This is a genomic window from Corynebacterium stercoris (genome assembly GCF_024160105.1).
GTDB classification, from domain to species: Bacteria; Actinomycetota; Actinomycetes; order Mycobacteriales; family Mycobacteriaceae; genus Corynebacterium; species Corynebacterium stercoris.
In genome coordinates this window covers 1-56,209 of sequence record NZ_JAMFTQ010000001.1, presented here as the reverse complement: position 1 = coordinate 56,209, position 56,209 = coordinate 1, and the positions used below count along the sequence as shown (strand labels likewise).

The following is a 56,209-nucleotide window of genomic DNA, read 5'->3' as shown; positions in this document are numbered from 1 at the left end:
GGCGAGCCGCCCGTCGGCGTGATGCTGACCATCATCGCTGTGATTGGCTGTGCCGCCACACTGCAACAGGCCAGAGGCTTGGAAGTGATGATGCAGCAGGCGGAGAAATTCCTGCGCGCCCACCCTGAGCGCATTACCATCCTCGCCCCGCTCACCACCTGGTTCCTCACCGTGCTCTGCGGCACCGGCCACGTTGTCTACACCATGTTCCCGATCATCGAGGACATTGCGCTGAAGAAGGGCATCCGCCCGGAGCGCCCCATGGCGGTGGCCTCCACCTCGGCACAGATGGGTATCACCGCATCTCCGGTGTCGGTGGCAACGGTGTCCCTGGCATCGATCCTGGCGGAGAACGCCGGCCTGATTGATCAGGCGTACTCGATCCCGCAGATCCTCATGGTGGCCATGCCGGCGTCGCTGTCCGGCGTGTTGCTCGCTGCGTTGTGGTCGCTGCGCCGCGGCAAGGACCTGGATAAGGATCCGGTGTTCCAGGAGCGCATGAAGGACCCGGAGTTCGCCAAGTCCATCAACGAATCCAGCCACTCGCTGTTGGACGTGAAGTTTGAGAAGTCCGCCGTGAACTCCGTCTGGATCTTCCTCGCCGCCATCGTGTTCGTGGTCGTTCTCGGCGCGTTCGACGGACTGCGCCCGGCATGGCCGAACGCCGACGGCGTGATGAAGCCGCTGTCCATGAACCTGGCCATCCAGATGGTCATGCTCTTTGCTGGCGCCATGATCCTGCTGTTCTGCAAGACGGACCACAAGAAGATCGCCTCCACGCCGGTGTTCAAGGCCGGCATGACGGCCGTGTTCTCCGTGTTCGGTGTGGCGTGGATGGCGGACACGTTCTTCTCCACCCACATCGACGCACTGGAGGAGCAGCTCGGCAGCGTTGTCCAGGCAGCCCCGTGGGCTTACGCCATCGTGCTGCTGGTTGTATCCAAGCTGGTGAACTCGCAGGCTGCCGCGCTGACGGCGATCGCCCCGATCGGCCTGGCGCTGGGCATCGACCCGAAGGTGATCATCGGTTTCTACGGCGCGTCCTACGGCTACTGGATCCTGCCGACCTACCCGTCGGACCTGGCCTGCATCGGCTTCGACCGCACGGGCACCACCCGCATCGGCAAATACGTGATCAACCACTCGTTCCTGATCCCGGGTGCGATCTCGGTGTTCACCTCGTGCGTGGTTGGTTCCCTGCTCGCGCAGGTGCTGCTCTAGTATCGCCCGAATGACATCAATCGCAGCCACCATCGCGAAAGAACTCAATGTCCGGGATCACCAAGTCCAGCAGGCGCTCACCCTGCTGGCGGAGGGCAACACCGTCCCGTTCATCGCCCGCTACCGCAAGGAAGCAACGGGCGGGTTGGATGACGCCCAGCTGCGTCACATCGAAGAGCGCAACACCTACCTCGTCGAGCTGGCGGAGCGCAAAGACGCGGTCATCGCCAGCATCGAGGAACAGGGCAAGCTCACCGACGAGCTGCGCCGTGAAATCCTCGCCGCCGACTCCAAGGCGCGCGTCGAGGACCTGTACCTGCCCTACAAGAAGCGCCGCAAAACGAAGGCTGACATCGCCCGCGAAGCCGGGCTCGAAGCGCTGGAGCGCCAACTCGTCGAAGACCCTGCCGTGGATCCGGAGGCGGCGGCGCAGGACTACCTCTCAGAAGGCTTCCCCGATGCGAAGGCCGCGCTGGAAGGTGCGCGGGCGATCCTGGTGGACCGCTTCGCCACCGACGCGGACCTCGTGGGCGAGGTGCGCGACCGCGTGTTCCGCGATGGCTCGCTGCGCGCCGGGGTTGTGGAGGGCAAGGAGGCGGAGGGCGCGAAGTACGCCGACTACTTCGAGTTCTCCGAGCCTTTCGCCTCACTCCCGAGCCACCGCATCCTGGCGCTGTTCCGCGGCGAGGCGGAGGGCGTGCTGACGCTTGATTTCGACCCCGGTGAGGACGCGATCTACGAGGGCATGATCGCCCGCGCCTTCGACCTGCCGGACAGCGAGTGGGTGCGCAAGGCCGTGCGCTGGGGCTGGCGCACCAAGCTGCAGGTCTCCGCGAACCTGGACATCCGCGTGCGGCTGCGCGAGAAGGCGGAGGAGGGCGCGCTCGAGGTCTTCACCACGAACCTCCGCGACGTGCTGCTGGCTGCCCCTGCCGGCCAGCGCGCGACGCTCGCGCTGGACCCCGGCTACCGCAACGGCGTGAAGTGCGCGGTGGTGGACGGCACCGGGAAGGTGCTGGCCACCACGATCGTGTACCCGCACCAGCCGCAGAACCGCTGGGACGCGGCGCGCGAGGAGCTCGCAAAGCTGAGCGCCGAACACGGCGTGGAGCTCATCGCCATCGGCAACGGCACCGCGTCGCGCGAATCCGAAAAGCTCGCGGGCGAGGTCGCGGACCTCATCGCCCAGGCGGGCGGTAAACGCCCCACGCCGGTGGTGGTGTCCGAATCCGGCGCGTCCGTCTACTCCGCCAGCGAGATCGCGGCCGAAGAGTTCCCCGACATGGACGTATCGCTGCGGTCCGCAGTGTCCATCGCGCGCCGCCTGCAAGACCCGCTCGCGGAGCTGGTGAAGGTGGACCCGAAAGCGATCGGCGTGGGTCAGTACCAGCACGACGTGAACCAGACCGCACTCGCCCGCGCGCTGGACGGGGTTGTGGAGGACGCGGTGAACTCCGTCGGTGTCGACGTGAACACCGCCTCGGCCCCGCTGCTGGAGCGCGTGGCTGGGCTCTCCGGCACGGTGGCGAAAAACATTGTTGCCTACCGCGACGAGCACGGATCCCTTACCACCCGCAAGGAACTCGGCAAGGTGCCGCGCCTCGGTCCGAAGGCGTTCGAGCAGGCCGCAGGCTTTCTGCGCATCCAGGGCGGGAAGAACCCGCTGGACGGTTCCGCGGTGCACCCGGAGGCCTACCCTGTGGTGGAGCGTGTGGCCGCCGCCACCGGGCTCACAACCGAGCAGCTCATCGGCAACACCGCGGTGCTGTCGAAGCTGCGCCCCGCAGATTTCGCCGACGAGCACTTCGGCGTGCCGACGGTCACGGACATCCTCGCCGAGTTGGACAAGCCGGGCCGCGACCCGCGCCCGGAGTTCAAGACAGCCACGTTCAAGGAGGGCGTTACGGAGGTTAAGGACCTGAAACCCGGCATGATCTTGGAGGGCACCGTCACCAACGTCGCCGCCTTCGGTGCCTTCGTGGACGTGGGCGTGCACCAGGACGGCCTCGTTCACGTCTCCGCGATGGCGAACCGCTTCGTCTCGGACCCGCACGAGGTGGTCCGCTCTGGCGAGGTAGTCAAAGTCAAGGTGATGGACGTGGACGTGGCGCGTAAGCGCATCGGACTCAGCCTGCGCCTCGACGACGAGCCTGGCGCGCCGCGCGGAGCCAAGCAACCGCAGCGCGGAGCCAAGCAACCGCAGCGCGGAGCCAAGCAGGGGCGTGGAAGGGGCGAGCGTCGTGAAGCGAAAGGCTCCATGGCGGACGCGCTGAAGCGTGCGGGATTTGGTAACTGACCGGCAGATATGTAATGTAGCTCGGGTTGTTGTACACGACATGAACCAGCCGAGCGCCCGAATGTGGGAAAAGCCGCTAGGGTCCTCTGTCCGTAAACGTAAAGGAATGCTGCTATGAGCAACGGCATCATCGACCTCGTCGACGCAGGTCAGCTGCGCGACGATATCCCGTCCTTCCGCCCGGGCGACACCCTCGACGTGCACGTCAAGGTTATCGAGGGCAACGTGACCCGTACCCAGGTCTTCACCGGCTTCGTTGTGCGCCGCCAGGGTGCCGGCATCCGCGAGACCTTCACCGTCCGCAAGATCTCCTTCGGCATCGGCGTTGAGCGTACCTTCCCGGTCCACTCCCCGAACATCGAGAAGATCGACGTTGTCCGCCGCGGTAAGGTCCGTCGCGCGAAGCTGTACTACATGCGCGACCTGCGCGGCAAGGCTGCCCGCATCAAGGAGCGCCGCTAGTCGCCAGCCCCGCACGAGGGGCTCTGCACTTTCCGACGTCCCGTTTCCCCACCTTGTTGGGGGGCGGGGCGTTGTTGCGTTGCGGGGTGTTAGAGTGTCTCGCGTGAATCAGGCGAATGACCCGGCGCGCACCCCGCAGGTGCAAGCGCAGGAGCCCAAGCAGGCCCCGTGGTACATCGAGATCCCGCTGGTGATCGTGCTGACGTTGGCGATCATGTTTGTGCTGCAGACGTTCATCGGCCGGCTGTACGTGATCCCCTCGGGCTCGATGGAGCCGACGCTGCACGGCGAGAGCGGCTCCGGCGACCGCATCCTGGTTGAGAAGGTGAGCTACTACTTCACCGACCCCGAGCCGGGTGATGTGGTGGTGTTCAAGGGCACCGATTCGTGGAACACCGGGTTCTACTCCAACCGGTCGGACAACACCTTCGTCCGCGGCATGCAAGAGGTCGGCTCCTGGGTGGGCCTTGTGCCGAAGGATGAGAACACGCTGGTGAAGCGCATCATCGCCGAGGGCGGCCAGACCGTGTCCTGCCAGGAGGGCGACCCGGCGGTGATGGTGGACGGCCAGCCGATCGACCAGTCCTACACGCTGTCCCCGCCGACGTACCCGATTGACGAGGTCACCGGGTCCGAGGCATGCGGCGGCCCCTACTTCGGCCCTGTGCTGGTGCCCGAGGGCAACTACTTCATGATGGGCGACAACCGCACGAACTCGGCCGATTCCCGCGCCCACATCGGCGACGAGTACCAGGGCACGATCCCGGAGGAGAATCTCCGCGGCAAGGTGCAGGCCATTGTCTTCCCGCTCGATCGCTTCGGCGGCGTCGCCGATCCGGACATCCAGCGCTAACAACGTGCGCGTTCGCCGCCTCAAGCAGCTGCGCACACTCGAGGTGGCGCTGGACAAGGCCGGCCTCGGACCGGTCGCCGGGGTGGACGAGGCGGGCCGCGGCGCCTGCTTCGGCCCGCTCACCGTGGCCGCGTGCGTATTGCCGCCGAAACCCGTGGCGGCGCTCGAGGGCCTGACCGATTCCAAGCAACTCACCGCCGCGAAGAGGGCAGTGCTTTACGACGCAATCGTTGCCGCCGCATCGTCCTACGCCATCATCCACATCCCCGCCGCGGAGATTGACCGGCGCGGTGTGCAGGCGGCGAACCTCGATGGGGCGCGCCGTGCCGTTGCCTGCCTCGACGTCGAGCCGGGCTACGTGCTCATGGATGCCTTCCGCGTGCCGGGCCTTAGCGTGCCGCAGCTGCCCGTGGTGGGCGGCGACTACACCGCGCGCTGCATCGCGGCCGCCAGCGTACTGGCGAAAGTGAGCCGCGATCGCCTCATCGACACCATGGCGCAGCAGTTTCCCGGGTACGGGTTGGAGGGCCACAAGGGCTACAGCACCAAGGCGCACATGGACGCGGTGCGCCGCCACGGGCCCACGCCGGAGCACCGTTATAGTTATGCAAACGTCCGGTTGGCCAACGATGTGTACAGAGGGGTTGTGCGTCCATGAGTGCAGAGGATCTGGACAACTACGAGGCGGAGGTTGAGCTCTCCCTGTACCGGGAATACCGCGACGTTGCCAGCCAGTTCTCCTACGTGGTGGAGACGGATCGCCGGTTCTACCTGGCGAACGCCGTCGAACTCATCCCGCACACCGAGGGCAAGGACGTGTATTACGAGGTCCGCATGTCCGACTGCTGGGTGTGGGACATGTACCGCGCAGTGCGCTTCGTGCGCTACGTCCGTGTGATCACGTACAAGGACGTGAACATCGAGGAGCTGGACAAACCCGACCTGGCATTCCCGGACCGCTAAAAAGTTTCGGTTACGAGGGAACCAAACGGCCCCAACGGAAGTCTAAGTATGCATAACCGCATTCCTAGACACCCTCGAAGGGGGACCAACCGTGACACACCATCCCTACGCAACCACCACCGCAACTGATACACATCCGCCCCGGGTCGAACCTTCTACGACTCGGGGCACGCTCGACATCCTGCCCGGCGATGCATTGAGTGAGATCGCGGACCAGTACGCCCTCGGACTTGCCGGCGAGCACATTGCCGTCGCGTGGTACCAAGACTTGGGCTACACCTGCGTGGACACCCGCGCCCGCTGCCGGGCAGGCGAGATCGACGCCGTGCTTCGCGATGCCGACGGCACCATTGTTTTCCTCGAGGTGAAAACCCGCCGCGGCCGCTCCTACGGCGGGGCGGAAGCCGTGGGGTCGAAGAAGCTGGCCACCATGCGCCGTTGCGCGGCCGAGTGGCTGTCCCGCTGGCCGGACACCGCCCACGTACCGGTCCGTTTCGATGTCGTGGAGGTTGTGCTCAAGGGCGCGAACTACACCGCGTCCCGTTTCATGGGGGTCGAAGATGGGGCTTGCTAGTTCACTCACGGCCACCGTGGAGGGCGTGGCCGCGCACATGGTCACCGTGGAAGCGAACGTCGGCCCCGGCCTGCCGGGCATGCAAATGGTCGGCCTCGGCGACGCGGCGGTGAAAGAATCGCGCGAGCGCATCCGCACCGCAGTCGCCAACTCGGGGCTGCCGTGGCCGCGCACGCGCATCATGGTCTCGCTTTCCCCGGCGCATCTGCCCAAGGCCGGCTCGCACTTTGACCTCCCCATTGCACTCACCGTCCTCGGCTGCCTCGACCCGGAGCTGGAACCGGTGCTGCGCCGCACGATGTTCATGGGCGAGCTGGCGCTCGACGGTTCGCTCCGCCGAGTCGAAGGCGTGCTGCCGATGCTGCTGAAAGCCGCCCGCGAGCGCGAGCGTGCCGACGGCACTATTGATACCGTCATCGTCCCGCGCGCCAACGCGCACGAAGCTGCGCTGCTCGACGACACCGACATCCTCGTCGCAGACTCCCTGCTCCAGGTGTGGCACTGGCTGCACGGTGGAGCGGCCTTGGAGCAGGCAGTGCGGGTGCCGGCCGCGGTCGACGCGCTGGTGGGCGGGCCCGACTTTCGCGATATTGCAGGCCAAGCGCTGGAGCGCCGGGCCATGGAAGTCGCGGCCGCCGGCGGACACCACGTCATGATGGTGGGCCCGCCCGGCTCGGGTAAATCGATGCTTGCCGAACGCCTGCCGTCGATCCTCCCGCCTCTGAGCGTGCAGGAGCAGATCGAAACGACGGCGCTGCACGCCGCGGCCGGCGTGTCGCGCGGCGGGGTGGTGCGGATGCGACCGTTTGTGGCCCCGCATCCGTCGGTAAGCAAGGTCGGCATGATCGGCGGCGGTTCCGGCATGCCGCTGCCTGGCGCGGTGAGCCAGGCGCACAACGGCGTACTGTTCCTCGACGAGGCGTCCGAGATCGCGTCCAGGGTACTCGACGAGCTGCGCCTGCCGCTGGAGCAGGGGCAGGTGACGCTCACCCGCGGAAAGCGGCAGGTGCGCTACCCGGCGCAGTTCCAGCTGGTGCTCGCGGCGAATCCGTGCAAGTGCGGCAAGGAGGGGACGCAGTGTTCGTGCAAGGCGCACGTGCGAGCGAACCACCTGTCTAATGTCTCCGGTCCGCTGCGGGACCGGCTCGACATCTTCATTCGGACGTCGACGCAGTCCGCAGTGGTGAGCGCGGTGGGTGCGGAATCTTCCGCGGTGATCGCCGAGCGCGTCGCGGAAGCTCGGGAGCGGGCGGCGGCACGGTGGAGTGCGGCTGGGCTCGGGCCGGTGACCAACTCGCGGGTGAATCCATCGGTGCTTCGACGTCAGTTTCCGCTGGGAGAGGATGTGACCGCCTTCCTCGAGGACAAGCTTGCGGATCGGATACTCACCCAGCGCGGCGTCGACAGAGTGCTCAAGCTGGCGTGGACGATCGCGGACTTGGAGGGCGCGTCCGCGTTGCACATCGGTCATGTCGGCGAAGCGTTTGACATGCGCGATGTGTCTCCCGCGGGGGTGGCGGCATGAGCGCGCTGGAATCCTGGGCGTATTTGAGCAGGGTCATTGAAGGGCCGTCGCCGCACCTGCAGGCGCTGCTTACCGCGGGGCGGGACGCCGACGAAATCGCGCGCGGCATCCGCACCCGCGCAAGCTGGCTGGGCGGACTTGCGGGCCAGACCGAGCGGCGGTGCTCCTCGGCGCGGCCGGAGGAGGACCTGGCGAAGGCGGCGGAGCTCGGCTACACCCTGCTCACACCCGAATCGCCGCAGTGGCCGCGGGACATCCTCACTACCGCGTTCATGCTGGGAGACGCAGCGGAGAAGGAGGGCGGCTGCCCGCCCCACGCGCTGTGGGTGGCCGGCGAGACGAACTTGCCGTCGCTTCTAGAGCAGTCGGTGGCGTTCGTCGGCACGCGGGCAGCTACGGCGTACGGCCATCTGGCGACCGCGAACCTGGTCAACGGACTCGCGGCGCACCGCTACACCATTGTGTCCGGAGGCGCGCTGGGCATCGACACGGTCGCGCACGACACCGCACTCGCGGCCAACGCCCCGACGGTGATGGTTACGGCTTGCGGCCCGGGCATCACGTACCCGTCGCCGAATGCGCGGCTCTACCAGGAGATCCCGGCCCGCGGCGGCGCGGTTGTCTCGGAGTATCCGCCGATGGTCACCCCTGATAGGCACCGGTTTTTGACTCGCAACCGGCTGATCGCGGCGCTCGCCCAAGGCACCGTTGTCGTCGAGGCCGGCTTCCGCTCCGGGGCGCTGAGCACCGCGCGCTGGACGACGGCCTTCAACAAGCCCACCTTGGCAGTGCCGGGCTCGATCCTGGAGCAGTCGAGTGTGGGCACCAACATGGCCATTTACGAGCACCGTGCGCAGATCGTGCTCAACGCGAACCAGATTCACGAGCTGTTGAGCCCGGTCGGCACCGTGGACGCGGAGGCAGCAATGGAGGCGCTGTTCCCGAAATCGCCCCTCCAGTCGCTCTCGCAGAAGGAACTGCGAGTTTACGATGCCTTACCGAGAGTCGGCGACGGCGCGGTTGACGCGGACACCGTCGCAAACACTGCGGGCATGCAGATCGGCCTCGCTGTGCATCTCCTGCTGGACCTGGAGAAACGCCAGTTGGTGGCGCGCGAAGGCAGGTTCTGGCGGCGCGTCGTGTTTGACGACGACGGGTCCGCAGTGTGGTGATGTTGTGACTGCAATAGACTCCTGATGCATGAGTGAATCGAGTTCGCAGGTGCAGGCGGCGGTCGCGGACTTCGCCGACCACGCCCGCCTCGTCCTCGGACGCTCGGAGCACACCGTGCGCGGCTACCAGTCAGACCTGGCGCAACTCGCCGGCACGGTGGAGCGCTTCGAGGATTTCACGCTCGACGCGTTGCGGCGCTGGCTCGCCGATGCGGTTCGCCAGGGCAAGGCCCGTTCCACGCTCGCGCGCCGCACTGCGGCGGTGCGGGCGTTCTCCACGTGGGCCTACAACCAGGGCTACCTCGACACCGATGTCGCGGCCCGCCTCGTGGCCCCCAAGATCACCCGCCCGCTGCCCACGGTGCTCAAGCCAGAGACGGCCACTGCCTTGGTGCAGGATCCAATGCGTGCCACAGATGCCGCGGGCGGCACGGGTGCGAGCGGCACCGGTGCTGACACGCCCGAGGCTTTGCGCGACACCGCGATGCTCGAGCTGCTCTACGCCACCGGCATGCGCGTCAGCGAGCTCACCGGGCTGAACGTCGTCGACATCGACCTCGAGCGCCGCATGGCGAAGGTGACGGGCAAGGGCAACAAGCAACGCGTCGTGCCTTTCGGTTCTGAGGCTGCGAACGCCGTCCGCACTTGGCTCAACCGGGGGCGATCAGACCTGGTGGCGGAGGCGGGGGAACAGGCGCTGTTCGTTGGCAGCCGGGGCAGGCGCATCGACCAACGCCAGGTGCGCCGCGTCGTGGAACGCGCCGCGGCAGACGTCGGCGCTGGCGGGGTAACCCCGCACTCGCTGCGCCACACCGCGGCGACGCACCTGCTGGAAGGGGGTGCGGATCTGCGCATGGTGCAGGAATTGCTGGGCCACTCCAGCTTGCAGACGACGCAGATCTACACCCACGTCTCCGCGCAGCGACTCAAAAAGGTTTACGACCAGGCCCATCCACGGGCTTGAGCCGGATGATCGGCGCATCCAGCAGCGTGAGCGGGTCGATGTAAGTGTCGGGGCCCGTCAGTACACCCCAGTGCAGCCCGTCGTGGGCGGCGCGTGCCGACGGTGCCACGCGGCTCAACGTGCCGATCTGCTGTCCCTCCGCGACGTGCTGGCCGACGGCGACATGCGGGTCAACCGGCTGGTAGGTACTCCGCAGGCCATCCGGGTGGACGATGGACACCACCGGCACGCCGACGACGACGCCCGCGAACGCGACCTCCCCGCCGGCAGCCGCGCGCACCGCCTGCCCGGGGCGCAGCGCCAAGTCCACGCCGCGGTGGCCGGGCAGCCAATTCTTCTCCGGGATCTCGGCGCGCCGGGTCACCTTGGTGGGGTGGGAAAGCCCGGTTGACGGGTCGACCCAGGCATCTGCGGTCACCGGGGCGGCGGCGACGGCGATTGCAACTAACGCGGCGGTTGCGAGGGCGGAAACGGGCCGGGAAATGAACGTCGGAAAGCGGAACATGCCCCGAATAAACCCGGCAACAGCGCGCGGTGTCGAGGGCGGCGCGCGCGAACCTGTGGATAACGGCGGGGCGGCGGCGAAGTTATCCACAATCGTGCAGATCAATTAGGTTTTCGCGCGGCCGCTGAGTAGTGTTGTTCGGGCAGTCTTTCAAGACTGACTTCGCGCGCCGAATGCGGCTGCACAAGCAACGGTCCCTCGCAAGGGGTGCTTGGGTGGCCCGGTGCCAGGGCGCGGGATAAAAACCCGCGCATGACCAGCAAGATCAGTAAAACCGAACGATTTATCTCCAAAGGAGAACTTCCCATGGCAGTTGTAACCATGCGTGAACTCCTCGACGCCGGTGTGCACTTCGGCCACCAGACGCGTCGTTGGAACCCGAAGGTGCGCCGCTTCATCTTCACCGACCGCAACGGTATCTACATCATCGACCTCCAGCAGACGCTGACCTACATCGATGAGGCGTACGAGTTCGTGAAGGAGACCGTCGCACACGGCGGCACCATCCTGTTCGTCGGCACCAAGAAGCAGGCACAGGAGCCGATTCAGGAAGAGGCTGAGCGCGTCGGCATGCCGTACGTGACCCACCGCTGGCTGGGCGGCATGCTCACCAACTTCCAGACCGTGTCCAAGCGAATTGCCCGCATGAAGGAACTGCAGGCAATGGACGCAGCCGAGGACGGCTACGCAGGCCGCGGCAAGAAGGAAGTCCTCATGCTCAACCGCGAGCGCATCAAGCTCGAGCGCGTGCTGGGCGGCATCTCCGACATGACCAAGGCGCCGTCCGCGCTGTGGATCGTGGACACCAACAAGGAGCACATCGCTGTCTCCGAGGCTGAGAAGCTGCGCATCCCGGTCGTTGCCGTGCTGGACACCAACTGCGACCCGGACGTTGTGGATTACCCGATCCCGGGCAACGACGACGCCATCCGCTCCGTGAAGCTGCTCACCAGCATCGTCGGCGAGGCTGTCATCGCAGGTAAGCAGCAGCGCGAGGAGCGCCAGCTGGTCGCTGCCCGCGAGGCCGCAGGCGACACCGAGGCACACCTCGCCGCAGACGCAGCTGCTGCCGCAGCCGCATCCTCCGAGGTTTCCGCTGCAGATGCGGGCGCGGCTGCTGCTGCCGCCGAGGCCGCGAAGCCGGCTGAGGTTGAGACCCCGGCCGCTGAGGCTCCGATTGTTGAGAACGAGGACGCTTCCCCGTCCCAGATCTCCGGCACTGAGTCCGCCACCCAGGCGTAACTCGCCACCGCTGCTGCGTAGCCGCTGAGCCGTCGAGCAAGCAGCACACTGCACCCCGCGGAGCCACGAACGTGGCACGCGGGGTTTTTTGTCTCGCCCGCTCGGCAGGGTCGGCGCTGCCGCGGCGGGGGACTTCCGCTAATCTTTCTTACGTTAAACACCTTTCCCCGATTTTGAGGAGGAACCGCCCCAATGGCGAACTACACCGCTGCAGACGTCAAGAAGCTCCGCGAGACCACTGGTTCCGGCATGCTCGACTGCAAGAAGGCACTCGAGGAGACCGGCGGCGACTTCGAGAAGGCTGTCGAGGTCCTGCGCATTAAGGGCGCAAAGGACGTGGGCAAGCGTGCAGAGCGCAACGCGCTTGAGGGCCTCGTTGCCGTTTCCGGCAACACCATCGTCGAGGTCAACTCCGAGACCGACTTCGTGGCGAAGAACCAGGAGTTCAAGGACCTCGCGGACGAGATCGCCAAGGCTGCTGCCGCTGTGAAGGCGAACACCCCGGAGGAGCTCGCGAACGCCGACGTCAACGGTGAGACCGCACACGACGTGCTCGAGCGCATGTCCGCCAAGATCGGCGAGAAGCTGGAGCTGCGCCGCGCCGCCACCATCGAGGGCGACAACGTCGAGGTGTACCTGCACCACAAGGCTGCAGACCTGCCGCCGGCCGTCGGCGTGCTGGTCGCGTACACCGGCGACAACGCTGAGGCTGCGCACCAGGTTGCTCTCCAGATCGCGGCTATGAAGGCTCGCTTCCTCAAGCAGGAGGACGTTCCGGCCGAGGTCATCGAGAAGGAGCGCGCGGTGCAGGAGGAGATCACCCGCAACGAGGGCAAGCCGGAGGCTGCCATCGCCAAGATCGTCGAGGGCCGCATGGGCGGCTTCTTCAAGGATGTTGTCCTGCTGGACCAGCCGTCCCTCGCTGACTCCAAGAAGTCCGTCAAGCAGTACGCCGACGAGAGCGGCATCGAGATCACCGACTTCGTCCGCTACGAGGTTGGCCAGGCCTAAGGCCTCGAGCGCTCGCGCTCGCTGATCGAAAGCACCTTGCCCGCGCGGGGCAGGGTGCTTTTTGTGCTTTCCGACGTTTCTTACCCCGCCGGACAAAGTGTTTAGAATGGTGCGGAGATTCGAAGTGAATACAGAAGCGAGCGAGGAAGTAGAAGGAGCGTTGCACGGTGACCGATCTCAGCCCCGAACGTAAGGGTTTCAAGCGCGTCATGCTGAAGTTGGGGGGTGAGATGTTCGGCGGCGGCAAGGTCGGCGTCGACCCCGATGTTGTGGAGAGCGTGGCAACCCAGATCGCCGAAGTCTCCAAGACCGGCACCGAAATTGCCGTGGTCATCGGCGGCGGCAACTTCTTCCGCGGCGCGGAACTCCAGCAGCGTGGCATGGACCGCGCCCGCTCCGACTACATGGGCATGCTGGGCACGGTGATGAACTGCCTCGCGCTGCAGGACTTCCTCGGCCAGAAGGGCGTGGACTGCCGCGTGCAAACCGCGATCCACATGGCTCAGGTCGCCGAGCCGTACCTGCCGCTGCGCGCCGAGCGCCACCTAGAAAAGGGCCGGGTTGTCATCTTCGGCGCCGGCATGGGCATGCCGTACTTCTCCACCGACACCACCGCTGCCCAACGTGCGCTGGAGATCGGCTGCGACGTGCTGCTCATGGCTAAGGCCGTGGACGGCGTGTACGACTCGGATCCGCGCACCAACCCGGACGCGAAGCTCTACAGAGAGATCACCCCGCGCGAGGCCATCGAGCAGGGCCTGAAGGTGGCCGATGCCACCGCGTTCTCGCTGTGCATGGACAACAATATGCCGATCCTCGTGTTCAACCTGCTCAAGGAGGGCAACATCGCCCGCGCCGTGGCTGGTGAGAAGGTGGGCACGCTCGTCGCCTAGCTGGCGTCGGCAAGCACCTGCTCCGCCTCGGCGGCGAGCCCGAGCAGCTCGGGCCCGCCGATGGTCAACGCTCCGAGGTGGATCGGCCCCAGCGCGATCGCCGGTGCCCCGGTCATGTTGAACACCGAGCACCAGGGCGACCACACCGTCTGCTGGTGGAAGCTCTCCTCGGGGGTGAGTGAGGGAAAGAAGCCCAGCGGCGGCGGATCGAATGCAAGGGTGGGGCAGAGCAGCACATCCACGCCCCAGCGTTTGGCGAGGATTGCCGGGAGCGCGCGGCGGTGCTCCAGCGCCGCTGCGAGGGTGGCATCCGGCACCTTGCGACCCTGCTCCTTGCACCACGCAATGTAGCCGTTATCCAGTGGATCCACGTCGGTGAACGCACGGGTGATCAGCGATGTGAAGTGCGCGAACGTCTCGTGCGACTCGGGGTAGGGCGCAAGTTCGACGACATCGTGCGAGCGCCCGAGTCCGTGAGCCAGCGCCTCAACTTGGGTGCCGCGGTCCGGAGACGCGTCCGAATCCACGAAGAGTCCCCGGGTGAGCACGCCGATGCGCAGCCTGCGCGGAGCAGGCGGCTCCCACCCGAGCACAGTGAGCTGGTCCGCGACGTTTCTGCTGAGAAAGCCGTGCGCCGTGATTGTGGGGCTGGCGGCCTTGAACCCGACCACGCCGCAGGCGGCCGCGGGCACGCGGATGGATCCGCCGGCATCGGTGCCGTGCGCTACCCGCGCAAGCCCCAAGCCCACCGCCACGCCTGCGCCGGAGGACGAGCCGCCGGGGGTGCATCCGGGGAAGGCGGGGGACTGAAGCACCGCCACGCCGGGGCGCTCCGCGTAGCAGGTGGCGCCGAGCTCGGAGGTGAGCGTCTTGCCGGGGATCGCTGCTCCAGCTTGGAGCAGCTCACGCACCACGGGGTCGTCGCGCTGGGCCGTCCGGGCGCGCGCCGGGTTGCCGTCGGTGGTGGGCATGCCCGCCACGTCCGTGGTGTCCTTGATGGGGATCGACCACCCAGCGAGCCTGCCTGGTGGGCGGCGTAGGGTACCGCGCTGGGTGCGCGGGGTATCCGCCAGGTAGCTGAACGCCGGGTGGAGCATGGGGGACATTCTATGGGCCTGGCCGGACCTGACGGTCACCGGCGGTGGGCGCTGGTAAATTGAGTGAAGACATTCTGCATGAGTAAAGGTAGGCAACCACACATGATTGATGACGTTTTGCTGGACGCCGAGGAGCGCATGACCGCTTCTGTCGACCACACCCGCGACGAGCTTGTCACCATCCGCACCGGCCGCGCGAACCCGGCGATGTTCAACGGTGTCATGGCGAACTTCTACGGCGCGCCGACGCCGATCAACCAGATGGCGACCATCTCCGTGCCGGAGCCGCGCATGCTGCTGATCAAGCCGTTCGACCAGTCCACGATGCGCGAGATCGAGGACGCGATCCGCAACTCCGATCTCGGCGTGAACCCGACCGATGACGGCCAGGTCATCCGCGTGACCATCCCGCAGCTGACGGAGGAGCGCCGCCGCGACCTGGTGAAGCAGGCGAAGCAGAAGGGCGAGGACGGCAAGATCGCTATCCGCAACGTGCGCCGCCAGGGCATGGAAGCGCTGAAGAAGATCCAGAAGGACGGCGACGCCGGCGAGGACGAGGTCCAGACCGCGGAGAAGTCTCTGGACAAGACCACCCAGGGCTACGTCGCACAGATCGATGAGCTGGTGCAGAAGAAGGAAGCCGAGTTGATGGAGGTCTAACCTCCGCTTCGTTTCACTTCGCACCGCAGCCCCGACAGAAAGCGCACACGTGACCGCACCCCGCCCCGAATCCGCGACCACCGAGCCCGCCGCAGAACGCGCGAACCCGAGCCGGTGGCCGTCGGGGCACATCAAGGCACCCAAGCCGAAAAATAAGGCGGGGCGCGATCTGCCGGCCGCGATCACCACGGGTGTGGTGCTCGGCGCGCTGGTCATCGGCGCGGTGTACATCGGCCCCACGGCTTGGTACCCGCTGGTCGCCGTCGCCGTCGCGCTGGCGATGTGGGAGGTGCTCACCCGCCTGCGGGAGGCCGGGTACCAGCAACCGCGCACGCTGCTGATCATTCTCGGCCAGATCATGCTGTGGGCGTCATCCATCTACGCCTCCGGCGGTTTGGTCGGCGCATATGCGCTGGCGGTGCTCTTCCTCATGTTTTGGCGCCTGTTCCACAACGGGCGCGGACAGAAGCCGGAGAATTACCTGCGCGATACCGCCGTCGGCATTTTCGTGCTGACTTGGATCCCGCTGTTCGGCTCGTTCGCTGCGATGATCTCGCTTATTGACGAAGGCGGCATCCCCGGCTCCCGCTTCATCCTCGCCTTCATGCTCTGCGTGGTGGCGAGCGACGTCGGCGGCTACGTCGCAGGCGTGATGTTCGGCTCCCACCCCATGGCGCCAGCTGTGAGCCCGAACAAGAGCTGGGAGGGTTTCGCCGGCTCGATCGTGTTCGGCGTGATCACCGGCATGCTGGTCGTGCACTACCTCATCCACGGTCCGTGGTGGATGGGCATCATCATGGGTGTCGCGCTGGTGGTGTGCGCCACAATGGGCGATCTGGTGGAGAGCCAATTCAAGCGCGAGCTGGGGATTAAGGACATGTCGAATCTGCTTCCGGGCCACGGCGGCCTCATGGACCGCCTCGACGGCATGCTCCCCGCGGCGGCCGCCACGTACGCACTTCTGAACGCCGCCGTGCTGATGAACCCGTTCTAGGAATTGGTCGCTCGCGCCCGCAACGTGCAACAATGGGCGCATTATGACTGAGACCGGCAACGTCCCCCAGATTCAGCTGCTCGCTCCAAAGCGCGGCATGTCGCCGAAGCACTTCGCGGACCTCACCAAAGAGGAGCGGATCGACGCGCTGAAGGAGCTCGGGCTGCCGAAGTTCCGCGCGGACCAGATCGCACGCCACTACTACGGCAAGTTCGAGGCGGATCCGCTGACTATGACGGACCTGCCCGAGCACCAGCGCCAGCTGGTGAAAGACGCACTCTTTCCCACGCTGCTGACCCCAGTGCGCACGGTGGAAACCGACGAGGGCGACACCACCAAGACGCTGTGGCGCCTGCACGACGGCATCCTGCTCGAGTCGGTGCTCATGCGCTATCCGGACCGCGCCACCCTCTGCATCTCGTCCCAGGCCGGCTGCGGCATGGCGTGCCCGTTCTGCGCCACCGGCCAGGGCGGTCTGGACCGCAACCTCTCCACTGCGGAGATCGTGGACCAGGTCCGCGAAGCCGCGGCGATGATGCAAGCAGAGGGATCGCGCCTGTCCAACATCGTGTTCATGGGCATGGGCGAGCCGCTGGCCAACTACAACCGCGTGGTTGCCGCTGTGCGCCAGATCACCCAGCCGGCGCCGGACGGTTTCGGCATCTCCCAGCGCAACGTCACCGTTTCCACCGTGGGTCTCGCGCCGCAGATCCGCAAGCTTGCCGACGAAGGCTTGTCCTGCACCCTCGCCGTCTCCCTGCACACACCGGACGACGAGTTGCGCGACGAGCTGGTGCCCATGAACAACCGCTTCGCCGTCGCCGACGTGTTGGATGCGGCCCGCTACTACGCGGACAAGTCTGGCCGCCGCGTCTCCATCGAGTACGCCTTGATCCGGGATATCAACGACCACGACTTCCGCGCGGACATGCTGGGGCAGAAGCTGCACAAGGCGCTCGGCCCCAAGGTGCACGTGAACCTCATCCCGCTGAACCCCACTCCGGGCTCCAAGTGGGATGCCTCGCCGAAGGCGCGCCAGGACGAGTTCGTGCGCCGCGTCATCGCCCAGGGTGTGACCTGCACGGTGCGCGATACGAAGGGCCAGGAGATCGCGGCCGCCTGCGGCCAGTTGGCTGCGGACGAGAAGGCCGGCTAAAAACAGCCGTCGAAAAGCAAAGGTCCGATCCCTCTTGGGACCGGACCTCATAAGCTTGGGTGGTTAGCGCACGTGCTTCTCGCGCGGAGCGACCTTGACCACCTCGACGCGCTCGGTGGTGTGAGCCGGTGCAGCAACAACCTCGCGCTGCGGGCGCAGGTGGGTGATGCGGGCCGGGTCGATGTTCAGAGCGCGCAGCTGGCGCTCATCCAGGTTCTCGTATGCACCGGAGAGCGTCTTCTGGTCGTACGCCCAGTCCGGCTCCTGGTGGTCGACCGGCTTGTTGTGGGCGGTGACGGTACGCACCTGGGACAGCTTCGGCTGCGTGGCGTGCAGGATCAGGCCGAGGGCAATGAGGACGGCGAGGGAGATCAGCCAGATCGTCTCGACGTGGCCCTGGTGGTTACCGAAGTTGAACGCGACCAGGAACAGAACGGAGATCCAGCCGGCGGCCTGGATGGTGCCGCGGGAGAACTCGCTCCAGCCGAAACGTGCCGAGGGAACGTCCGCCTCAGACACGCCGTTGTAGACCTGGGCTTCGTGCTTCTTCGCGTGGTGAGCCACAGCCATGCTCCTTTTCAAGGATGAACAGAGGTAAACGATTTGGAGGCCATTGTCTCACATCCCCGCCCCGAACAGCGACTGAATACCCCCAAACCACCGAAAGTTTTACCGCAACGCGGTGCGCCGCCGGGGGGCGCGCAGCCCGTGCCAGAATGGCGGGGTGACATCAATCCTCATTCTGGGTTCCACAGGCTCCATCGGCACGCAGGCGCTGGAGGTGATCCGCGACAACTGCGACGCGTTCACCGTCGCCGGCATCGCGGCGGCCGGCAGCGACCCGAAGGCGGTGGTGGCGCAGGCCCGCGAGTTCGGGCTCGCGCCCTCGCAGGTCGCGGTGCAGCGTGCCGACGCCGCCGAGGAGATCAGCGCGACGCTCGGAGGTGCGGTCGTTGCCGGCGAGGACGCGGCGCGCCAGCTCGTGGAGTCGCAGCGTGCCGACGTGGTGCTCAACGCACTCGTCGGCGCTGCGGGGTTGAGCTCGACGCTGGCGGCGCTTGACGCAGGCGCGGTGCTGGCGCTGGCGAACAAGGAATCCCTCGTGGCTGGCGGCCGCCTCGTCTTGGATCGAGCCGCCGAGGGACAGCTGGTGCCCGTTGATTCCGAGCACTCTGCGATGGCGCAGTGCCTGCGCGCGGGGCGTGCCGACGAAGTGGCCCGCTTCGTGCTCACCGCTTCCGGCGGGCCCTTCCGCGGGTGGGATCGCGAGCGCATGATGGCCGTGACGCCCGAGCAGGCAGTGACGCACCCGACCTGGTCCATGGGCACGATGAACACCATCAATTCCGCCACGATGGTGAATAAGGGCCTGGAACTCATCGAGGCCTCGCTGCTGTTCGGCATCGACCCGGACATTATCGATGTCACGGTGCACCCGCAGTCCGTGATTCACTCGATGGTCACCTTCGTGGATGGCGCGTCGATCGCGCAGGCGTCGCCGCCGTCGATGAAAATGCCGATTGCGCACGCGATGGCCTGGCCCGGCCGCGTCGCCGGGGCACAGCCCGCCCTCGACTTCACCGAAGCGTTCTCGTGGACTTTCGAACCGCTCGACACCGACGCGTTTCCAGCCGTCGAGCTCGCCCGCGCTTCCGCGAAGCGCGGCGACCCGTACCCGGCCATTTACAATGCCGCCAACGAGGTCGCTGTCGACGCTTTCTTCGCGGGACGCATCCGCTTCCCGGAAATCGTTGACGTGATCGCGGCGGTGCTCGGCGGAGCCGACGACTACGCGCACGTACCGGCGACCGTGGAGGACGTGCTGGCTGTCGACGCCCGGGCGCGGCGCGAGGCAGCGGGCGCAGTCGAGCGGATCGGCAGTTAACCCGTGGGTGCGCTCGGCATCATCCTGTTCGCCCTCGGCATCGCGGTGTCCATTGCGCTGCACGAGGCGGGCCACATGTTCACCGCCCGCGCCTTCAGCATGCGGGTGCGCCGCTTTTTCATCGGTTTCGGCCCCACGGTGTGGTCGACCACTCGGGGGCACACCGAGTACGGCATTGCAGCGCTGCCGTTCGGCGGGTTCTGCGACATCGCCGGCATGACGGCGCAGGACCCGGTGACTCCCGAAGAGGCGCCGCACGCGATGGTGAACAAGCCCGCGTGGCAGCGCGTCGCCGTCATGTCCGGCGGCATTGTGATGAACCTCCTCATCGGTGTCGTTCTGATCTACCTCGTGGCGGTGTTCTCCGGCATCCCGAACCCGGACGCGGACCGCACTCCGCGCGTGGGGGAGTTGAGCTGCACCTCCGACCAGATCGACGCGGAAACGCTCGCGCCATGCACCGGCGACGGGCCGGCAGCTGCAGCAGGCGTGCAGCCGGGCGACGCGGTCATGGCCGTCGACGGCCATGCGATTGACTCGTTCGTCGAGCTGCGCAACTATGTCCTCGCGCGGCCCGGCGAAGACATCGAGCTGGACATCGTGCGCGGCGACACCCCGATGACCGTCACAGTTCACCTCGACGACGTTGCACGCATCAACCCCCAAACCGGCGAAACTGTGCGAACCGGCGCGATCGGTGTCGCCAGCGCGCCGATCAAGGACGCGGTGAAGCAGTACGGGCCCGCGGAGGCGGTGCCGGCAACGCTGCAATTCTCCGGCGAGATGCTGTCCGCCACCGTGGACGGCCTCATCGCGTTCCCCGGCAAGATCCCGGGCGTGGTCGCTTCCATCTTCGGCGCGGAACGCGACGTGGAGGGCCCGGTCAGCGTCATCGGCGCATCCCGCGCCGGCGGCGAGCTGATCGAGCGCAGCCTCTGGCCGCTGTTCTGGATGATGCTGGCCAGCCTGAACTTCTTCCTAGCACTGTTCAACCTCGTGCCGCTCCCGCCTCTTGACGGCGGGCACATCGCCGTGATCCTCTACGAAAAGGTGCGCGACCTATTCCGCCGCGCTCGCGGCCTCGCGCCGGGCGGGCCAGTGAACTACCAGAAGCTCATGCCGCTGACGTACGCCATGGCGGCGGCACTGCTGCTCATCGGTGTTTTTGTCATGGTTGCGGACGTAATTAACCCAGTCAGGATGTTCAGCTAGCGGTGCTAAGGTAGACCACTATGAGTCTTCCCATCGGTCTTGGTATCCCCGAAGGTCCGCCGCCGGTGCTCGCGCCGCGCCGCAAAACCCGCCAACTGATGGTCGGAGGCGTGGGCGTGGGTTCGGATTACCCGATCACGGTGCAGTCCATGACCACCACCAAGACGCACGACATCAATGCGACGCTGCAGCAGATCGCGCAGCTCGCTACCGCAGGCTGCGACATTGTGCGCGTGGCGTGCCCGAAGACGGTGGACGCGGAGGCGCTCCCGGCGATCGCGGCCAAGTCCCCGATCCCGGTGATCGCGGACATCCATTTCCAGCCGAAGTACATCTTCGCCGCAATCGACGCTGGGTGTGCGGCCGTGCGCGTGAACCCGGGCAACATCAAGGAGTTCGACGGCCGCGTGAAGGAAGTCGCGAAGGCTGCAGGCGATGCGGGTATCCCGATCCGCATCGGCGTCAACGGCGGCTCCCTGGATAAGCGCCTGCTGGAGAAGTACGGCAAGGCCACGCCGGAGGCGCTGGTGGAGTCTGCGATCTACGAGGCCGGTCTGTTCGAGGAGTGCGGCTACGGCGACATCGCCATTTCCGTGAAGCACTCGGACCCGGTGCTGATGGTGGAGGCGTACCGCCAGCTCGCGGAGGTCACGGACTACCCGCTGCACCTCGGCGTGACCGAGGCTGGCCCGAAGTTCATGGGCACGATCAAGTCTTCCGTCGCCTTCGGCGCGCTGCTGGCGGAGGGCATCGGCGACACCATCCGCGTCTCCCTGTCGGCGGACCCGGTGGAGGAGATCAAGGTGGGCGATCAGATCCTCCAGTCCCTCAACCTGCGCCCCCGCAAGCTGGAGATCGTCTCCTGCCCGTCCTGCGGCCGCGCCCAGGTGGACGTGTACAAACTCGCCGAGGAAGTTACCGCGGGCCTCGACGGCATGGAGTTCCCGCTGCGCGTCGCCGTCATGGGCTGCGTGGTCAACGGCCCGGGCGAGGCACGCGATGCCGACCTCGGCGTGGCGTCCGGCAACGGCAAGGGCCAGATCTTCGTCAAGGGCGAGGTTGTGGAGACCGTGCCGGAGTCAAAGATCGTCGAAACGCTCATCGCTCACGCCCTGCGCATCGCGGAGGAGGAGGGCCTCGAGGAGGTCGCGGGCGCGAAGGCAGAGGTCAAGGTCACGCGCTAGACGTAGTAAGGCTTCAGAGTGGCAGCTTCGGGATGTTTCCCGGCGCTGTTACCGTTTGTCCATGCTGCTGCGCCGCCTCATTGCTCTGCTCACCAGCGTCGTGCTGGTTGCGGCCGGCCTCGGCGCATGCACGCCGCGCCCCAACGACGCGGAGCCGACCGCAGCGGCACTGCTCAAGGCCCTCGAAGAGCGCGACCTCGAGGCGCTGTCCTCGATTGTTGACACCCCTTCGGACGCCGAAAGCTCCCTCACCGCCTCCTGGGAGGGACTGCAGGCCGAGGCGCTCTCTGCCGAGCTAACGGGTGTGAGCCAGACGGACAACATCGCCACCGCCACCTACACCTTGTCCTGGCAGCTGCCGCGCGACCGGACGTTCACGTACGACGCCCACATGACGCTCACCCAGACCGCTGAGGAGTGGACGGTGCGCTGGCAGCCGGCCGTCATCCACCCGAAGCTCGGTGCGCACCAGCACCTGGAGCTCCGCGCGATTCCGGCGCGCCCTGCGAGTGTGGTCACCTCCGACGGCGTCGAGGTGCTCCGCCCCGGCGTGGCCTACCGCGTGCTGGTGGATACCGCCGGCATGCGCAACGCCCCCGACACCGCGCACCGCATCACCACGGCGCTCGATGCCGCACGCGAGCTCGACGGGGCAGTGCCGCGTGTCGACGCCGCGGATCTCACCGCCTCCCTGGAAGAGGCGCGCGGGACGTATTCGGTGGCGCTGGTACCGAGCGTCGTGAAGCCCAAGCTCGACGAAGTGCTCGACGGTACCCCGGGGGTGCGCCTGAACGAGGAAGCAGCGATGGTGAACGTGGATCCGGGGTTCGCGCCGGACATTATGGCGCGCATCGGGCAGCTCGTGGGGGACGACCTCGAGGGCGAGCCGGGGTGGAGCGTCAGCGTGGTCAACGAGAACGGCGCGGAGTACGAGCAGGTGGAGCGCGCTGACCCGGCACCGGCGCCGGCGGTTGAGGTGAGCCTGGATCATGCGGTCCAACTCGCCGCGGAGCAGGCGCTTGAGCCGGTGGCTGGACAGCAGGCGATGATTGTGGCGATCCGGCCGTCGACAGGAGGAGTGCTCGCTGTGGCGCAGACGCCGGCCGCGGACCGGGAGGGCAACCTTGCGACGACGGGCCAGTACCCGCCGGGCTCGACGTTCAAGATCATCACCTCCGCCGCGGGCTTGCAGCGCCAGGGTCTTTCCCCCGAGAGCGTCGTGCCGTGCCCCGGCACCATGAACCTCTACGGGCGTGTGGTGACGAACTACGCTGGTTTCGCCCTCGGCAGCGTGCCGCTGCGCACCGCCTTCGCGCGGTCCTGCAACACCACCTTCGCCGACATCTCGACAAAGCTGGCGCCAGGCGAGCTCAAGGCGGTCGGCGAGCAATTCGGCCTCGGCCTGGATTTCACCATCGCGGGCCTAGACACGTTCACCGGCTCCATCCCGGAGGGCGAGACCCCGCTGGAGCGCACCGAGGCCGGCTACGGCCAAGGATACGATCTGGTCAGCCCGTTCGGCATGGCGCTGGTGTCCGCGACCGCGGCGCACGGGTCGCTGCCCACGCCGCACCTGATCGCGGGGGAGGAGACGCAAGCCTCGGGTACGGCGCAGCCGATTGACCCGCACGTCATCGACCAGCTGCGGGACATGATGGCTTCGGTGACCGCGCCGGGCGGCACCGCGGCGGGCATGAGCGCCGGCGGCGACATCCGCGGCAAGACGGGCGAGGCCGAAATTTTCGGCGGGTCGCATTCCTGGTTCACCGGTTACCGCGTCGACGATGACATCGCGTTTGCCACGCTGGTGGTGCTCGGCGGCGGCTCGCAGGCCGCGGTGGCGCTCACCAACTCGATGCTGACCAACCTGGACCAGGCACGGGGGCAATAACGGCCGCCGCGGGTGGGACTACCATTGGCCCCATGAATCCACGCGGAAAGTTGACCCCAGGTAAGCCCACCCCGATCCGGAAGGTGCCCAAGAGCATCGAGCATCCGGAGTACGCCTGGAAGAGCTCTGTGCAGGAGAACGTCGGCGAGCCGGTCGTGCAGTCCGCGGAAACCATCGAGAAGATGCGCGAGGCCAGCAAGATCGCCGCGAACGCGCTCGCGCTTGCGGGTGCCGCCATCAAGCCGGGCGCGACGACTGACAGTGTCGACGCCATCGTGCACGAGTACCTCCTCGATCACGGCGCCTACCCCTCCACGCTGGGTTACCGGGGATACCCGAAGTCCAGCTGCATCTCACTCAACGAGATCGTCTGCCACGGCATTCCGGACACCACGGTCATCCAGGAGGGCGACATCGCCAACATCGATGTCACCGCGTACAAGAACGGCGTGCACGGCGACACGAACGCCACCTTCCTCGCCGGCGAGGTCGCCGAGGAGCACCGCCTGCTGGTGGAGCGCACCTACACCGCGATGATGCGCGGCATCAAGGCTGCGAAGCCGGGCCGCGAGATCAACGTCATCGGCCGCGTGATTGAGAGCTACGCCAAGCGCTTCGGCTACAACGTGGTCACCGACTTCACGGGCCACGGCGTGGGCACCACCTTCCACAACGGGCTGGTGGTGCTGCACTACGACTCGGACGCGTACCGCGATGTCCTCGAGCCGGGCATGACGCTCACCATCGAGCCGATGATCAACCTCGGCGCGCTGCCTTACGACGTCTGGGACGACGGCTGGACCGTCCAGAACTCCGACGGCGAGTACACCGCGCAGTTCGAGCACACCATCGTGATCACCGACGACGGCAACGAGATCCTCACCATCCCGGACGCCGACGTGGCCGCCGGCCAGCTCATGCTGGGCGCCTAGCGCGGCGCCTGACGGCTAGTCCTCGACAAACTCGAGATCGAGGCCGAGGATCGCGTTCTCCGTGACCTCCGGCAGTGCCGGGTGGATCCAGTACTGCTTGCGCGGAATCTCCCGCAGGTCGAGGTCGAACGCCATTACCGTGATCATTTGCTGGATCAGGGTGGATGCCTGCGGGCCCATGTAGTGGGCGCCCAGCAGGCGGCCGGTGGCGCGGTCCGCCACCAGTTTGCACACACCGGTCCGGTCTTCCAGCGCCCAGCCGTAGGCAACGTCCCCGTAGTTCTGCACCTTGACGGTGACGTCGAATCCGGCGGCGATGGCCTGCTCCTCCGTGAGGCCCACGGTGGCGATCTGCGGGTGGGTGAACACGGCCCACGGGACGTGGTCGTGCGGCATGGTGCGCGTCGGCTCGTTACCGGCGAACGCGTCGAGGAGGTTGCGCGTGACGGCGCGCGCCTCGGCGTTCGCAACATGCTTGAGCTGGTACGGCGATGAGATGTCGCCGAGCGCCCACACGCCCTCTGCCGACGTGCGGCCGTACTCGTCGACGACGACGCGGCCCGACGCATCGAGCTCCACGCCGCCAGCCGGGGCGTCGAGCACGTCGCCGTTCGGGATGCGGCCCGTGGCTATGAGGAGTGTCTGGGAGGTCACAACGGAGCCGTCGTCAAGCGTGAGCTCCACCTGGGAGCCGTCGCCGGACGCCTCCACGACGGTGCGCCCCAGCCTGGTGTCGAAGCGCGCCTGCGCGATCTCGTTGAACTGGTCGCGAATCGTCGCGTCGAGGGTGCGCAGGAACGGTGAGCGGCTGACCACGGTCACCTGCGTGCCCAGCGCCTCGAAGACGTGCGCGAACTCCATGGCGATGAAGCCGCCGCCGACGATGGTGAGGGATTCCGGCAGCGTCTCGAGGCGCATGATGTCCTCATTGGTGTGGTACGGCACGCCCTCCGCCCACTCGGGGATGCGCGGGCGGGAACCAGCGGCGAGCAGGATCTGGTCGGCGGTGATCTCCACCTGCTCCCCGCCGCGCGCGGTGCGCAGGCGCTTGGGGCCGACGAAGGAAGCGGTGCCGTCAAAGACATCGACGTTCGGGCACGCCTCGCTGCGCCGGTACTCCTCGCCGCCGGACGCGATCACGTCGATGCGGTTGGTGAAAACGCGGTCGACGATCGAGGGCCAGTCAACGCCCTTGTACTGCAGATCCACGCCGAGGCGCTGCGAATCGCGCGCTTCAAGCGCGGTGTCGGCGGCGAGCACGTACATCTTTGTGGGGATGCAGCCGACGTTGAGGCAGGTGCCGCCGAAGGCACCGTGCTCGACGATGGCCACGCGCTTGTCGTCGAACTCCGGGGTGAGGATCGTGTTGCCGGACCCGGTGCCGACAATGATCAGGTCGTAGTGCTCTGCAGCGGTCATGCGGTTATGCCTCCTTGCGCGCCGGCAGCTCAGCGAGCCACTCAGTCGTTGCCTTGAACGCCACTTCGCGGGCGAATGCCTCCGAGAGGAACACGTCGTGGCGGGCTCCGTCGATGGTGCGCACCTCAACGTCGTCGGCGAGCTCGGGGGACCAGCGGCGGATCTGGTCGACGTCGAGCACGGTGTCGGCCGTGTCCGCGGCGGGGGAGTACTCCTCACCCAGGTACGAGTGGGCGGAAACCAGGGTCAGCGTGGGCACCCCGGCATCGACGTCGCCGCTGTGGATCTCCTGCTGGGCCTTGACGACGGCGCGGATCCAACCCAGATACTTCCGGTGGCCCTCGATGGGCTTCATGGTGGTGTCGAACTTCCACTCGCCGTGCTCGGATTCGTGGATGGACACGCCGTATGCGCCGAGGCCGCCGTCCGGCAGCGGGAGATCGGGCAGGAGCTTGCCGACGACGTTAATAACCGGGCGTGCAACTGCCACCAGGGCGCGGGAGAACTGCAAGTCCAGCCAGGGGCTGTTGAGGATCATGCCGGCGAGTTTGGCGTGCTCCTCCGGCTGCGTGCGGCGCAACTCGTCCGCCCAAAGCGGGGCGATGAGGCCGCCGGTGGAGTGTGCCATGACGACGGCGGAGCCGTGCTCGCCAGCAACGATGTTCAGCGCCTCGGTGAGCTCGGGGAAGTAGTTCGCCATGTCGCGGGTGTAGTGCCAGCGCTCGCCTTTTTGGCGGGCGCGGCCGCAGCGGCGCAGGTCTAGGGCGTAGAACGGGTAGCCCTGCTCCGCGAAATACTCTGCGACGTGCGTGTGGAAGAAGTAGTCCGACATGCCGTGGACCCAGATCAGGGCGGGTTTGCCGGGTTTTGCTTGCGTATTTGCTTCGGTGGCGCGGACGAGGACTGCTCGGACATCTTTGCCGGTGTCCGGGTCTTCGCCCATGTCGAGAACGGCGGCGTGGTAACCAGGACCGAGAATGTCTTGCTCCCAATGCATGGCCCCGATCCTAGCTCGCGTCCTGCGGGGGCGAATCCGGAAGAGCGTTGCCCGGGCGGGGAATCGGTGGCTGGGAATCGGTGGCAGGGGCGAAGCGTACGCGCGTATTGTTTAAGAAGACCGTTTTTGAAACGGAAGTCTTCAAAACGGAAGTCTTCAACGCGAACGAGGAAAAGGCGGCTACTAATGTCGAACAAGCGGGACCACTACGACAACGAGTTTGATGTACTCCTTGTCGGCGCAGGCATCATGAGCGCAACCCTGGGCGCGATGCTCCAGGCGCTCGAGCCGGGGTGGAGCCAGATTATTTATGAGCGCCTCGATGGCCCGGCGGAGGAGTCCTCCTACCCGTTCAACAACGCAGGTACCGGCCACTCCGCACTCTGCGAGCTGAACTACACGCCGGAGAAGAACGGCCGCGTGGACGTGTCCAAGGCCATGTCCATCAACGAGAAGTTCCAGCTCTCGCGCCAGTTCTGGGCCAACCGCGTGGAAAACGGTGTGCTGACTGACCCCCGCGCCTTCATTAACCAGGTTCCCCACGTGTCCTTCGCCCAGGGCGAGGACCAGATTGATTACCTGAAGCGCCGTTACGACGCCCTGGCACCGAACCACATGTTCCCGAACATGCAGTTCACCGACGATTCGGACGCATTCTCCAAGATGCTCCCGCTCATGGGCGAGGGCCGCGACTTCGACGCTGAGCCGGTCGCGATTTCCTGGACCGATGCCGGTACCGACATCAACTACGGTGCGCTGACCAAGCAGTTCCTCGACTCTGCCAAGGAAAACGGCACCTCGATCCGTTACGGCCACGAGGTGACCAACATCAAGCGCGAGGGCAACTTCTGGAAGGTTTCGGTAAAGAACCTCCGCACCGGCGACAAGAAGGTCACCCGCGCGCGCTTCGTCTTCGTCGGCGCCGGCGGGTACGCCCTCGACCTGCTGCGCAAGGCCGGCGTGCCGGAGCTGCGCGGCTACGCCGGTTTCCCGATTTCCGGCATGTGGCTGCGCACCACCAACCAGGAGCTCGTGCAGCAGCACCAGGCCAAGGTGTACGGCAAGGCCAAGGTCGGTGCCCCGCCGATGTCCGTGCCGCACCTGGACCTCCGCGTGGTGGACGGCGAGCAGTCCCTGCTGTTCGGCCCATACGGCGGCTGGAGCCCTAAGTTCATGAAGGAGGGCACCTACCTGGATCTGTTCAAGTCCATCCGCCCGGACAACATCCCGTCCTACCTGGGTGTGGCCGCCACCAACTTCAACCTGGTGACCTACCTGGTGGAGGAGGTCTTCCGCGACTTCGACGGCAAGATGGACGTGCTGCGCGAGTACTACCCGATGGCGGATCCGAAGGACTGGACCGAGGTCGTCGCCGGCCAGCGCGTGCAGGTGATTAAGCCGACCGCGGCGCCGCGTTTCGGCTCCCTCGAGTTCGGTACCGCGCTGGTCAACGACCAGAACGGCACCATCGCCGGTATCCTCGGTGCATCCCCGGGCGCCTCCATCACTCCGGCCGCAATGATTGAGCTGCTGGAGCGCTGCTTCGGTGAGCGCATGATCGAGTGGGCACCGCTGCTCAACGACATGTTCCCGACGTACGGCAAGTCCCTCAAGCGCGACAAGCGCGCGTACGAGGAGCAGTGGCGCTGGACCCAGAAGACCCTGCAGCTGGACGAGGACCACCACCTCGACGACGTGATCGGCGCGCACGACTAAGCACCCAACCCTTAGCCGGGCCCGGCGCTGAGCCGGGTTACGTGCCGCAGAACGTTGTGTAATCGAAGGCGCCTTCGGGCGCCTTCATCCATTCCGGGCCCGCCTCGGGGTTGTACGGATCCGTCACTGCGGCGAGCAGCTCGCGGTAGGGCGCGAGGTTCCCGTGCTGCTCCGCCTGCGCGATTGCGGTTTCTAGCATCCCGTTGCGGGGGATGAAGATCGGCCCCGGCTCCCCATTGATGCCGTGCTCGCGGTTGTACGTGGTGATGTCCTCGGCGGCGGCGAGCCCATCCGCGTGCTCACCCACCCACTGCGCCCAGTGCTCGTCCCACACGTTCTGCGCATTGCCGACGATCGTTTGCGCCCGCGCCATCGGGATGACCGGCAGCAGCGCTTCAGCCAGCCGCGCCAGGTTCCAGGCGATGATCGTGGGCTGGTTGCCGAAAGCGTAGCGTCCCTGCCGGTCAATTGAGGAGAACACGGCATTGCCGACGAAGCGCTCCGTGAACGCGCACGGGCCGTAATCGATCGTCTCGCCCGACAGGGTGGTGTTGTCGGTGTTCATCACGCCGTGGACAAAACCGATGCGCATCCAGCGGGCGACAAGCTCCATTTGGCGGGACATCACGTCGGCAAGCAGAAGCCCCGCGTCCTCGAAACCGGCGGCGGCGACCACGTCTGCAACGAGCGCTTCGGATTGCGTCGCCGCGTACTGCACCGATCCGACGCGCAGGTGCGACTGGGAAACGCGCACCACGATGCCGCCGGGGACTTGGCCTTGCTGGCGGATCACCTGGTCGCCGGTGGTGAGTACGGCCAGCGAGCGCGTCGTGGGAACACCCACTGCGTGCATGAACTCGGAGACGAGGTATTCGCGCAGCATGGGGCCCAGCGCCCCGAAACCGTCGGAACCGGGGCGGGAGAATGGGGTGCGGCCGGAGCCTTTGAGCTGGAGCTCGCGGCCGCCGATATCGCCGAGGAGGAGGGCGCGGCCGTCGCCGAGCACCGGCACGCACTGGCCGAACTGGTGCCCGGCGTAGGCGGTGGCGTGCCCTCCCGCTGCGCCGGTGAGCCATTGCACGCCGTCTGCGCTGCGCAGCCAGGCGGGATCGAGACCGAGGTCGCGGGCTAACGGCTCGTTGAGCACCACCAGTTCGGCGGCGGGGAAGTGGGTGCCGGGCACCTCCCGGACCATGTCCGGAAGCGCGGCGGCGAAGGTGTGATTCAGGTTGGGCTGGGCCATGGTGGCCAGCCTAGACTGAGTGCCCATGCACACAGAGAGCGCAAGCGGCACCGGAGAAGTCACGCTCGTCGGCGGCGGCCCCGGCGAGTGGGATTTGATCACCGTGCGCGGTCTGCGCGCGCTCGAGACTGCCGACGTCATCCTCACCGACCACCTCGGTCCCGCGGCGCAGCTGGCGGAGTTCATCGACATCGGCGGCAAGGAAGTCATCGACGTTGCCAAGCTGCCGTACGGCAAGCAGGTGGCGCAGGAGCGCATCAATGAGCTGCTGGTGGAGCACGCGCTGGCCGGCAAGCGCGTGGTGCGTCTCAAGGGCGGCGACCCGCACGTGTTCGGTCGCGGCTTCGAGGAATATGAGGCGTGCGCCGCCGCCGGCGTGCCCTGCACGGTCGTGCCGGGCGTGACCAGCGCAATTTCGGTGCCGGCGGCGGTGGGCGTGCCGGTGACGCAGCGCGGTGTGAACCACAGCTTCACCGTGGTCTCGGGCCACCTCCCACCCGGCCACCCGAAATCCCTGGTGCGCTGGGAGGCCATGGCCCGCCTCGGCGGCACGATCGTGGTGGTCATGGGTGTGAAAAACGTCCGAGCGATCACGCAAGCGCTTGTCGACGCAGGTCTTGCACCCACCACCCCGGCAGCCGCCATCCAGGACGGCGAGACCGCGATGCAGAAGGCGGTCTCCGGCACCGTGGCCTCGCTTGCCGACGACATGGAACAAGCCGCCATCACCAATCCCGCCGTCTACGTCATCGGGGAGGTGGCAGCGCATGCTCGCGGTTGATCAGCTGATCCTCGAGGTCGCCGGGATCACGGAGGGTGCCGAGCCCGCCGCCGCGACAATCCTCATCACCGAGGACCCGAGCGGCGACCTGCTCGCCGCGGCGCTGGCCACCGGCGCTGAGGTGGTGTTCTGCGATGCGGACTACACCCGCAGCCAGGCGGCGGCGCAACGCGGAGCGCGGGTCATCGGGGATACCCGCCTCGACATCGCACTCGCCGGCTCAACCGGCACCGCGGTGGCCATCGGCCGTGCGCCGAAGTCGCTGGCGCGACTCGATTACGTCGCGCGCTCCATCGCTGGCGCGGGGTTCAGCGAGGTGCAGCTCGTGCTCGGCGGCAACAACAAGCACCTTTCGCGCACCATGAACACGACGCTGGAGGAGTCGTTCGAGAACGTCGCCGCCTCCCGCGGCCGCGGCAAATTCCGCTGCCTCGTCGCGTCCGTGCCCCGCAACGTCACGTATACCCCGCGGGAGGCGAACGGATTCGTCGCCATCGGCGGGGTGTTCTCCGGCCCGAAAGAGGACCGTGGGGGAGCCGCGTTGCGTGCGGCGCTGCCGTCGGAAAGCGTCGAGTTCGGCCGTTTTCTCGATCTCGGGTGCGGCAACGGCAGTGTCTCGCGGGGGATTGCTGGTGCCTGCGCGACGGATTCGGATGCGGATGCGGTGCTCTCCGCCCGCGCGATCGGGATTGACGCGACCTGGGACGATGCCGGCTCTCGCTTCCCGGACGGCGCGTTCGACACCATTGCGCTGAATCCGCCGTTCCACGACGGAACGGCGGTGGATGCGACGCTGGTGCAGCACCTGCTCGATGCGGCCGTGCGCCTGCTCGCGCCGGGCGGTGTGCTCTACCTGGTGCACAATTCGCACCTGCGCTACCGCGGCGAGGTGGAACGCCGCTTTTCGACGGTTGAGCAGCTGCACCGCGACGCCACCTTCACCGTGCTGCGGGCGAGTTAAACCAGGGCGGGGGCGGGCGCGTGCTCGTCCATCTCGAAGACGCGGTCGTGCTCGGCGATGAGCGAACGGTCGTGGGTGACGAAGCCGCAGGCCACGTCGTGCTCCTCGACGAGTGTGCGCAGCAGGTCGACGATCTCGCGGGAGCGGGAGGCATCGAGGGCTGCGGTCGGTTCGTCGGCAAGCACGAGCTCCGGGGAACCCATGAGCGCGCGGGCGATGCCGACGCGCTGGCGCTGGCCGCCGGAAAGCGCCTTCATGTCGCGGTCGCCGAGGCCTTCGAGACCCACGGCGGCGAGCAAGTCTTCCGCTCTATCCTTGCGAGGTTTGATGCCGCGGATGTGGTCGGTAACCAGCAGCTGGTCGCGGACGTTGAGCGCGGTGATGAGGTTGGCCTGCTGGAAGATCATGCCCATGTGGTCGCGGCGGACCTGGTCGTTGACCTCGCGGCCGTTGAGTGTCGCGATGCCGGAATCCGGGGTGATCAGGCCGGCGGCGACGGAGAGGAGCGTGGATTTGCCGGAGCCGGACTCGCCGACGATGAAGGTCAGCTGGCCGCGCTCGGCGGTGAAGTTGAGATTGTCCAGCACGGTGCGGCGTTCCTGGCCGTCCTGGAAGGTCACGGTGACGTTGGTGAGTTCGAGCATTATGCGACACCTCCGAGTGCGCTTTGGGGGTTGACCTTGGTGATGGAGCGGGTGGCAATGAGTGCGCCGGCCATGCCGAGCACCCACACTGCGGCCGGGGGAGCGGCGATGACGGGGGCGGAGAGGGTGAACGGCGCCACGCCAGCCATGGCCATGCCGATGCCGAGGGCTGCCAGGCCGCCGACGGTCACGCCGACGGCCAGCAGGATCGCGGACTGGCCGAGGGCGTCCTTGAGCAGGTAGGCGTTGGATGCGCCAATGGCCTTGAGAATGGCCAGGTCGCGGGTGCGCTGCATCGTCCACACGCTGAGGAAGGCGATGATCACGAGTGCCGCGATGGCGTAGAGGAAGCCCTGGATCATCAGGAGCGAGCCCTGCTCGGAACCGTACGCGGGTAGCCCCTGGAAGGAGTCTTTCAGCGAGATGCCGCCGACGGCGTTCGCGTCGTCGGAAAGCAGGACGGTGCCGTCCGCGTCAGTGTGGAACGCCTGCTGCCAGATCTCGGTGGGTACCCACACGACCGGGGTGTGGGAGAACTGCAGGTCGTCGGCGAGTGCATCGACGACGGTCTCGGTGCCGCCGAGGCGGATGATCTCGCCGGCGCTCAGGCCGAGCGAGCTGGACGCCACAGCACCGTCGCCGAGCACCTGCCCGCCGGGCAGCGCGGTGCCCGCAGGCAGGCTGAGGATGCCCACGGACTCTTCTTCGCCGCTCGCACCCTGCATAAGCGTCTGGCCGGTGCCCAGCGGCACCATGCCCGGCTGCGCGTCGACGCGGGAGGTGGTGAAGGACGGCTCGGCCGGGTCGTCGAACACGACAGCCTCGGGAGCGAGCGCCTCCAGGGCGGAGGTGTTCTGCTTGCCCAGGCCGGACGTCAGACCTGTCAAGACAACGACGAGGAGGGTGATCAACGCGACGGTGCCCACGATGAGCCCGAAGCGCCCCTTCGCCTTCTTGATTTCACGAATACCTACGAACATGGCTTCAATTGTGGCGTTGACCTGCGTGTTCCCACATCGGGAAGGCGGTTGAAAAGTGAATCAACCGATCGGTTGATTAGCGGGCAGCCGAGCGGCGCTAGGGTTGCGCTCATGACCACAAACCGCATCATGGCAACTCTGCGCGTGAGCGTGCATGTGCTTGTTGCCGTGCTGCTGGTGGTGGGGCTCACCGGGACGCGAGACTGGGTTACCGTCGCCGTCGCGGCAGCCTTCGCCGTTGTGTATCTCTTCGGCACCGTGCACCAGAACCGCGGGCATTCCCACACGCAAGCGCAGGCGGTGCTGTGGCTAACTGCGGTGATTTTGCTGTGGGTGGTGCTGGCTGCGCTGTCTCCCAGCTTTGTGTGGCTGGAGTTCCCGCTGGTCATGGTCGCCTGTTTCGTGCTCCCCGCGTGGTGGGGGATTGCGGTGACCGCGGGGCTTCTGGCCTACACCTTGAGCGTGACCGTGCCCGCGAACGGCATGGGCGGGTTGGTTGGCCCCACGATTGGTTCAATCATGGCGATCGGCATTGTCCACGCCTACCAGGCGCTGCGGGCGGATGCGGAGCATTACCGCAAGGTTGCCGCAGATCTCGAGGCCGCTCAGCGTGACCTGGCCGCCGCCGAGCACGCCGCCGGCGTGGCCGAGGAACGCACGCGCCTCTCCCGCGAGGTGCACGACACAATGGCGCAGGGCCTGAGCTCCATCGTGCTCCTCGGCCGCGCGCTGGACAAGGAGCTTTCGCTTATCGACGGCGCACAGCCAGCCCGCGAAACCCTGCACACCATCCGGGAAGTCGCCGCCGACAATCTCGCGGAGGCGCGCCGGTTCGTCGCCGGCAACGCCGCAGGTGCCGAGGAGCCGCTCACGGCGCGGATCGATCGCCTTGCCCGCGCCGCTGAGGCGCGCCAGCGCGCGCTCGGATCGTCGCTGGAGGTGCGCGTGAACGCCGTCAACCTTCCGGAACCCGCCGCGTCGGTCGCGGAGCGTGTGGTCCGCGAGAGCCTGAGCAACGTGGTGCGCCACGCCGGCGCGTCGTTGGCGGTGGTGACGGTGGATAGGCTGGACGGCGAAGCGACTGTCGATGTCTTCGACAACGGCCGCGGCATTACCGGGCCGGAGGGTTTCGGCCTGAAGGGGCTGCGTGCCCGCATCGACGAAATCGGCGGCACCCTCACTGTGGAGGGCAACGTACTCGGCGCCACCCTGCCGATCGAGGAGGACTAATGCTGCGCATCATGCTTATTGACGATCACCCAGTCGTCCGCGCCGGTTTACGCGCCGTGCTCGATTCTTTCGGCGACATCACCGTCGTCGCCGAGGCATCCGACGGCACCGCCGATGTGCCGGGCGACGTGGACTTGGTGGTCAGCGACATCCAGATGCCCGGCGCAAGCGGCATCGATCTGACCCGGAGGCTCACCGCGGCCGGGGGTCCGCCCGTGCTCATCCTGACCACCTACGACACGCAAGCCGACGTCGTCGCCGCCGTCGAGGCCGGCGCAATGGGGTACCTGCTCAAAGACGCTCCCGAGGAGGAACTCCACGACGCGGTGCTACGCGCCGCCCGCCGAGAGCGCGCCCTTTCCCCGCAGGTGGCGAATGTGCTTGCGGAGCGTGTGATGCGCCCCGACGAGGCGCTTTCTGCCCGCGAGATAGAACTTCTCCAGGCGCTGCAGACCGGCGCCTCCAACCGCGAGATCGCCGAGCAGCTCTTCATCTCCCAGGCCACGGTGAAAACGCACCTCATCCACATCTACGCAAAGCTTGGCGTGGACAACCGCACCGCAGCCGTCGAAGCGGCCCGCCAGCGGCGAATCATCTAGCTTGATGCCCGCGGTAGGTGGTACCGTGATCCGGTACCACATTTCCCCGATTCCGGAGGAGCGCTGCCGCTATGACTATGAGCGCGAGCGAGGCAAGACGCACGTTCTTTCCGCTCATTGAGCAGGTCAATGACGACCGGGAGCCGGTTGAGGTAGCGTCCCGCCACGGCAACGTTGTCATCATGCCTGCCGAAGACTATGCGGCCTGGGTAGAAACCGCGTATCTTTTTCGCTCGCCGGCGAACGCCCGCCGGCTGATGGAGGCGTACGAGAATGCGCGTGCCGGCAAGGTCGAAGAGCACGATATCGACTTTGATGCCTAATGCGGCTGGTCTGGGACGCCAACGCCTGGGAGGACTACACCTACTGGCAAAGCCAGGATCGAAAAATCCTGAAGCGGATCAATCAGTTGCTTCGAGATATTCTCCGCGACCCCCTTTGAGGGCATCGGCAAACCTGAGCCGCTGAAGTACGGCGCGGACGGGGCGTGGTCACGGAGGATCACGCAGGATCACCGGTTTGTCTACCTGGTTGAGGGAGAGGATCTCATCATCTTGCAAGCCCGGTACCACTACTAGGTCGCCGGCAGGATTCGCGGCAGCGCGTTCGCCGCGGTGTCCTCGACGACCACGGTGGCCAAGGGGGAGAGATCGGTGCGCATGGGCGTGACCTCCACGATCGGGATCTCCCGCGCGTGCGCCATCAGTGGTAGGCCCGCGGCGGGGAAGACTACACCTGAGGTGCCGACGATCAACACAGCATCGGCGGTTTTCATGCGCCGTTCGGCCTCCAAGAAAGCGTCGTCAGGCAATGCCTCCCCGAACCACACGACGCCGGGACGCACCGCGCCGCCGCACACCGGGCACTGCGGGGGCGTAATGGCGGGCACCTGCTCGGCGGGAATGTCAATGGGCGCGGTGTACGGCTCATCGCAGTGGGAGCAGCGGAACTCGAACAGCGAGCCGTGCAGGTGCACCACGTCTTTCGAGCCCGCGCGCTCGTGCAGATTGTCGATGTTCTGCGTGGTCACCGTCGCGCCGGGCGTGTTCGCGATCGCAATGTGGCCTGCGTTCGGCTCCGCCTGCTGCGCCAGATGGGCGCGCCACAAGTACCAGGCGAACATGGTCTCCGGGTCGAGGTGCCACGCGTCGATTGAGGCCATGGCCTGCGGGTCTACGTTCTCCCACAAGCCGGTCACCGCGTCGCGGTACGTGGCGATGCCGCTGTCCGCGCTCATCCCCGCGCCCGTGAACACCTCGATGTGCTTTGCGCCTGCCAGAATTTCCCGCGCTTGCTCGTGCATGGCTACAGGCTATCGATGAATGCCAGCGCCGGCTCGCGGTACGTGAAGTTCGGCGTCCGCTCCACCGCGTCGCGCATCACGGCCTTGTAGAAGGGGTCCGGGTCGCGCTCGTAACGCTCGAGCGCTTGCTTGCCGACGTCCGTGGGCAGCAAGCACGCCGGCGGCACACCATGGATGCCGAGGCGGGCCCGGTTCGCCTCCGCGGCGGCCGCTGTCATGGCCTGGCTGTAGCGGGTGTTGGGCTGGTACTCCACAGCGCGGGCGAGGCCCTCGCGCACCATCTGCTCGTTGACAAAGACGTGGCCGTCCGGGGTGTCAACGTACACACCCGCCAAGTCGCGGCCGTAGCGGTCCTGGCGTTCCACGTCGTACTCGAGACGCACCGGGCTGCCTTGCGGGATGAGTTCGCTGAGGCGCTGGACGGATTCGTCGAAGAGGCACTCGCCCTGCTCGGGCGTGTCGATATTGAGGAGCCGCACGCGGACGGTCTCACCGTCCCGGCGGACGTCGATGGTGTCGCCGTCGACGATTTTCTCCACGGTCGCCGCCTCCGAATCGACCTGAAACGCGTTCAGAGCGAACGCGATGGCGGTGATCGCGACTGCTGCGATGGCGATGGCGAGGAGCAGCCTCACAAGGTCGCGGGTGCGGCTGCGCGGGCGGGTGACTTTGCTCGATGCCATGGGCTTAGATGAGGACGATGATCAGTGCGATTGCGACGATCGGCAGCGACACGCCCGCGGCAAGGCGGACGAGGGAGCCCTTCGCCAGCGGGTGAGCGGTATTGATCTGCACCTTGTCCGGCGCCGTCGGCAGGACGCACGCCGCCATCGGATCCTCCGGCTCGCGGTACGTGCCCATCCCAGAGACTTTCAAGTTCAGGAGCGCGATTCGCCGCTGCTCATCGGTGTCCGCGGCGATCTCGGTCTGCAGCTGCTTGCCGCGCCGAAGCAGGCGCGCTGTCACCCATATAACCGCCGCCATGTACGCCACGAAAAGGACGCCGAAGAGCCAAAACGGGATCTGTTCCGGAAACACGATCATCACCTGCAGCATCGCGAGCAGCACCGCCGTGGCGACGAGCACGAACCCGAGCATTTCGTTCGTCTGCTCAGTAAGCACTTGGGTGCGCCGCGCCGCCGACGCGGAGTAGGGGATCGTGCTGGTCGGCGGTACCTCCCTGCGCGCGTCTGCGAGTGTGACCGGCGGCATACACAGCGCGATAGCTAGCGATACCGCCACGCCGATCCAGGTCACCGCCGTGACCGACCAAAACGTCTTTGGTCGCCACGCGTCGGGTTCGCCGCTGATGCCGATGTGGGTAGCCACCGGGTCCGGAATCGCGTCCCAGCGCAACAACACGTACGCCAGTGCTGCTGCATAAATAAGGGCGGTGGCGGTGAACGCGTGGCGGGGTTTCATGAGATTGCACCGTATCAGCGTTGCGCGGAAACCAAGAGGGTCAGCTCATCGCCGCGCACCTCGACATCAAAGCCGGCTTCCGAGGCCGCATCCGCGAGCTCGTCCGCATCGCGGACACCCGGGGCGCCGCCCTCCCGCCCGGCCAGCAGGGCTAGGTCGCGCGCCAGCTCGCCCTTGTAGTGCTTGTTGAAGTGACTGACCACCTTCCGTGTGCCGTCGGCAAGTACGTTCTCGACCCGCACCGTCGCGCACGGCACACCGGCAGGCACGGGGCCGAGCTGCTGGTAGGCGCCCGAGCGCAGGTCCACGATGAGGCCGTGCTCCTCGGCGGCGCCGGCGAGCGCCTCGCTTACCGACGTTCCCCACCACGACCGCATCGTCCGACCCGCAAGCTTCGATCCGCCGGACACCCGGTAACGCGGGATCATGTCGCCCGCGCGCACCAGACCGAAGAGGGCGGAACCGATGGCGAGGTGCTGCAAGGAGTCGTCGGAAAGCGAGGAAGCGTCGAGCGCGTCGTAGAGCACCCCGGTGTAGCGGAAAATCGCGGGCATCACCGGGGCGGTGCGCAGATGCAAGTTCTCCTCGGCCTCCGCCCGCTTACCGACGGGGATTTTCAGCTCGGCCATCATGCGTTCGACGGGGCTGGAGGAAAGAGCGTCGAGAAGCGAAGTCCGCACCGGGTTGAGGGCGGGGAAGGAGCAGGCCAAGCCGTCGGGCTCGCCGCCGGGAGCCTTGGTCTCGGAAGGAGGGAGCACGATCAGCATGGTGAAAACCATAGGCGGTAGAATCCGCACTCATGATCACACGCCTGTCAGAGCTGTTCCTGCGCACGCTGCGCGAAGATCCCGCCGATGCCGAGGTGCCCAGCCACAAGCTGCTCGTGCGCGCGGGTTATGTACGCCGCGCTGCGCCGGGCGTGTACTCCTGGCTGCCGCTGGGCCTGCGCACGCTGCGCAAGATCGAGGGCATCGTGCGCGAGGAGATGGACGCGATGGGCGCCCAGGAGCTCCTCTTCCCGGCGCTGCTGCCGCGCGAGCCCTACGAGGCGACGAACCGCTGGAGCGAGTACGGCGACGATCTGTTCCGCCTCAAGGACCGCAAGGGCGCGGACATGCTGCTGGGACCGACGCACGAGGAGATGTTCACCGCCCAGGTGAAGGACCTCTACAGCTCTTACAAGGACTTCCCGGTCACGCTGTACCAGATCCAGACGAAGTACCGCGACGAAGCGCGCCCCCGCGCCGGCATCCTGCGCGGCCGCGAGTTTGTGATGAAGGACAGCTACTCCTTCGACATGACCGATGAGGGCCTGGCCGAGTCCTACGCCGCGCATCGCGCCGCCTACCAGCGTGTTTTCGACCGCGTTGGCCTGCGCTACGAGATCTGCAAGGCGACCTCCGGCGCCATGGGCGGTTCCGCGTCCGAGGAGTTCCTCGCGTACTCCGACAATGGCGAGGACACCTTCGTGGTATCCACCGCCGGCGATTACGCCGCGAACGTCGAGGCTGTGACCACTGTGGTGCCGCCGGCTCGTTCCATCGAGGGGCTGCCGGAGCCGGTGGAGCACGACACCCCGGCGTCCGAGACCATCGCGGCGCTCGTGGACTGGGCGAACAGCGCTGGCGTGACCGTCGACGGCCGCGAGGTGACCGCGGCCGACACCCTGAAGTGCATGGTGGTCAAGGTCGACGACCCGCGCGCTGTGGGCGAGGACGGCGAGCCGGTCGGCCCGCAGCTTACCGGCGTGCTCATCCCGGGCGACCGCGAGCTCGACGAGAAGCGCCTCGAAGCCTCCCTCGAGCCCGCCACCTTCGAGCTGGCCAGCGAGGAAGACTTCGCCAAGTCCGGCTTCCTGGTGAAAGGCTACGTCGGCCCGCGCGCGCTCGCCGCGAACGGTGTGCGCGTGCTCGCCGACCCGCGTGTCGTCGACGGCACCAGCTGGATCACCGGCGCCGACGCCCCGCAGAAGCACGTTGTCGGCCTGGTCGCCGGCCGCGACTTCACCGTCGACGGGTTTGTCGAGGCCGCCGAGATCAAGGCGGGCGACCCGTCCCCGTCCGGCAACGGCACCCTCGAGCTCGCCCGCGGCATCGAGATGGGCCACATCTTCCAGCTCGGCCGCAAGTACACCGAGGCCATGGACGTGCAGATCCTCGACGAAAACGGCAAGCGCGCCGTACCCACCATGGGCTCCTACGGCATCGGCGTGTCCCGCATGATGGCCGTCGTAGCCGAGCAGCGCCACGACGATAAGGGCCTCGTCTGGCCCGTCGCCATCGCCCCGTACCAGGTCCACGTTGCCGTGGCGAACAAGGATGCCGCCGCGCTCGAGGCCGGCGAGCGCCTCGTCGCCGAGTTCGACGCCGCCGGGCTCGAAGTGCTTTTCGACGACCGTCCCAAAGTCTCGCCCGGAGTCAAGTTCAAGGATGCCGAACTCCTCGGCATGCCGTTCCTCGTGATCCTCGGCCGCTCTTTCGCCGACGGCATCGTGGAGCTGCGCATCCGCGGCGGCGAAACCCTCGAAGTCCCGGCCGACCGCATCGTCGACCAGGTGGTCGAGCTGGTACGCAAGGAAACCGCCCCGCTCGCGGGGTAGGGGTTGGTGCGGGGCTGCAGGCGCGATCCGTGGCGCAGCTTTGCCAGTGCGCTGACAGCTCCACTTCGCTGACAGCTCCAATCCCGCCGTCAGTTGGAGCTGTCAGCGTTGTCATGGACAGGAGTCAAATTGAAACCAGCAGGTCAGAGGGTTGACGCTGAGAGCTCCAGACGCTGAGAGCTCCAAGTGCACAATGCACTTGCCCCCAAAAGTTGGACTGGTTTGATTCTAGGCGCTGTTGAGCTTGATGGCTTGGTTTCGGTACTGCATTGGGGTCAGTCCTTTGAGTCGTTCCTGGATTCGCTCGGTGTTGTACCAGGTGATGTATTCACTGATGGCTTCGGAGAGTTCTTCGACGGTGGTGAAGTCTTCGCCGTAGTACATCTCGGTTTTGAGGTGGCCGAAGAAGTTTTCCATGACGGAGTTGTCGTAACAGTTGCCTTTGCGTGACATGGATTGGATTCCACCGTTGTCGGCGATCAGGCTGCGCCAGGACTGATGCTGGTACTGGATGCCCTGGTCAGTGTGCATCATCCATCCTGGCTCTGGCGCGCATGCATCGATCGCCGCTGCCAGTGAGGCTGCAGTAAACGCAGTTGTTGGTGATGTCGCGACAGTATGCGCGACGATCGAGTGGTCGAACAAGTCCATCACCGGTGAGAGGTATACCTTTCGCCCGGCAACCCGAAACTCGGTGATATCGCTGACGAATACGGTGTTCGGCGCTTCCGGGGTGAAGTTGCGGTCGAGCGTGTTCTCGGCGATGAAGCTGACCTTGCCTACGTACGAGCTATACGGCCGCTTCTGGCGCACCTTGGCCTTCAGGCCCATCTCCTTCATGAGCTTGTAGACGAGCTTGTGATTGACTGCCCAGCCTTGATTGCGCAGGTCAAGCAGCACGCGCCGGTAACCGTATCGGTGTTTGTTGCGCTCGAAGCTCTCCCGGATGGCGGTTTTCAGATCGGCGTATTTATCGGGCTCGTTGAGCTGCTTCTGGTGGTAGTAAAACGTTGACCGGGCCATTCCCGCAGCGGCAAGAAGGTACTCCAAGCGGTGGTGCGACTTGAGGATGACGATCACCTGGACCTTCAGGCGCGTCCCTGATTCCTCAAGTCCCGCAATTTTTTTAAGTAGGCGTTTTCGGCCTGCAACCGTTCGATCTCCCGCCGCAGCTTGGCCTCCTCGGCCGATCCTGCCGGCGTGGATGTCGATCTTTCCGGCTTGGGTGTTGATCTTTCCGGCTCGCTGCTGTGCTGTGGCTTCAACGCGTCGTCACCATCTCTGTTCCACTTCGACACCCACCTCCACACCAGCTGGGGAGAGGACAGACCAAACTCGCGCGCGAGGTCCATGCGGGACTCACCTGCGAGATTGCGTTGGACGATCTCCTTTTTGATCTCGAACGAGTACTCCTGCCGTGTGGGTTTCTTCACAAGACATAGCCTGCCATGCAGTTTGTACCGTTGATATAACGTCCGCGCCGCCGGAGGGGAGACGCCGATGCGATTCGCTGCAGCGAAGTAACCCAACCCCTGCTCAAACAGATCCACCAACTGTTCTCGTTGCTCCTCAGACAACGAACTGCCACTGTCCATATGAAACTCCCCACTAGTCAGGTACCGATCTCTCAGTCCAACTAATGGGGAGCAGTGCACAACACGATTGGAGCTGTCAGCGAACTGGCGCAGTGCTACACCCGCTGGGCGTGGGCCGCGAAGTAGATCGCGTCTCGGCGCCAAGCATCATTGTCGGCCTGGGCGGCGGCGAGCCGCCACTGGTCGACGAGGCCGCGTTGCAGGTCGCTGACCAGCTGCGCGGCCTCTTCTGTCGATGCGGGCTCGGTGTCCGGCTCGCGGAATGTATAGGCGGCGGGCGTGTCGATCTGCTCCGGAGATTGCGCAGATGACTCCGGAAGCAGCGCCTTCAATGCAACGACGCGCTCCCGCGAGGCTTCGAGCAGGTCATAGATCCGCCCGCGGAGCCCGTCGTCGGCGTAGGCGAGTGCAAAAGTCAGTCCGTAGCGCAGCTGGTCCTCGGCGAGCAGGAGCTCGCGAGCGCGAAGAACCGCAGCCTCATCGGCAACCTCGGTGAGCCCGACCGATTCAAGGTCAACCTCCTCCACGGCAACGGCATCGATAGCCTGCGCAACGACTACGTCGACGGATTCGGCGGGCACGCGGCCAGCCGCGGCAATGGTGGCCGTAACCAGGTTGTCGACCGACTCAGCCGTCGGCAGCTCCGCGCCCGCAAGCTCGGCAGCGTCAACGTCGCAGCTCGAAGGAACCGTGCCGTCGGGTTGGGTGCCGCAGAGCCGCAATGCTTCGTCGATAAGCTGCTGCGAGTGGAAGCGACGCAGCTCCCCGTAAGCCCCGTCCAACGCGCCGTCGGCTGCCGCCTGCCGGGAAAGCGCCATGATCTCCCTGTTCGGGCGCGGCCCCACGATGTCCATCACGGTGCACCCCGCCAGACTCACTGCCAGCACGACGGCGACGGGTGCGGCGAGGAGTTTGTTCACGCGGGAAACGCTACACGATAGGCTTTATCGCATGGCATTTCCTTCAACCGAAGAACTCCGCGCCCGCATCGCACCCGTCGCTGAAGCGCACGGCATGGATGTGGAGGACGTGCGCGCCGTGAAAGCGGGCAAAAAGTCCCAGGTCATCGTCGCACTGGACTCGGATTCGCGCCCGACGCTCGACGAGCTTGAGGTGGTCAGCCAGGAGCTCAGCGAGCTTTTCGACGCCGCCGAGGAAGCCGGCGAGCTGAATTTCGGCGCCGGTTACACGCTGGAGGTCACCACGCCGGGCGTGGATCTGCCGCTGACGCAGCCGCGCCACTGGCGCCGCAACCGCGGGCGCCTGGCCAAGGTGGGGGAGCAGGCCTTCCGGATCGGGGCATTGCGTGAGGGCGAAAGCGAGATCATCCTCGTCGAAGCCGGTGCGAAGACCCCGAAGGTTGTCGTGCGCGCGGTTTCGGAATTGCCGGCAGCGGTGGTAGACATTGAGTTCAACCAGCCGCCCGCCGCCGAGGTTGAGCTGGCGGAATTGTCGTTCGAAGAGGCCTCGAAGCTCGAGGCCGGTGAGAGGTAACAAGTGAATATTGACATGAACGCCCTGAGGGCGATTGAGCAGAACCAGGGCATCCCGTTCGAGGAGCTGCTGCAGACCATCGCTGGCGCGCTGCTGTGGGCGTACCGCGACTATCGCGAGGCGCCGCAGGGCGAGAACGAGCGCGCCCGCGTGGATATTGACACTGACACTGGCGACGTCGCCGTGATTGTCAGTGAGCTCGACGGCGAGGGCGAAGTCCTCTCGGAGTACGACGACACTCCGGTCAACTTCTCCCGCATCGGCGCCGTTGCTGTGCGCGATGCCATCAAGAAGCGCCTGCGCGCCGCCGAGGCGGGCCGCGTGTACACGGAGTATTCGGGCTTTGAGGGCCAAGTTGTTTCGGGCGTCGTCCAGCGTGATGCGAACGCGGAGGCGCGCGGTATTTCCGTCGTCCAGCTCGGTACCGAAGCGGACCCGCAGGACGGCATCCTGCTGCCGGCGGAAAAGATCCCGGGTGAGAAGCTCACCCACGGCGACCGCGTGAAGGCGTACGTCGTGGGCGTGAACCGGGGCGACAGCAACGTCACCGTGAATTTGTCGCGCACCCACCCAGAACTCGTACGCGGCCTGTTCGCGCTCGAGGTGCCGGAGGTTGCGGACGGCTCGGTGGAGATCATCAACATCGCCCGCGAGGCGGGCCACCGCTCCAAGGTCGCGGTGCGCGCCACCGTGAAGGGTGTCAACGCCAAGGGTGCGTGCATCGGCCCGCGCGGCGCCCGCGTCAGCAACATCATGGAGCAGTTGGGCGGGGAAAAGATTGACATCATCGACTATTCGGATGACCCCGCTACGTACGTCGGCAATGCGCTTGCGCCGTCCAAGGTTGTGAGCGTGACGGTGACGGACCCTGTGGCGCAGAGTGCACGCGTGATCGTGCCGGATTACCAGCTCTCGCTGGCGATCGGCAAGGAGGGCCAGAACGCGCGCCTGGCCGCGAGGCTGACCGGGTGGAAGATTGACATCCACTCCGACGCAGACGAGCAGGCGTAGTCGAAACTACAGTTTTGTCGGGTTTTGGCGTATCCTTGACAACGGCTTAAAACCGAAAACCAGCGTGGAACGGTTCACGTTCCGCGGGCAAGATCAGGTGCGAATGGATGCTGAGCACGCCGCGCGGCGGCGCACGCGTCCGATTCGTATCAGGACATGCGTCGCTACGCGCGAGCAGTTGCCCGATACCCGCCTATTGCGGGTCGTCGCAGACCCGGATGCGCCGGGGCGGATCATTCCGGACCCGCGCCGCAACCTGCCTGGACGCGGCGCGTGGATTATTCCCACGCTGGAAGCGTTAGAGCTGGCGGAGCAACGCCGAGCGTTTGCTCGGGCGCTCCGCCTGTCCACGCCAGTGGACGTGAGTCAAGTACGTGCGTACCTCGCTGCGCGGGAGACGCACGCAGGAAACGACCCACACGACGATAGGAAGACCGAACACTGATGAGTACGCGACCATGAAGCAGCATCAGCGATGAAAGTCACTGACCAGCTCTAGGAGCAGGCACCTTTCACGTCCACGTGACACGTAGGCGCGAAATGGGCACTGCTCCTGGAAAAACCAACAAGGAGACACGTGCCCGGAAAGCTACGCGTTCACGAACTGGCAAAACAGCTCGGCGTAACAAGTAAGGAACTCCTCGCCACCCTGAAGGAACAGGGCGAGTTTGTTAAGACCGCTTCCTCCACCATCGAACCGCCGGTGGTGAAGAAGATGAAGGCCTACTACGAAGGCCAGGGCGGTTCCGGCGACGGCGACGCGAAGGGCGGGGCAGCTAAGCCCGCCACTGGCGCAGCCGCGCCGAAGCCTGGCACCCCGAAGCCCGGCGCCCCCAAGCCGGGTGCCCCGAAGCCTGCAGCGCCCAAGCCTGCAACCCCGCAGGCTCCGAAGCCGGCGGGCGGGGCAGCGAAGCCTGGCACCCCGAAGCCCGCAGGTGTAAAACCTGCCGCGCCGGCCGCGCCGCAGGCCGCAAAGCCGCAGGCAGCGAAGCCCGGCGCTCCGCGCCCTGCCTCCGCAAAGCCTGGCGCCCCGAAGCCGGCGGGTGCACCGAAACCGGCGGGTGCTGCAAAGCCGGCTGCGCCCGCACAGCCGGCAAACAACGCGCCGAAGCCCGGTGCGCCGAAGCCGGCAGCTAACGCTCCCAAACCGGGTGCTCCGAAGGCTGCCGAGGGCGGCCCGACCCCGGGTGCGATGCCGCGCCCGATGCCCAAGCCGGGCGGTCGTCCGCGCGTTGCCAACAACCCGTTCTCGTCCAACACCGGCGGGGGCCGTCCGGCCCCGCGTCCGGGTGGCGGCCGCGGCCCGCAGCAGGGCGCCGGTCGCGGGCGCGGCCCGGGCCAGGGTGGCCAGGGCCAGGGTCAGGGTGGCCAGCGCGCAGGCGCAGGTCAGGGTCGTCCGGCTCCGCGTCCGGGTGGCGGTCGTCCGTCGCCTGCCGATATGGCCGCGCACCCGTCGCCGACGCAGATGCCGTCCAAGTCCGCCAACGCCGCGCGCGGCCGCGGGGGCCAGGGCGGACCGGGCCGCGGCCGTGGCGGCCAGGGTGGTCCGGGTCAGGGCCAGGGCGGCGGTCCGCGCGATGGCTTCCGCGGTGGTCGCGGCGGCCGTCGCGGCGGTACCGCAGGTGCTTTCGGTCGTCCGGGCGGTGCGCCCGGCCGCGGCCGTAAGTCGAAGCGCCAGAAGCGCAACGAGTACGAGGAGATGCACGCACCGAACGTCATCGGCGGCGTTCGCCTGCCGGATGGCGGCGGCGCAACGGTGCGTCTGCGTCAGGGTGCGACCCTGTCCGACCTCGCCGAGAAGATCGGTACCGAGGCATCGAACCTCGTGCAGGCGCTGTTCAACCTGGGCGAAATGGTGACGGCGACGCAGTCTGTCTCCGAGGAGACGCTGCAGCTGCTGGGCGCTGAGATCAACTACGAGGTCCAGATCGTCTCGCCGGAGGATGAGGACCGCGAGCTGCTCGAGTCCTTCGACCTCCAGTTCGGCGAGGACATCGGCGGCGAGGAGATGCTCGAGCAGCGTCCGCCGGTGGTGTCCGTCATGGGTCACGTCGACCACGGTAAGACCCGCCTGCTGGACTCCATCCGCAACGCGAACGTGGGTAAGGGCGAGGCCGGCGGCATCACCCAGGGCATCGGTGCGTACCAGACCACCGTGACCCTGGAGGATGAGCCGCGCACGATCACCTTCCTGGATACCCCGGGCCACGAGGCGTTCACCGCCATGCGTGCCCGTGGTGCGAAGTCCACCGACCTGGCGATCCTGGTGGTTGCCGCGGATGACGGCGTGATGCCGCAGACCGTGGAGGCCATCAACCACGCGAAGGCTGCCGACCTGCCGATTGTGGTTGCGGTGAACAAGATTGATAAGCCGGAGGCGCAGCCGGACAAGATCCGCGGCCAGCTCACCGAGTACGGGCTGGTGCCGGAAGAGTACGGCGGCGACACGATGTTCATCGACATCTCCGCGAAGCAGGGCACCGGCATTGACGAGTTGCTCGAGGCCGTCCTGCTGACTGCGGATGCGGCGCTCGAGCTCACCGCTAACCCGGACATGGATGCGCAGGGCATCGCCATCGAGTCCCACCTGGACCGCGGCCGCGGCCCGGTGTCCACTGTGATTGTGCAGCGCGGCACGCTGCGCGTCGGCGATTCCATCGTCGTCGGCGGCAACTTCGGCCGCGTCCGCCGCATGGTGGACGAGTGGGGCAACGACGTGGAAGAGGCGGGCCCGTCCCGCCCGGTCCAGGTCCAGGGCCTCAACGGCGTGCCCGGCCCGGGCGATAACCTGCTCGTGGTCGAGGATGACCGCGTCGCCCGCCAGATTGCTGCGCAGCGTGACGCCCGCCACCGCGCCGCAGTGCAGGCCCGCTCCAAGAAGCGCGTTTCCCTGGAGAACCTGGATCAGGCGCTCAAGGAGACGAACCAGCTCAACCTCATCCTCAAGGGCGACAACGCCGGTTCGGTGGAAGCCCTCGAGGAGGCCCTGCTCAAGATCGAGGTGGACGACGAGGTGGAGGTGAACATCATCGACCGCGGCGTCGGTGCTGTCACCCAGACCAACGTCCTGCTCGCGGCTGCGTCGGACGCCGTTATCGTGGCGTTCAACGTCCGCGCCGAGGGCAAGGCCACCGAGGAGGCCAACAACGAGGGCGTCGAGATCCGCTACTACTCGGTGATCTACCAGGCCATCGAGGAGGTCGAGCAGGCACTGCGCGGCATGCTCAAGCCGATTTACGAGGAGCGCGAGCTCGGCGAGGCCGAGATTCGCCAAATCTTCAAGGCGTCCGCCGTCGGCCTCATCGCCGGCTGCATGGTCACCGAGGGCAAGGTCAAGCGCGGTGTCAAGGTGCGCCTCGTGCGCGACGGCAACGTCATCACCCCGGACGCGACGATCGAGTCGCTGCGCCGCGAGAAGGACGACGTCACCGAAGTCGCCAAGGGCTACGAGTGCGGCATGGTCCTGTCCTACCCGGACATCCAGGTCGACGACCGTATCCAGGCGTACGAGATGGTTGAGGTGCCCCGCACCTAATCGTCGTCAAGCCTGATGCCCCACCCCGCGCTCACCTTGGGCGCGGGGTGTGTGCGTTTGGGCTGAGGCGCTACGATGGGTAAGGTTTGCGCGTCGCTTGAGCTCCACGCTTATCGACGCACGCTTGCACCCCCGGAGGAAAAGGAGACGCTCATGGCTGAGAACCCGCGCGCGCAGCGCCTGGCGAAGCAGATCCAGCAGATCGTGGCCACCGCGATCGAGCGCGAGGTCAAGGACCCGCGCCTGGAGTTGGTGACTGTCACGGACGTGCGCGTCACCGGCGATCTGCACGATGCCACCGTCTACTACACCGTCCGGGGCAAGGGCATCAACGACGAGCCCGACCTGGATCAGGCTGCCGAGGCACTCAACCGCGCCCGCGGCCAGATCCGCAAGATCGTCGGCGATCAGCTGGGCGTGCGCTTCACCCCGACAATCAAGTTCGAGCACGACACCGTGCCAGAGACGTCGGCAAGCATGGAAGAGCTTCTGAACCGCGCCCGCGCGCGCGACGAGGAGACGGCACGCCTGCGCGCGAACGCGAAGCCGGCGGGCGAGTCCAACCCGTACCGGACGCGCGGCGAGAGCGAGGAGTAACGCACGCGGATGGAGTGTATGTTCCCGGGCGAGAGGGCGGCGTTCGCCGCCATCGCCGACACCTTGCGCGGCGCCGCGAAGGTTTCTGTGGTTGCGCACGTGAAGCCCGACGCTGATGCCGTGGGTTCCGCCTGCGGTTTGGCCGCGGGGCTGCGCCGCATCGGCGTCGATGCCGACGTCTTCATCGGTCAGACGTACCCGCACCCCGCCAATCTGGCGACGGTGCCGGGTGTCGACGAGATTACGTACGGCGCGTCGCTTCCTGGCGACGGTTTGGTGGTCACCGTCGATTGTGCCTCACTCGACCGCACCGGCCTTTTGGCCGACAGCATCGCGGCGGACCGTGAGCGCGTGATTGTCATCGACCACCACGAGACCAACCCGGGCTTCGGCGCGACGAACCTGGTCATCGATTCGGAGTCGACGACGACGATCATCCGCGAGTTGCTGCGCCACTTACGTGTGGACCTCGACGAGGAGATTGCGTACTGCCTGTACGCGGGCCTTGTCACCGACACCGGCAACTTCCGCTGGGGCACGCCGCGCATGCACGTGCTCGCCGCAGAGCTGATGACCTACGGCCTGGACACCCGCCAGATTGCGCTGGACCTCATGGACTCCATGAGCGCGCTGGACCTGAGGATCATGGGTTCCGTGCTGGCGGACATGCAGACGTTCCGCGAGAAGGGCCTGACAGTGAGCATCATCGCCATCCCGGCGGAGGCGCTGGCCAGAATGAGCCAGACCGCGGTGGAATCCATCATCGAGTACGCCCGCGCGCTGCAGGGCAGCGATGTGGGTGTGGTGTTCAAGCAGCAGGCGCCGCGCTACTGGGCGGTGAGCCTGCGCTCCAGCGTCATCGACGTATCCCAGGTGGCCAAGGCCCTCGGCGGCGGAGGCCATATCCCGGCGGCCGGCTACTCGGCGCACGGCACCCAGGACATGATCACCCGCGAGCTGCTCGGCGCCCTGCGGACGCTGTAAACGATGTCAACACGGCACGACACAGACCTCCAGGCAGGCGCCGCGGCCGTCACGCCCCGCCAGATATTCGCCCTCGCACTGCCGGCCCTGGGCGTGCTGGCGGCAAACCCGCTCTACTTACTGCTGGACACGGCGGTGGTCGGTCGCCTCGGTACCGGCGAGCTCGCGGCGCTTGCAGCCGGCACCGCGATCCAATCGACGGTGACCACCCAGCTCACATTCCTGTCCTACGGCACCACCGCGCGCAGCTCCCGGCTCTACGGCGCGGGCAAGCGTGACGACGCCGTGTACGAGGGCGTCCAAGCCACCTGGGTGGCCGTCTTCGTCGGCCTCGCGCTCGCGTCCCTCATCTGGCAGTTCGCGCAGCCGCTGGCGATGTGGCTGACCAACGATTACGCCACCAGCCTCGAGGCCGCGCGCTGGATGCGGGTCGCGGCGATCGCCATCCCGCTGACCTTGATCATCATGGCCGGCAACGGCTGGATGCGCGGCGTGCAGAACACCAAACTGCCGTTCAAGCTCACCTTGTGCGGCCTGGTACCGGGCGCCATCCTCCTACCGTTTGCCGTGGACCGGTTCGGCCTCGTCGGCTCGGCGTGGGCGAACGTGCTTGGGATGGGCATTGCCGCGGCGCTCTTTCTCGTAGTGCTCGTGCGGGAGCACTCCCGCGCCGGTGCGCCCGGCGGCTGGGCGCCGCAGTGGTCCGTGATCTCGAAGCAGTTGGTCCTTGGCCGTGATCTGATCCTGCGCTCCATGTCGTTCCAGATCTCGTTGCTCGCGGCGGCCGCCGTGGCGGGCCGCTTCGGCGTGGCGGTGCTGGCCGCACACCAGATCATGCTGCAGCTGTGGAACTTCCTCACGCTGGTGCTCGATTCCATGGCGATCGCCGCGCAGACGCTGACCGGCGCCGCACTCGGCACCGGCCAGGTCACCCGCGCGAAGTCGGTGGGCGAGCAGGCAACCAGGTATTCGGTCATTTTCGGGCTGGCGCTCGCGACCGTCTTCGCGCTGCTGGCGCGGCCGATCCAGGGGATCTTCACCCAGGACGCCGCGGTATTCCAGCAGCTCGCGGTCCCGTGGTGGCTACTCATCGCCATGATCGTGGCCGGCGGCGTGGTCTTCGCCCTCGACGGCGTGATGCTCGGCGCTGGCGACGCAGCCTTCCTGCGCAACCTCACCATTGTGTCGGTGCTCGGCGCGTTCGTGCCCGTCACCCTGCTGTCGATGCACTTCGGGTGGGGCCTGACGGGCATTTGGGCTGGCCACCTTGCGTCGATAGTCATGCGCCTCGTCGGCGACGTGGTGCGCTTCCGCTCGATGCGGTGGGCGCGCACGGGCGAAAACTGACTGTGCTAGGAAGATATGCATGACTACCACCACGTTGTGGGCGGTGAGCGACCTGCACGCGGCCGTGAAGGCCAACACGCCGTGCATCGATGCCATCCAGCCCGCCGACCCGTCGGACTGGCTCATCGTGGCCGGCGACGTGGCGGAACGTCACGACCTGATCGTCCGCGTCATGGCGAAGCTGGTTGAGCGCTTCGACACCGTCATCTGGGTTCCGGGCAACCACGAGCTGTTTTCCCGCTCGGCTGACCGCTACCGCGGCCGCGACAAGTACACCGCGCTGGTGCAATCCATGCGCGAGATGGGCGTGATCACGCCCGAGGACCCGTACCCGGTGTTCGGCGGAGTGACCATCGCGCCGCTGTTCACGCTTTACGATTACTCTTTCCGCGGCCCCGGCATGAGCGTCGAGGAAGCGGTGGACGCTGCGCGCGTGCGCAACATTGTGATGACGGATGAGTTCGCCATCGCCCCCTTCGTCGACGTGCGCGCCTGGTGCTGGGACCGCCTGGCGTACACCACCAAGCGCCTCTCGCGCATCGACGGACCAACCGTGCTGATCAACCACTGGCCGCTGGTCCAGGAACCGACGATGAAGATGCGGTGGAGCGAGGTGGCGCTGTGGTGCGGCACTCGCCACACCCGCAGCTGGCCGCAGCGCTACAACGCCCAAGCCGTGATTTACGGCCACCTGCACATGCCGGGCGTGATGCAGATCGACGGCGTGAAGCACATTGAAGTCTCCCTCGGTTACCCGCGCGAGTGGCAGCCGCGGCAGCACCCGCCCATCCCGTTCCCGTACCCGGTGATGGAGGTGACACAGTGATGCAGGATGCGTCCCTCTTCCCGGCCGCCGCGCGCGTGGTGTACCTCCGCAACGACGATGCCCAGGACCTCACCAACTACCGGGAGCTTCTGCCCAGCGAGCGCGAGCAGGTCAGCGGAGCTGTCGACCTACGCAAGGGCGAGTTCGGCGACGCCCGCTGGTGCGCGCACCAAGCGCTCAAGGAACTTGGCTTAACGACGAAAGAAGCCATCCTCCGCGGCGAACGCGGCATGCCGCTGTGGCCGAAGGGGTTCACCGGCTCGCTGACCCACACGGAGGGCTTCCGCGCCGCCGTCGCCGCGCCGACAAGGCACATCCGTTCCATGGGCCTCGACGCGGAGCCAGCCGACGCGCTGCCGGAAGGCGTGATCTACCAGATCGCCCGCCCGGAGGAGCTGCGCACTGTGCGGCGCATGCAGGAAGACGGCCACGAATGGGCCGACCGCCTGCTGTTCTGCGCCAAGGAGGCGACGTACAAGTGCTGGTTCCCGCTCACGCGCCGCTGGCTGGGCTTCGACGAGGCCGAGATCGACCTGCGTTCCGACGGCACGTTCACAGCGCTCCTCCTCGCCCGGCCGACCCCGGCCCCGTTCTTCGAGGGCCGCTGGGTGGTCCGCGGCGGCTACGTCATCGCGTCCGCGTTCCTAGAGTGACGCGCTAAAGGGTTGAGGGGCGGGCGACAAAGACCGTCGCCAAGCGTTTGCCCTGCTCCTTCACCAGCGCCACGACGCGGCCGTCCGGCCCCTGCGCGGCGTGCACGCCCTTGAGCCCGCGGGTGTCCAGCCACTTGCCCATAGCCAGGGCGTCGTATTCCTCCTGCGTCACGGCGAGGACCGGCCAGGCGCGGGTGAGCGCCTCGTCCATTGTGAGGGACAGCGCCGGGTTGTCTTGAAGTTCCTCCAGCGTGCGGGCATCGCCGATGGCGAAGTGGCCGGAACTGAGGCGTCGTAACGCGGTCAAGTGCCCCCCGACGCCGAGCTGCGCGCCGAGGTCGCGCGCGAGCGAGCGGATGTAGGTGCCGGAGGAGCAGTGCACGCGCACGTCCAGGTCAATGGCGGTACCCGCGCGGCGGGTGTTCAGGATGTCGAAGGTGTGGATGGTCACGGGGCGGGCGGGAATGTCCACCTCCGCGCCCTCGCGGACCAGCTCGTGGGCGCGCTTGCCGTCGATCTTGATGGCGGACACTCTGGCCGGCTTCTGCATGATGTCGCCGGTGAGCTTTTCGACGTTCGCCCGAATCGCCTCGTCGCCGATGCCGGACGCGTCGGCGGTGGTGAGCACCTCGCCCTCCGCATCGTCGGTAGTAGTGGACGCACCGAGGCGGATCGTCGCTTCGTATAACTTATCGTCGGCGACGAGGTGGGCGAGCAGCTTCGTGCCGCGTTCGATGCCGGCGACGAGCACGCCGGTTGCCATGGGATCGAGCGTCCCGGCGTGGCCTACTTTGCGGGTGCCGAACGCGCGGCGCAGCTTGGCCACCACATCGTGGCTAGTCATGCCGGCGGGTTTGTCCACGACGACGATTCCAGAGGTAGCGAGCGGGTCCGTCATGGTAGATCAGTATGCCTGAGAGCCGATGACGTACTCTATGCCACGTGGATATTCTGCGCGGCCTCGATTCCATCCCCGGCGACTTCGCTGCTGGCCGAGGCACCGTGGTCACCATCGGCGTCTTCGACGGCGTGCACCGCGGCCACCAGCTGCTGATTTCCAAGGCTGTGGATACGGCCCGAGAGCTGGGCCTGCCGTGCGTGGTGATGACGTTCGACCCCCACCCGCGGACCATCTTCGCCCCGGATTCCGCCCCGGCGGAACTCACGCCGCTTGCGGAGCGCGCCCGCCACATTGCGGCGCTCGGCGTGGACACGCTGCTGGTTATCGACTTCCGTGAGGAGCTTGCCGGCGACAGCCCGGAGCAGTACTTCAGCGAGGTTCTGGTCGACCGGCTCGGCGCCCGCCACGTGCTAGTGGGGGAGAACTTCACCTTCGGCAAAGATGCCGCGGGCACGTCGGAAACGATGGCGCAGCTCGGCGAACGCTACGGCGTGGACGTCACCATCGTGGGCTTGCTTGGCGACGGCGGCGTGCGCATCTGCTCCACCGCGATCCGCGACCAGCTCGCAGGCGGCAACATCGACGTGGCCACCGACTACATGGGCCGGCCGTTCTCCGTGATCAGCACCATCGAGCGCGGTGCCGGGCGCGGCGGGCGCGAGCTGGGCTATCCGACGGCAAACCAGTACGTCAGCGAAGCGTCCGCGCTACCCGGCGACGGGGTGTACGCCGGCTGGCTGACGATTATCGACGACGCACCCATCGACGGCGACATGGAGCCCGGCGTGCGCTACCCGGCGGCGATCTCGGTGGGTACCAACCCGACGTTCGGGGACGCGCGCCGCAGCGTCGAGTCCTACATTCTGGACCGCGACGCCGACCTGTACGACCGCATGGCCCGCGTCGAATTCGTCGAGAAGGTCCGCGACATGGCCAAATTCGACTCTGTCGACGAGTTGCTGGAGCACATGGCCCGCGACGTGACACGGATCCGAGAGATCCTCGGGGTGCAGCGCTGAGAGCTCGCGCGGCACGCAAGTAGAGTCGGGTGCCATGACCCGCAAAATTATCCTTGACGTTGACACCGGCATCGACGATGCCCTCGCAATCGCCTACGCCCTCGGTTCCAAAGAACTCGAACTCATCGGCGTGACCGGCACCTACGGCAATGTGCTCGTACCCACCGGCACCCGCAACGCGCTGGCAATCCTGGAGCTTTTCGGGCGTACCGACGTTCCCGTTTTCGCGGGTCCCGACCACGCCCGCGCGAAGGAAAGCTTCGAGGTGCTGGAGATTTCCCAGTTCATCCACGGTAAGAACGGCATTGGCGAAGCTCAGATCCCGGACGCCAAGCGTCAGGTCGAGGCGAAGTCCGCCGTGGACTTCATGGTGGAGTCCGTGCGCGAGTACGGCGACGACCTGGTAATTGTCCCTGTCGGCCCGCTGACCACCGTGGCAGCCGCGATGGAGGCGGACGAGGAGTTCGCAGCCAACGCGCACATCGTCAACATGGGCGGCGCGCTCACCGTCCCTGGCAACGTCACCCCGTGGGCGGAGGCCAACATCAACCAGGACCCAGAGGCGGCGGACCTGGTGTTCCGCAACGCCCGCGACATCACCATGATCGGCCTCGATGTCACCCTGCAGACCCTTTTAACCAAGGAAGAGACCGCCGAGTGGGAGGCCCTGGGCACCGTCGGCGGCGACTTCCTTGCGGCGGCGACGAACTACTACATCGGCGCCTACGACGAAATCGCTCCATACCTGGGCGGCTGCGGCCTGCACGACCCGCTGGCTGTGGGCGTGGCGGTGGATCCGTCGCTGGTGACCACCCTGGACATCAACTTGAAGACAGACACTGAGGGCGAAACCCGCGGCCGCACCATCGGCGACGAGACCCGCCTCAACGATCCGGTGAAGACCGGCCACGTGGCAGTCGGCGTCGATGTGGAGCGCTTCCTCGCAGAGCTGATGCGCCGCCTGACGGATTTGGCTGCCGGCACCGCCGCCCGGTAGTATCTCCCCTCGGCCCTGCGCCTTCATCGACTGCGGTTCGCAGCAGTCTGTCGGGGCCGTGATCGAAGTGCGGACTGAAATAACCAAGGAGAATCCTCATGGCACTGACCACTGAGAAGAAGGCCGAGATCCTCAAGGAGTACGGCCTGCACGAGACCGACACCGGTTCCCCGGAGGCTCAGGTTGCGCTGCTGACCGACCGCATCAACAACCTCACCGAGCACCTGAAGTACCACAAGCACGATCACCACTCCCGTCGTGGTCTGCTGTTGCTCGTTGGTCGTCGCCGCGGCCTGCTGAAGTACCTGCGCGAGAACGACGTGGAGCGCTACCGTTCCCTGATCGCTCGCCTCGGCCTGCGTCGCTAAGCGCAAAGCTTTCTCGAAGCGCCCGTTCCCTTTTGGGGGAGCGGGCGTTTTTGTGTGGGCTGGGGCCCTGGGTGGCGTTGAGAGCTCCAGTTGCGGCTTGGGTGGTGCTGAGAGCTCCAGTTGCGGCCCCTGGGCTGCAGAGAATTACCGCGTCGCTGCAGAACCCCCTCCTGGGGACTGCGGCTTTCCTGTGAACCTCTGTGGCCATCTAGTCGTGTTTGTTAGATAGCTGTGGCTAGAGCGCGTCGCTCTGCCAGGGTTGTATAGCCCTTACCTGGGTGTGTGGTTAGCCTTTC

At 66.6% G+C, this 56,209-nt stretch carries 54 protein-coding genes and 2 pseudogenes (1 of these 56 cut by a window edge); 41 read left to right on the top strand and 15 right to left on the bottom strand.

Annotation, left to right across the window (positions count from 1 at the left end; all coding sequences use genetic code 11):
• The 10 genes from M5J20_RS00280 to M5J20_RS00235 form a co-directional block, all read left to right on the top strand.
• A protein-coding gene (locus M5J20_RS00280) for an anaerobic C4-dicarboxylate transporter (protein WP_253575263.1) crosses the window boundary here: on the top strand, positions 1-1,221 show its 3' portion. It extends 165 nt beyond the left edge of the window; the window shows 1,221 of its 1,386 coding nt (coding positions 166-1,386); the start codon falls outside the window, past its left edge; its stop codon occupies positions 1,219-1,221.
• A gap of 10 nt (positions 1,222-1,231) precedes the next feature.
• Positions 1,232-3,517, top strand: coding sequence for a Tex family protein (locus M5J20_RS00275; RefSeq protein ID WP_253575261.1), 2,286 nt, complete (start codon positions 1,232-1,234; stop codon positions 3,515-3,517).
• Between the two features lie 114 nt (positions 3,518-3,631).
• On the top strand, positions 3,632-3,979 hold the full coding sequence (gene rplS, locus M5J20_RS00270; RefSeq protein ID WP_253575259.1) for a 50S ribosomal protein L19: 348 nt from the start codon (positions 3,632-3,634) through the stop codon (positions 3,977-3,979).
• A gap of 103 nt (positions 3,980-4,082) precedes the next feature.
• Positions 4,083-4,832, top strand: coding sequence for a signal peptidase I (gene lepB / locus M5J20_RS00265; protein WP_437177600.1), 750 nt, complete (start codon positions 4,083-4,085; stop codon positions 4,830-4,832).
• Between the two features lie 4 nt (positions 4,833-4,836).
• Positions 4,837-5,490, top strand: coding sequence for a ribonuclease HII (locus M5J20_RS00260; RefSeq protein ID WP_253575840.1), 654 nt, complete (start codon positions 4,837-4,839; stop codon positions 5,488-5,490).
• Positions 5,487-5,795 (top strand): DUF2469 domain-containing protein, encoded by a 309-nt coding sequence (locus M5J20_RS00255; RefSeq protein ID WP_234947156.1) that lies wholly within the window; start codon positions 5,487-5,489, stop codon positions 5,793-5,795. The genes M5J20_RS00260 and M5J20_RS00255 overlap by 4 nt, the downstream gene beginning before the upstream one ends.
• A 196-nt stretch (positions 5,796-5,991) precedes the next feature.
• A complete protein-coding gene (locus M5J20_RS00250) occupies positions 5,992-6,369 on the top strand; it encodes a YraN family protein (protein ID WP_253575257.1) in 378 nt (125 codons plus the stop codon).
• On the top strand, positions 6,356-7,894 hold the full coding sequence (locus tag M5J20_RS00245; RefSeq protein WP_253575256.1) for a YifB family Mg chelatase-like AAA ATPase: 1,539 nt from the start codon (positions 6,356-6,358) through the stop codon (positions 7,892-7,894). The genes M5J20_RS00250 and M5J20_RS00245 overlap by 14 nt, the downstream gene beginning before the upstream one ends.
• The gene (locus tag M5J20_RS00240) at positions 7,891-9,066 is read left to right on the top strand and encodes a DNA-processing protein DprA (protein WP_253575255.1); all 1,176 of its coding nucleotides are present in this window, start codon (positions 7,891-7,893) and stop codon (positions 9,064-9,066) included. Before M5J20_RS00245 ends, M5J20_RS00240 begins: the two co-directional genes overlap by 4 nt.
• Positions 9,067-9,094: 28 nt before the next feature.
• Positions 9,095-10,030 carry a tyrosine recombinase XerC gene (locus M5J20_RS00235; protein ID WP_253575254.1) on the top strand — a complete coding sequence of 312 codons (936 nt, stop codon included), beginning with the start codon at positions 9,095-9,097 and terminating at the stop codon, positions 10,028-10,030.
• On the opposite strand, the gene M5J20_RS00230 is transcribed toward M5J20_RS00235, so the two are convergent.
• Complete coding sequence (locus M5J20_RS00230; RefSeq protein WP_253575253.1) at positions 9,993-10,535, bottom strand: M23 family metallopeptidase; 543 nt, start codon at positions 10,533-10,535, stop codon at positions 9,993-9,995. The genes M5J20_RS00235 and M5J20_RS00230 overlap by 38 nt on opposite strands.
• 306 nt (positions 10,536-10,841) lie before the next feature.
• Between M5J20_RS00230 and rpsB the strand changes: the two genes are divergently transcribed.
• The 3 genes from rpsB to pyrH all read left to right on the top strand — a co-directional run bounded on the left by rpsB (position 10,842) and on the right by pyrH (position 13,681).
• Positions 10,842-11,777 (top strand): 30S ribosomal protein S2, encoded by a 936-nt coding sequence (rpsB, locus tag M5J20_RS00225; RefSeq protein WP_253575252.1) that lies wholly within the window; start codon positions 10,842-10,844, stop codon positions 11,775-11,777.
• A gap of 192 nt (positions 11,778-11,969) precedes the next feature.
• Positions 11,970-12,788 (top strand): translation elongation factor Ts, encoded by an 819-nt coding sequence (tsf, locus tag M5J20_RS00220; RefSeq protein WP_253575251.1) that lies wholly within the window; start codon positions 11,970-11,972, stop codon positions 12,786-12,788.
• Positions 12,789-12,997: 209 nt separating this feature from the next.
• On the top strand, positions 12,998-13,681 hold the full coding sequence (gene pyrH / locus M5J20_RS00215) for a UMP kinase (protein WP_253575250.1): 684 nt from the start codon (positions 12,998-13,000) through the stop codon (positions 13,679-13,681).
• On the opposite strand, the gene M5J20_RS00210 is transcribed toward pyrH, so the two are convergent.
• Complete coding sequence (locus M5J20_RS00210) at positions 13,678-14,778, bottom strand: amidase (protein ID WP_253575248.1); 1,101 nt, start codon at positions 14,776-14,778, stop codon at positions 13,678-13,680. The genes pyrH and M5J20_RS00210 overlap by 4 nt on opposite strands.
• A gap of 102 nt (positions 14,779-14,880) precedes the next feature.
• On the opposite strand from M5J20_RS00210, the gene frr reads away from it, so the two are divergent.
• From frr to rlmN, 3 genes are all read left to right on the top strand, one after another.
• Positions 14,881-15,438 carry a ribosome recycling factor gene (gene frr / locus M5J20_RS00205; RefSeq protein ID WP_253575246.1) on the top strand — a complete coding sequence of 186 codons (558 nt, stop codon included), beginning with the start codon at positions 14,881-14,883 and terminating at the stop codon, positions 15,436-15,438.
• 130 nt (positions 15,439-15,568) lie between these two features.
• Complete coding sequence (locus tag M5J20_RS00200) at positions 15,569-16,432, top strand: phosphatidate cytidylyltransferase (protein WP_253575838.1); 864 nt, start codon at positions 15,569-15,571, stop codon at positions 16,430-16,432.
• Positions 16,433-16,475: 43 nt separating this feature from the next.
• Entirely contained in the window at positions 16,476-17,588 is a 1,113-nt protein-coding gene (gene rlmN, locus M5J20_RS00195) for a dual-specificity RNA methyltransferase RlmN (protein ID WP_253575244.1), read from the top strand.
• 63 nt (positions 17,589-17,651) lie between these two features.
• On the opposite strand, the gene M5J20_RS00190 is transcribed toward rlmN, so the two are convergent.
• A complete protein-coding gene (locus M5J20_RS00190; protein ID WP_437177598.1) occupies positions 17,652-18,152 on the bottom strand; it encodes a DUF2631 domain-containing protein in 501 nt (166 codons plus the stop codon).
• A 160-nt stretch (positions 18,153-18,312) separates the two neighbouring features.
• On the opposite strand from M5J20_RS00190, the gene dxr reads away from it, so the two are divergent.
• The 5 genes from dxr (at position 18,313) to map (ending at position 24,692) form a co-directional block, all read left to right on the top strand.
• Entirely contained in the window at positions 18,313-19,473 is a 1,161-nt protein-coding gene (dxr, locus tag M5J20_RS00185) for a 1-deoxy-D-xylulose-5-phosphate reductoisomerase (RefSeq protein WP_253575237.1), read from the top strand.
• A gap of 3 nt (positions 19,474-19,476) precedes the next feature.
• On the top strand, positions 19,477-20,685 hold the full coding sequence (locus tag M5J20_RS00180; protein WP_253575235.1) for a M50 family metallopeptidase: 1,209 nt from the start codon (positions 19,477-19,479) through the stop codon (positions 20,683-20,685).
• 20 nt (positions 20,686-20,705) lie between these two features.
• Positions 20,706-21,869 carry a flavodoxin-dependent (E)-4-hydroxy-3-methylbut-2-enyl-diphosphate synthase gene (gene ispG / locus M5J20_RS00175; RefSeq protein ID WP_253575233.1) on the top strand — a complete coding sequence of 388 codons (1,164 nt, stop codon included), beginning with the start codon at positions 20,706-20,708 and terminating at the stop codon, positions 21,867-21,869.
• 61 nt (positions 21,870-21,930) lie between these two features.
• Complete coding sequence (locus tag M5J20_RS00170; RefSeq protein WP_253575231.1) at positions 21,931-23,760, top strand: penicillin-binding transpeptidase domain-containing protein; 1,830 nt, start codon at positions 21,931-21,933, stop codon at positions 23,758-23,760.
• A 32-nt stretch (positions 23,761-23,792) separates the two neighbouring features.
• Complete coding sequence (gene map / locus M5J20_RS00165; protein WP_253575229.1) at positions 23,793-24,692, top strand: type I methionyl aminopeptidase; 900 nt, start codon at positions 23,793-23,795, stop codon at positions 24,690-24,692.
• A gap of 15 nt (positions 24,693-24,707) precedes the next feature.
• Here the strand turns inward: map and mtr are convergent, their stop codons facing one another.
• Both mtr and M5J20_RS00155 read right to left on the bottom strand, forming a co-directional pair.
• A complete protein-coding gene (mtr, locus tag M5J20_RS00160; protein ID WP_253575227.1) occupies positions 24,708-26,111 on the bottom strand; it encodes a mycothione reductase in 1,404 nt (467 codons plus the stop codon).
• 4 nt (positions 26,112-26,115) lie between these two features.
• Positions 26,116-27,108: an alpha/beta hydrolase gene (locus M5J20_RS00155; RefSeq protein ID WP_253575225.1), complete on the bottom strand. Its 993-nt coding sequence runs from the start codon at positions 27,106-27,108 to the stop codon at positions 26,116-26,118.
• Between the two features lie 186 nt (positions 27,109-27,294).
• On the opposite strand from M5J20_RS00155, the gene mqo reads away from it, so the two are divergent.
• On the top strand, positions 27,295-28,824 hold the full coding sequence (gene mqo / locus M5J20_RS00150) for a malate dehydrogenase (quinone) (protein WP_253575223.1): 1,530 nt from the start codon (positions 27,295-27,297) through the stop codon (positions 28,822-28,824).
• 37 nt (positions 28,825-28,861) lie between these two features.
• On the opposite strand, the gene M5J20_RS00145 is transcribed toward mqo, so the two are convergent.
• Complete coding sequence (locus M5J20_RS00145; RefSeq protein WP_253575221.1) at positions 28,862-30,067, bottom strand: protein adenylyltransferase SelO family protein; 1,206 nt, start codon at positions 30,065-30,067, stop codon at positions 28,862-28,864.
• A 25-nt stretch (positions 30,068-30,092) separates the two neighbouring features.
• Here M5J20_RS00145 and cobA point away from each other — a divergent pair, with 25 nt between their 5' ends.
• Both cobA and M5J20_RS00135 read left to right on the top strand, forming a co-directional pair.
• The gene (gene cobA, locus M5J20_RS00140) at positions 30,093-30,848 is read left to right on the top strand and encodes a uroporphyrinogen-III C-methyltransferase (RefSeq protein ID WP_253575219.1); all 756 of its coding nucleotides are present in this window, start codon (positions 30,093-30,095) and stop codon (positions 30,846-30,848) included.
• Positions 30,835-31,809 (top strand): class I SAM-dependent methyltransferase, encoded by a 975-nt coding sequence (locus M5J20_RS00135; protein ID WP_253575217.1) that lies wholly within the window; start codon positions 30,835-30,837, stop codon positions 31,807-31,809. The genes cobA and M5J20_RS00135 overlap by 14 nt, the downstream gene beginning before the upstream one ends.
• Here the strand turns inward: M5J20_RS00135 and M5J20_RS00130 are convergent.
• Together M5J20_RS00130 and M5J20_RS00125 are read right to left on the bottom strand one after the other, a co-directional pair.
• A complete protein-coding gene (locus tag M5J20_RS00130; RefSeq protein WP_253575216.1) occupies positions 31,806-32,453 on the bottom strand; it encodes an ABC transporter ATP-binding protein in 648 nt (215 codons plus the stop codon). The genes M5J20_RS00135 and M5J20_RS00130 overlap by 4 nt on opposite strands.
• On the bottom strand, positions 32,453-33,433 hold the full coding sequence (locus M5J20_RS00125) for an ABC transporter permease (protein ID WP_253575214.1): 981 nt from the start codon (positions 33,431-33,433) through the stop codon (positions 32,453-32,455). The genes M5J20_RS00130 and M5J20_RS00125 overlap by 1 nt, the downstream gene beginning before the upstream one ends.
• A 111-nt stretch (positions 33,434-33,544) precedes the next feature.
• Here M5J20_RS00125 and M5J20_RS00120 point away from each other — a divergent pair, with 111 nt between their 5' ends.
• From M5J20_RS00120 to M5J20_RS00105, 4 genes and pseudogenes are all read left to right on the top strand, one after another.
• Positions 33,545-34,663: a sensor histidine kinase gene (locus M5J20_RS00120; RefSeq protein WP_253575212.1), complete on the top strand. Its 1,119-nt coding sequence runs from the start codon at positions 33,545-33,547 to the stop codon at positions 34,661-34,663.
• On the top strand, positions 34,663-35,262 hold the full coding sequence (locus M5J20_RS00115) for a response regulator (RefSeq protein ID WP_253575210.1): 600 nt from the start codon (positions 34,663-34,665) through the stop codon (positions 35,260-35,262). The genes M5J20_RS00120 and M5J20_RS00115 overlap by 1 nt, the downstream gene beginning before the upstream one ends.
• A 71-nt stretch (positions 35,263-35,333) precedes the next feature.
• Positions 35,334-35,585: a type II toxin-antitoxin system Phd/YefM family antitoxin gene (locus M5J20_RS00110; RefSeq protein WP_253575208.1), complete on the top strand. Its 252-nt coding sequence runs from the start codon at positions 35,334-35,336 to the stop codon at positions 35,583-35,585.
• Positions 35,585-35,840, top strand: a pseudogene (locus M5J20_RS00105) (Txe/YoeB family addiction module toxin). Before M5J20_RS00110 ends, M5J20_RS00105 begins: the two are co-directional and overlap by 1 nt.
• On the opposite strand, the gene M5J20_RS00100 reads toward M5J20_RS00105, so the two are convergent.
• From M5J20_RS00100 to M5J20_RS00085, 4 genes are read right to left on the bottom strand one after another with little or no spacing between them, the layout of a single operon-like run.
• On the bottom strand, positions 35,837-36,565 hold the full coding sequence (locus tag M5J20_RS00100) for an NAD-dependent deacylase (protein ID WP_253575206.1): 729 nt from the start codon (positions 36,563-36,565) through the stop codon (positions 35,837-35,839). The pseudogene M5J20_RS00105 and the gene M5J20_RS00100 sit on opposite strands and share 4 nt — an antisense overlap.
• Before the next feature lie 2 nt (positions 36,566-36,567).
• Complete coding sequence (locus M5J20_RS00095; protein ID WP_253575204.1) at positions 36,568-37,248, bottom strand: thermonuclease family protein; 681 nt, start codon at positions 37,246-37,248, stop codon at positions 36,568-36,570.
• Between the two features lie 4 nt (positions 37,249-37,252).
• A complete protein-coding gene (locus M5J20_RS00090) occupies positions 37,253-37,987 on the bottom strand; it encodes a DUF1648 domain-containing protein (protein ID WP_253575202.1) in 735 nt (244 codons plus the stop codon).
• A 14-nt stretch (positions 37,988-38,001) separates the two neighbouring features.
• Positions 38,002-38,754 (bottom strand): YaaA family protein, encoded by a 753-nt coding sequence (locus M5J20_RS00085; RefSeq protein WP_253575199.1) that lies wholly within the window; start codon positions 38,752-38,754, stop codon positions 38,002-38,004.
• A gap of 32 nt (positions 38,755-38,786) precedes the next feature.
• On the opposite strand from M5J20_RS00085, the gene M5J20_RS00080 reads away from it, so the two are divergent.
• Positions 38,787-40,586, top strand: a complete 1,800-nt coding sequence (locus M5J20_RS00080; protein WP_253575198.1) for a proline--tRNA ligase — start codon at positions 38,787-38,789, stop codon at positions 40,584-40,586.
• A gap of 228 nt (positions 40,587-40,814) precedes the next feature.
• Here M5J20_RS00080 and M5J20_RS00075 read toward each other — a convergent pair.
• Together M5J20_RS00075 and M5J20_RS00070 are read right to left on the bottom strand one after the other, a co-directional pair.
• Positions 40,815-42,132, bottom strand: a pseudogene (locus M5J20_RS00075) (IS3 family transposase).
• Positions 42,133-42,276: 144 nt separating this feature from the next.
• On the bottom strand, positions 42,277-43,101 hold the full coding sequence (locus M5J20_RS00070) for a hypothetical protein (protein ID WP_253575196.1): 825 nt from the start codon (positions 43,099-43,101) through the stop codon (positions 42,277-42,279).
• 31 nt (positions 43,102-43,132) lie between these two features.
• Here M5J20_RS00070 and rimP point away from each other — a divergent pair, with 31 nt between their 5' ends.
• The 9 genes from rimP to M5J20_RS00025 all read left to right on the top strand — a co-directional run bounded on the left by rimP (position 43,133) and on the right by M5J20_RS00025 (position 52,628).
• Positions 43,133-43,675 (top strand): ribosome maturation factor RimP, encoded by a 543-nt coding sequence (gene rimP, locus M5J20_RS00065; protein ID WP_253575195.1) that lies wholly within the window; start codon positions 43,133-43,135, stop codon positions 43,673-43,675.
• A 3-nt stretch (positions 43,676-43,678) separates the two neighbouring features.
• Positions 43,679-44,686: a transcription termination factor NusA gene (nusA, locus tag M5J20_RS00060; RefSeq protein ID WP_253575193.1), complete on the top strand. Its 1,008-nt coding sequence runs from the start codon at positions 43,679-43,681 to the stop codon at positions 44,684-44,686.
• A gap of 103 nt (positions 44,687-44,789) precedes the next feature.
• Positions 44,790-45,131: a YlxR family protein gene (locus tag M5J20_RS00055; RefSeq protein WP_253575191.1), complete on the top strand. Its 342-nt coding sequence runs from the start codon at positions 44,790-44,792 to the stop codon at positions 45,129-45,131.
• Positions 45,132-45,263: 132 nt separating this feature from the next.
• Positions 45,264-48,221 carry a translation initiation factor IF-2 gene (gene infB / locus M5J20_RS00050; RefSeq protein WP_253575190.1) on the top strand — a complete coding sequence of 986 codons (2,958 nt, stop codon included), beginning with the start codon at positions 45,264-45,266 and terminating at the stop codon, positions 48,219-48,221.
• A gap of 153 nt (positions 48,222-48,374) precedes the next feature.
• Positions 48,375-48,818, top strand: coding sequence for a 30S ribosome-binding factor RbfA (rbfA, locus tag M5J20_RS00045; protein ID WP_253575189.1), 444 nt, complete (start codon positions 48,375-48,377; stop codon positions 48,816-48,818).
• A gap of 9 nt (positions 48,819-48,827) precedes the next feature.
• Complete coding sequence (locus M5J20_RS00040) at positions 48,828-49,802, top strand: DHH family phosphoesterase (protein ID WP_253575188.1); 975 nt, start codon at positions 48,828-48,830, stop codon at positions 49,800-49,802.
• A 3-nt stretch (positions 49,803-49,805) separates the two neighbouring features.
• On the top strand, positions 49,806-51,149 hold the full coding sequence (locus M5J20_RS00035) for an MATE family efflux transporter (protein WP_253575187.1): 1,344 nt from the start codon (positions 49,806-49,808) through the stop codon (positions 51,147-51,149).
• A gap of 19 nt (positions 51,150-51,168) precedes the next feature.
• Positions 51,169-51,975: a metallophosphoesterase family protein gene (locus M5J20_RS00030; RefSeq protein WP_253575186.1), complete on the top strand. Its 807-nt coding sequence runs from the start codon at positions 51,169-51,171 to the stop codon at positions 51,973-51,975.
• Entirely contained in the window at positions 51,975-52,628 is a 654-nt protein-coding gene (locus M5J20_RS00025; RefSeq protein ID WP_253575185.1) for a 4'-phosphopantetheinyl transferase family protein, read from the top strand. The genes M5J20_RS00030 and M5J20_RS00025 overlap by 1 nt, the downstream gene beginning before the upstream one ends.
• A gap of 4 nt (positions 52,629-52,632) precedes the next feature.
• Here M5J20_RS00025 and truB read toward each other — a convergent pair whose 3' ends face one another.
• On the bottom strand, positions 52,633-53,526 hold the full coding sequence (gene truB / locus M5J20_RS00020; protein ID WP_253575183.1) for a tRNA pseudouridine(55) synthase TruB: 894 nt from the start codon (positions 53,524-53,526) through the stop codon (positions 52,633-52,635).
• Between the two features lie 44 nt (positions 53,527-53,570).
• Between truB and M5J20_RS00015 the strand changes: the two genes are divergently transcribed.
• The 3 genes from M5J20_RS00015 to rpsO all read left to right on the top strand — a co-directional run bounded on the left by M5J20_RS00015 (position 53,571) and on the right by rpsO (position 55,913).
• Positions 53,571-54,548, top strand: a complete 978-nt coding sequence (locus tag M5J20_RS00015) for a bifunctional riboflavin kinase/FAD synthetase (RefSeq protein WP_253575181.1) — start codon at positions 53,571-53,573, stop codon at positions 54,546-54,548.
• Positions 54,549-54,582: 34 nt separating this feature from the next.
• Positions 54,583-55,545 (top strand): nucleoside hydrolase, encoded by a 963-nt coding sequence (locus M5J20_RS00010; protein ID WP_253575180.1) that lies wholly within the window; start codon positions 54,583-54,585, stop codon positions 55,543-55,545.
• Positions 55,546-55,643: 98 nt separating this feature from the next.
• A complete protein-coding gene (gene rpsO / locus M5J20_RS00005; RefSeq protein ID WP_253575179.1) occupies positions 55,644-55,913 on the top strand; it encodes a 30S ribosomal protein S15 in 270 nt (89 codons plus the stop codon).
• Positions 55,914-56,209 lie beyond the last annotated feature (296 nt).

Coding starts and splice junctions, on each gene's coding strand:
- M5J20_RS00035 (WP_253575187.1), top strand. CDS start 49,806: ATGTCAACACGGCACGACACAGACCTCCAGGCAGGCGCCGCGGCCGTC.
- truB (WP_253575183.1), bottom strand. CDS start 53,526: ATGACGGACCCGCTCGCTACCTCTGGAATCGTCGTCGTGGACAAACCC.
- M5J20_RS00010 (WP_253575180.1), top strand. CDS start 54,583: ATGACCCGCAAAATTATCCTTGACGTTGACACCGGCATCGACGATGCC.
- rpsB (WP_253575252.1), top strand. CDS start 10,842: ATGGCAGTTGTAACCATGCGTGAACTCCTCGACGCCGGTGTGCACTTC.
- M5J20_RS00135 (WP_253575217.1), top strand. CDS start 30,835: ATGCTCGCGGTTGATCAGCTGATCCTCGAGGTCGCCGGGATCACGGAG.
- ispG (WP_253575233.1), top strand. CDS start 20,706: ATGAGTCTTCCCATCGGTCTTGGTATCCCCGAAGGTCCGCCGCCGGTG.
- frr (WP_253575246.1), top strand. CDS start 14,881: ATGATTGATGACGTTTTGCTGGACGCCGAGGAGCGCATGACCGCTTCT.
- M5J20_RS00210 (WP_253575248.1), bottom strand. CDS start 14,778: ATGCTCCACCCGGCGTTCAGCTACCTGGCGGATACCCCGCGCACCCAG.
- M5J20_RS00155 (WP_253575225.1), bottom strand. CDS start 27,108: ATGCATTGGGAGCAAGACATTCTCGGTCCTGGTTACCACGCCGCCGTT.
- M5J20_RS00120 (WP_253575212.1), top strand. CDS start 33,545: ATGACCACAAACCGCATCATGGCAACTCTGCGCGTGAGCGTGCATGTG.
- M5J20_RS00095 (WP_253575204.1), bottom strand. CDS start 37,248: ATGGCATCGAGCAAAGTCACCCGCCCGCGCAGCCGCACCCGCGACCTT.
- M5J20_RS00255 (WP_234947156.1), top strand. CDS start 5,487: ATGAGTGCAGAGGATCTGGACAACTACGAGGCGGAGGTTGAGCTCTCC.
- rplS (WP_253575259.1), top strand. CDS start 3,632: ATGAGCAACGGCATCATCGACCTCGTCGACGCAGGTCAGCTGCGCGAC.
- M5J20_RS00030 (WP_253575186.1), top strand. CDS start 51,169: ATGACTACCACCACGTTGTGGGCGGTGAGCGACCTGCACGCGGCCGTG.
- M5J20_RS00040 (WP_253575188.1), top strand. CDS start 48,828: ATGGAGTGTATGTTCCCGGGCGAGAGGGCGGCGTTCGCCGCCATCGCC.
- M5J20_RS00025 (WP_253575185.1), top strand. CDS start 51,975: ATGCAGGATGCGTCCCTCTTCCCGGCCGCCGCGCGCGTGGTGTACCTC.
- rlmN (WP_253575244.1), top strand. CDS start 16,476: ATGACTGAGACCGGCAACGTCCCCCAGATTCAGCTGCTCGCTCCAAAG.
- M5J20_RS00130 (WP_253575216.1), bottom strand. CDS start 32,453: ATGCTCGAACTCACCAACGTCACCGTGACCTTCCAGGACGGCCAGGAA.
- M5J20_RS00125 (WP_253575214.1), bottom strand. CDS start 33,433: ATGTTCGTAGGTATTCGTGAAATCAAGAAGGCGAAGGGGCGCTTCGGG.
- M5J20_RS00145 (WP_253575221.1), bottom strand. CDS start 30,067: ATGGCCCAGCCCAACCTGAATCACACCTTCGCCGCCGCGCTTCCGGAC.
- M5J20_RS00090 (WP_253575202.1), bottom strand. CDS start 37,987: ATGAAACCCCGCCACGCGTTCACCGCCACCGCCCTTATTTATGCAGCA.
- mqo (WP_253575223.1), top strand. CDS start 27,295: ATGTCGAACAAGCGGGACCACTACGACAACGAGTTTGATGTACTCCTT.
- M5J20_RS00230 (WP_253575253.1), bottom strand. CDS start 10,535: ATGTTCCGCTTTCCGACGTTCATTTCCCGGCCCGTTTCCGCCCTCGCA.
- mtr (WP_253575227.1), bottom strand. CDS start 26,111: ATGACCGCTGCAGAGCACTACGACCTGATCATTGTCGGCACCGGGTCC.
- M5J20_RS00170 (WP_253575231.1), top strand. CDS start 21,931: ATGCTGCTGCGCCGCCTCATTGCTCTGCTCACCAGCGTCGTGCTGGTT.
- M5J20_RS00055 (WP_253575191.1), top strand. CDS start 44,790: ATGGATGCTGAGCACGCCGCGCGGCGGCGCACGCGTCCGATTCGTATC.
- M5J20_RS00110 (WP_253575208.1), top strand. CDS start 35,334: ATGACTATGAGCGCGAGCGAGGCAAGACGCACGTTCTTTCCGCTCATT.
- M5J20_RS00245 (WP_253575256.1), top strand. CDS start 6,356: ATGGGGCTTGCTAGTTCACTCACGGCCACCGTGGAGGGCGTGGCCGCG.
- M5J20_RS00235 (WP_253575254.1), top strand. CDS start 9,095: ATGAGTGAATCGAGTTCGCAGGTGCAGGCGGCGGTCGCGGACTTCGCC.
- M5J20_RS00100 (WP_253575206.1), bottom strand. CDS start 36,565: ATGCACGAGCAAGCGCGGGAAATTCTGGCAGGCGCAAAGCACATCGAG.
- rpsO (WP_253575179.1), top strand. CDS start 55,644: ATGGCACTGACCACTGAGAAGAAGGCCGAGATCCTCAAGGAGTACGGC.
- rimP (WP_253575195.1), top strand. CDS start 43,133: ATGGCATTTCCTTCAACCGAAGAACTCCGCGCCCGCATCGCACCCGTC.
- M5J20_RS00080 (WP_253575198.1), top strand. CDS start 38,787: ATGATCACACGCCTGTCAGAGCTGTTCCTGCGCACGCTGCGCGAAGAT.
- M5J20_RS00085 (WP_253575199.1), bottom strand. CDS start 38,754: ATGCTGATCGTGCTCCCTCCTTCCGAGACCAAGGCTCCCGGCGGCGAG.
- cobA (WP_253575219.1), top strand. CDS start 30,093: ATGCACACAGAGAGCGCAAGCGGCACCGGAGAAGTCACGCTCGTCGGC.
- rbfA (WP_253575189.1), top strand. CDS start 48,375: ATGGCTGAGAACCCGCGCGCGCAGCGCCTGGCGAAGCAGATCCAGCAG.
- map (WP_253575229.1), top strand. CDS start 23,793: ATGAATCCACGCGGAAAGTTGACCCCAGGTAAGCCCACCCCGATCCGG.
- tsf (WP_253575251.1), top strand. CDS start 11,970: ATGGCGAACTACACCGCTGCAGACGTCAAGAAGCTCCGCGAGACCACT.
- M5J20_RS00115 (WP_253575210.1), top strand. CDS start 34,663: ATGCTGCGCATCATGCTTATTGACGATCACCCAGTCGTCCGCGCCGGT.
- M5J20_RS00240 (WP_253575255.1), top strand. CDS start 7,891: ATGAGCGCGCTGGAATCCTGGGCGTATTTGAGCAGGGTCATTGAAGGG.
- pyrH (WP_253575250.1), top strand. CDS start 12,998: ATGCTGAAGTTGGGGGGTGAGATGTTCGGCGGCGGCAAGGTCGGCGTC.
- M5J20_RS00275 (WP_253575261.1), top strand. CDS start 1,232: ATGACATCAATCGCAGCCACCATCGCGAAAGAACTCAATGTCCGGGAT.